This is a genomic window from Altererythrobacter rubellus (assembly GCF_030284385.1).
In the GTDB taxonomy this organism is placed as follows: Bacteria; Pseudomonadota; Alphaproteobacteria; order Sphingomonadales; family Sphingomonadaceae; genus Erythrobacter; species Erythrobacter rubellus.
The window spans coordinates 679,794-733,242 of the sequence record NZ_CP127221.1; the positions used below are offsets into that span (position 1 = coordinate 679,794).

Genomic DNA, 53,449 nt, shown 5'->3' on the forward strand with positions numbered 1-53,449 from the left:
CGTGCCGCCTATTCGGGGTAGCTCTCAGGCCACGTCAACCCCGCCTTAACCAACCTGCTTTACCTGATATCCGCCATGGTTGGTGGCGGAAATGCAAGTCTGCTAACCCTCGCGCTTGTTCAGCTCGTCACCGGTAAGCGTCACGACATGCAGCAGGTTGGTCGCTCCGGGCGTGCCGAAGGGAACGCCGGCCAGCGCGATCAGCTTGCTGCCAGCCTTGCCGAAACCATGGCGCAGCGCCATGCGTTTACCCTTGGCGATCATCTCTTCAAAGCTGCCAATGTCTTTTGTCGCGACAGAATGCGCACCCCAAAGCAAAGCAACGCGCCGTGCGGTCTTGATCGATGGGGTCAGAACTAGCATCGGGGTGTCAGGGCGCTCGCGCGCCACGCGCCGGGCGGTCGAGCCGGATGATGTGAAGACATTGATCGCGCTGATTGCAACCGTGTCTGCTATGGTCATACAAGCATGGGCCAAGGCGTCCGAAGTAGTGGCATCGGGCGGCGTATCAAGAAAACGCACGCGGGCGCGATAATCTTCGCTGCGTTCGACTTGCTCGGCGATCTTGTCCATCATGGTGACCGCTTCTTCGGGCCATTCGCCCGCTGCGGTTTCAGCAGACAGCATTACGGCATCGGCACCGTCGTAAACCGCGTTGGCAACATCGGAAACTTCCGCGCGCGTCGGGGTTGAGCTCTCGATCATGCTTTCCAGCATTTGCGTCGCGACGATCACCGGCTTGCCCGCTGTGCGTGCAGCATTGACGATTTTCTTCTGCAGCGGCGGCACTTCCTGGGGTTCAAGCTCGACACCCAGATCGCCGCGCGCAACCATGATCCCGTCAGACATCTCTATGATTTCGCTCAAGCGGCGCACGGCCATCGGCTTTTCAATCTTGGCGCACAATGCACCATGTCCGCTCATTAGCTTGCGCGCTTCGGCCAGATCTTCGGGGCGTTGTACGAAGGAAAGGCCGATCCAATCTGCACCCTGTTCCATCGCAAAGGCCAGGTCTCTGCGGTCCTTCTCGGTCAAAGCCGGGATCGGAACTTCGGCGTCAGGAACATTCACGCCCTTGCGATCTGAAATCAAACCGCCGACCTCAGCGGAGCAGAGGATCTTGTCTTCACTGGCTTTGATGACCCGCAATCGGATTTTGCCGTCATTAATCAGCAGACGCTGACCCTTCTCGAGCACACAAAACAATTCGGGATGCGGCAAGCAAACGCGGGTCTCATCGCCCGGTTCGGGATTGCGATCGAGCGTGAAATGGCCTGAATGCCGGATAACAGCCTGGCCATCCTTGAATTGTCCCACCCGCAGTTTGGGCCCTTGCAAGTCCGCAAGGATCGCGATCGGGCGGTTGAATTCCTTTTCTAGCGCACGAATGCCCGCGATTGTGTCGGCATGGTCTTTGTGCTCGCCATGGCTCATGTTGACACGAAACGCATCTGCGCCCGCCTTTAGCAAACGGCGCAAGACGTCCGGCGATCGGCTCGCCGGACCGATTGTTGCCAAAATCTTGACTTTGCGGCCGCGTGGATCAAGCCGATTGAGTGCAGTACGTGACATGCGTTGATGCTATGACAAAGTTGTGTTGCAACTCAAGGAATAGTCACAAGGGATACTATGCGATGGATACGAATTCACTAGACGCGCTTGATCATTTGGACGACGCAATAGCGGCTGCGGCCTTTCGCCGGCTGGTGCGCCACCTTCAGCATCGCCATGACGCGCAGAATATCGAGCTGATGGGATTGGCGGGATTCTGCCGCAATTGCCTGGCCGACTGGATCCGCGATGCGGGCTTCGATGGTGACAAAGCAGCGGCGCGCGAACTGATCCACGGCATGCCACAAGATGAGTGGAAAGCGACCCGGCAAAAACCCGCTACCGAAGAACAACTGGCTGCGATGGAAGCCAGTGTCGCGAAAAATAGAGTGGATTGATCGCGTGCCCGGTTCACGCGGCTGATCTTGCTGGCTATCGCGTGTCCAAAGTGATTCTCATTCCAATGGAGACAAGTAAAGATGGCCGACGCCACCGATGATCGCCTGCGCCTTTTGATCGAGCGCATCGAACGCCTTGAAGAAGAGAAGAAAGGCATCGCTGATGATATTCGCGATGTTTATGCAGAAGCGAAGGCGGTCGGTTACGACCCCAAGATCATGCGTCAGGTCGTCCGCTTGCGCAAAATGAAGCCTGATGATCGCAATGAAATGGAAATGGTGCTCGACACCTATAAGACGGCGCTGGGGCTCGGTTGATTTTTCGCTTTCGCGTATTATCTAGGTAATACAGTAAGAAGGAGAAATTTATGGCCGGTCCTTGGAAAGATGCGCGCGAGATTATTGTAACCACAACGCCCACAATCGAAGGCAAGCTGATCCAGGAATATTGCGGGATCGTGGTTGGCGAAGTGATCGTCGGCGCGAACCTGTTCCGCGATCTGTTCGCCAATATCCGCGATATCGTAGGTGGGCGTTCGGGCAGTTATGAGCGTATTCTGGCGGACGCGCGCAATCAGGCGATTGAAGAGCTGCAAGCGGAATGCGCGACGCGCGGCGGCAATGCCGTGGTGGGCATCGATCTTGATTACGAAGTGATCGGCGATACCGGCTCGATGCTGATGGTATCGGCCAGTGGAACAGCGGTGAAGGTCTAAGATGCCCCTGCAGCTTTGCTGGCAGCCAACACAATAGTGATAATCAACCCGTTGTGGATCATGTGGAGCGCGATCGCGGTCCACAGACCATAGTTGACGCGCAGATAGCCAAGCAGAGCACCAAGGATGAATTGTGGCAGGACCAATGGTAGCAAGGTCATCCAATTGCCTTCGCTGAAGTTCGCCAGGTGGATGCAGGCGAAGGCGATAGTGCTGAGCCAGAACATCGCCGGGAATAATGTGCGGAACCAGCGCATCGGTGGTCGCCGCCAAAGCACACCGAACATGATCAGGCTCAGCAACGCGCCAGCAATGATCGCGAGGCCAACCGACACTTCTGCGTTCTCGCCCGTGTTGTTTGCGGCCAGCATGACAGCGGTCAGTCCGGCGACCAATAGTATCGGAAACGCGATCAAATAGCGCGGCTGGCCCGACAGCCAGCTGCGGAACAGGATTTCCTCGCTGACCGGTGCGACAAGGATCACTGCAAAGATGATTCCCGGCGTGATCTCGATGCCCGCCAACGCTGTCTCGGGTATCTCTATCCCCGATGCCATTACCGCCCCGGCAATCGCCAGCAGCGTTCCCATTGCAATCAGATCGAGCGCTAATATGCGCGACACTGCGCGTGCGCCTTCGCGCAGATCACTCGCCTGATTATCTGGTAGAGAAGGTCGCTTGAGAAAGCCGAGAAAATGGCCCCATTCCGCGCGCATCGTAATGAGCGACGGAAGGCTTGTGGATTCACCTGTCATGCGGCTAATGCGACCCTCAGATTTGCAAACTTTCAAATGCGGAAGAATGACAACCCATGGCAGGCCATTCCAAATTCAAGAACATCATGCACCGCAAGGGTGCGCAGGACAAGAAGCGCTCTAACCTGTTTTCCAAACTGAGCCGCGAAATCACCGTGGCGGCGAAGATGGGCACGCCCGATCCGGATATGAATCCGCGCCTGCGGCTGGCGGTCAATACGGCAAAAGCTCAGTCGATGCCGAAGGACAATATCCAGCGCGCGATTGATAAAGCCAGCGCGGGCGATGACGAGAATTACGAAGAAGTCCGCTACGAAGGCTATGGCCCCGGTGGCAGTGCAATCATCGTCGAAACACTGACCGACAACCGTAACCGTACTGCAACTGCGGTTCGCACAGCTTTCAGCAAGAATGGCGGTAATCTGGGCACTGAAGGCTCGGTGGCGCATGGTTTCGAACGTTTGGGCTTCATCGAGTATGGTCCGGAAGCTGGTGACGAAGAGAAAGTGCTCGAAGCCGCGATGGAAGCGGGCGCGGAAGACATTTCCTCATTAGAAGACGGCCACGAAATTTGGACAGCAGCAGAAGATCTGCATGAAGTTGCCGGCAGTCTGGAGAAGTCGCTTGGCGAAGCCAAGGAAGTCAAACTCGCCTGGAAGCCCAATCTGACTGTCGAGCTGGACGAGAAGAACGCAGGAACGCTGCTCAAGCTGATCGATGTGCTGGACGATGATGATGACGTTCAAACCGTTTGGGGCAATTACGAGATTTCTGACGAGGTCATGGCCAAGCTTGAGGGCTGAGCTTGCCGGTGACGCTAATCCTCGGCCTTGATCCGTCGCTCAGCTGCACCGGCTGGGGCGTGATCTGTGCCCAGGGATCGCGGCTTAGCCATGTCGCCAATGGCGAAGTTAAAACCAATGCCAGGGCGCCTATGGCAGAACGGCTGTATCAGCTGCACAGTGCTATCACGGCCGTGATCGCTGCCCACAATCCTGATCGCGTGGCGGCAGAGGAAGTGTTCGTCAACAAAAACGCCCAATCGACCTTGAAGTTGGCGCAAGCGCGCGGCGCAGTATTGGCGGCCTGCGGCGCGGCGAACTTGGTGGTGAATGAGCATGCCGCGCGGCTGGTCAAAAAGTCTGTTGTCGGCACAGGTGGTGCGGACAAGGTTCAGGTCCAGGCCATGCTCAAGGTACTGTTGCCAGGAGCGCAGATCGCAGGCGCCGATGCGGCTGATGCGCTCGCGGTGGCGATTGCCGATGCGCATCTTGCGTCGCGCTGATCTGTTCTACATGCAGTGGCTTATGTAAGGCGTGGGCATGGGCAATCATCCAATCCAGCAGCATCGGTTTCGAATGGGAAATATGCGCTCATTTGCGAGTAAGGTTTCTCCCGCTAGGACAGTGTTTCATGTGTTCCAACCAGTAGGACTTAGCTTGTGATACACCTCTACGGCATCCCCAATTGCGACACCGTGAAGAAAGCGCGCAAGTGGCTCGATACGAAGGGTATCGAATACGCATTCCACGACTATAAGAAGGAAGGTGCCGATATGGCCAAGTTGGCCGCCTGGATCGACGCGCATGGGGTGGACGTGGTTTTAAACCGGCGCGGCACGACCTTTCGCAAACTGTCCGATGCGGAGAAGGCCGATATTGATGCAGCCAAAGCTGTCATATTGCTGGAACAGCATCCGAGCATGATCAAGCGACCCGTTGTGGAGCACTCGGGCGGAATTTTGGTTGGCTTTAAGGAAGGCGAATGGGAATCGGCGCTGTGATCAGCCTGCAGTCAACCAGTGCGCCAGAAGGCATCAGAACCCCAATCGGCTTTCTCGTCGACTTTACGAGGAGACATCGCTTCGGCCTGTTTGTTGGCCGCGCCGATGATATCGTCTTTTGTACCCATGACATCGTAACCGGCCCTATAGAGGCCAATCACAATGATGAGCGACTCTAGGAGTAGCTTTTGAACATGACTTCGAAAAATACCTTAAAACTGCCTAACCAAGGGCTAATGCGGGTCTTGTTGTTGGCTGCCGGATTATTCTTCTCAATTACAATGCCTTACTCGCCAACAGCCGCGCAGGAGAATGACATGCTGATCATTGCCCATCGCGGGGCGAGTGCGGAGCGCCCTGAACACACGCTTGCGGCCTATGAGCTCGCGATTGATCAAGGCGCGGACTATATCGAGCCAGACCTGGTGGTGACCAAGGATCTCGAGCTGATTTCTCGCCACGAGAACGAGCTGTCCGGCACAACCGACGTCGCCAACCGGGAGGAGTTCGAGGATCGCCTGCGTGACAAGATGATCGACGGTCAGCTTGTGGCGGGATGGTTTGCCGAAGACTTCACGTTAGAGGAAATTCGCACCCTGCGCGCGAAGGAACGGGTTGCGCGTATTCGCCCGGCAAACGCGCGCTACAATGGGCTTTATCAAGTGCCGACCCTGGATGAGATTGTGAGGCTGGTCCGCGCCAAGGAAGTCGAAACCGGGCGCAAGATCGGGCTTTATCTCGAGCTCAAGCATCCGACCTTTCTGCTTGAGGAGGTGGGCATTGATATCGTGGATCTGGTGCTGAGGGAGTTTCGCGATCTGGGACTGGGGCCAGACGATCTTGTCATGATCCAGAGTTTCGAGGTTGGTACGTTGCAACGGCTCGACAAACGCAGCGAGTTCAGATTGATCCAGTTGGTGAAACCGGAAGACGGACCAGCTGACGAACCAAGCATGCGCTATACCGAGATGACGACGCCATCGGGGCTGGAAGAAATCGCCGACTATGCCGATGGTTTGGGCGCAAACATCGCCATGATCCTCAATCCGGACGGTTCACCCACCACTCTGGTCGCCGATGCCAGGGCAGCAGGTTTGCCGGTTCATGCGTGGACGCTGCGCCCGGAAAATGCGTTTCTGCCGCCAGCATTGCATGGCCAAGGTGGTGATTCTGGAAGAGGGGACCAAACGGCACTCTATCGAATGCTGGCTGGTGCGGGCGTCGCCGGTGTGTTCACGGATGATCCGAAGGGCGCTGTCAGCGCGCGTGACGGGCGGTGAAAGCGTAGTTTAGCGATAGGTCATCTGATAGATGCAACCCCTTGCTCGGTCGCCAAGCAATGCCGCGAGGATTGCCCATTTCCATACCTGCTTGCGCCAGCAAATCGCCAAGTTCTTCAGGTGTGATGAAGTCATTCCAGTCATGCGTGCCGCGCGGAACATATCCCACCCGCTCTGCCGCTTCGACAAGCAACAAACGGCTAGCCGCAGTGCGATTGGGTGTCGACATGACAAGCATGCCATCAGGCTTCAGGCTGGTAGCCAGTTGCTTGAGAAAGACCAATTTATCAGCCACGTGCTCAATAACTTCAAAGCTTGTGACCAGATGGAATGTGCCGAGAGTGAGGCTCGCGAGTTCTCCCGCCATATAACGGATGTCCAAGGCAGAGCTTTCCGCATGCGCGCTTGCTACGCCGATGTTTTCTGCAGAGGCATCAACACCGGTTACATCGGCACCCAGCCTGGCCATCGGCTCACACACTAGACCAGCACCACAGCCCACGTCCAACGCAGACTTGCCGCTCAACGGCCTTCTGGCTTGAACATCATCTCCCCAATACATGTCGATTGCCTCACGCAGGAAAGCAAGTCTCACCGGATTGACCTCATGTAGAGAAGCCATCGGTCCCTTCGCATTCCACCATTCGCGCGCCAGTGAGGAAAAATGTGCTTCTTCCTCTGGGCGGATAGTTACATTTGTGACATTTGCGTTTGTCATTCCGTACCCCTAACAGCGCTCGGGGATTCGAACCAGCAGGAGCTTTCAAGCCTTGGCACGTATCGTGATGAAATTCGGCGGCACCTCTATGGCCGGGACCGAGCGTATTCGTCGCGTGGCCAATATTGTGCGCAAGCAACAGGCGGCCGGGCATGAGGTTGCTGTGGTTGTTTCCGCAATGGCCGGCGAAACGGACCGACTCGTCAATTTCTGCCGCGAAGCAAATGCGCTTTATGACCCTGCCGAATATGACGTGGTTGTATCGAGCGGCGAACAGGTCACCAGCGGATTGCTGGCACTGACGCTGCAATCCATGGGTTGCAAAGCGCGTAGCTGGCTTGGCTGGCAGCTGCCAGTCCATACAATCGAAGCGCATTCGAAGGCGCGCGTCGAGGCGGTTGATGCCGACGCATTGATAGCATCGATGGTCGCTGGAGAAATCGCTGTGATCCCTGGCTTTCAAGGGCTCGGCGACAATAACCGGATTACAACGCTGGGGCGTGGCGGTTCCGATACGTCAGCTGTGGCTGTGGCTGCTGCGGTCAAGGCTGATCGCTGCGACATTTATACAGATGTCGATGGCGTCTATACCACGGACCCACGGATTGTGGCCAAAGCGCACAAGCTTAAAGCCGTAACCTATGAAGAAATGCTGGAACTGGCGTCTGTGGGCGCCAAGGTTCTGCAGACGCGTTCGGTCGGTTTAGCGATGAAGGCCGACGTGCGATTGCAGGTATTGTCCAGCTTTCTTGGCGAAGATGCGATCCCTGCAGACGAACTGCCCGGCACGATGATCGTGTCGGATGATGAGATGAACCAGCTAGTGGAGAGTGGCGAAATGGAACGCCAGCACGTTACCGGTATTGCGCATGACAAGAATGAAGCGAAGGTGATCTTGACGCGCGTACCAGACAAGCCCGGCGCCGTGGCGCATATCTTTGAACCGCTCGCCGATGCTTCAATCAACGTCGACATGATCATTCAGAACGTGGGCCGCGACAAGGGTGAGACGGACGTTACGTTCACTGTTCCGCAAACCGATCTGGCGCGCGCGCAAGCCTTGCTTGAAGACAAGCGCGAAGAAATCGGGTTCAATCGCATAATTACTGACAGCAAGATCGCGAAGGTCAGCGTTGTTGGTGTGGGAATGAAGAGCCATGCGGGTGTTGCTAGCACGATGTTCCGCGCGCTTTCTGATCGCGGCATAAACATTCAGGCGATTTCAACGTCAGAGATCAAGGTTTCTGTCTTGATCGATGAAGACGAGACCGAACTGGCGGTGCGCGTGTTGCATACGGCCTATGGCCTCGATGCAAGTGACGAAGCAGCTTAGCTAGTCGGCTGCGCTTTCGACCATCTGGAGTACATATTCATTGCTTGGGCGTTGGCGATAGTCAGCCGATACGAACTTGGCCTGGACAGTGCCGTCCGGTGAAAACATCAGCACGCTCGCGCGCGGCACACCATATGCAAAGTGATCTTCGGAATATTGCGGATCGCGCAGACCGACTGCATCGATGAAAACGCTCTCTGTGTCGCTGAGAATCAGATAGGACTGCTCCATATCTGCGGCAAACTCGGCCAGCTTTTTTGGTTGGTCGTAGGAAAGGCTTGCGAGAGTGTAGCCCCGTTGATCCAGATCGCCTGCAATCTCAGCATGATTGGCCAATTGCACTTTACAGAACGGGCACCAGTGCGCGGAGCGAACCAATACAAGAACAGTTCCGTTCGGACCCGCGATCTCTGCAAGAGAGGTGGGCTCGCCAGCTGCATTTCGTAGTGGCTGATCGAGCGGAACTTTCTCGCCAATGGCGACACCAACATCGATGTTTTTCGGAGGAAAGAGGGCAGGCCAAAGATGCGAAGCTGCCAATGCGGCCAGTGCGAGCAACGACAATCCAACGCCAGCGAAAATCTTGCGTTTAAGCGACATAATCATCAGTCCCATTTTCCAGTCGCACGGCGGATTACAGACAATCGATTGCACCGCAAGCCGCCACCTTTCTTTTTGTGGTGCGCTTGGATTGGACCTTAGCACGCGCTATGGTGATCCAATGCCTTTCACACAGAAAATCTTGCTGCTTGGTTCAGGCGAATTGGGCCGCGAGTTTGTCATCTCTGCCAAACGTTTGGGCGCTTACGTCATAGCTTGTGATGCCTACGAGAATGCCCCTGCAATGCAGGTCGCCGATGCGAGCGAAGTGTTCTCCATGCTTGATGGGAATGCGCTGCGAGCGACAATTGAGAAACACCAGCCCGACCTGATTGTCCCTGAAATTGAAGCGATCCGAACAGAGGTACTGGGCGAGCTAGAGGCGGAGGGCTTTAATGTCGTGCCGTCTGCGAAGGCAACGCAGTTGACCATGAATCGTGATGCGATCCGAGACATGGCCGCAGACGAGTTGGGGCTAACCACTTCGATCTATGGCTATGCAGAAAATTTCGAGGGTGTGTGCGCCGCGGCGCAAGAAACCGGCTTCCCTTGTTTGATCAAGCCGGTGATGTCGTCTTCAGGCAAGGGGCAGAGCAAAGTCGATCATGCAGCGGAACTCGAGGAGGCGTGGAATTATGCCGTTGCCAATATGCGTGGCGATCGCACCCGCGTCATTGTGGAGCAGTTTGTGGACTTCGACTATGAGATCACGCTTCTGACTGTGCGTCACAAAGCAGGGATCACTTTCTGCCCTGCTATCGGTCACAGACAGGAACGAGGCGACTATCAGGAGAGTTGGCAACCCACACCGATGAGCAGTGCGGCGATTGCGAAGGCACAAGAGATGGCTGCGAAGGTTGTCACCGCACTGCAAGGCAATGGCAAAGGCTGGGGTCTGTTCGGTGTGGAGTTCTTCATTAGAGGCGAAGAAGTAATCTTCTCTGAATTGTCACCGCGTCCGCACGACACCGGTATGGTCACGCTTGTGTCGCAGGACCTGACCGAATTCGATTTGCACGCCCGCGCCATCATGGGCTTGCCCGTTCCAGAGAAAGTTGCTGCGCTATCATCTGCCTCTGCGGTTATTTTGGCAGATCGCGACGGCGGGGATTTTTCCTTTGACGGATTGCATGACGCCCTGACGACAGGCGAGGGCAATTGCGATGTTCGGCTATTCGGAAAGCCAGTTACGCGGCTATACCGGCGAATGGGTGTCGCGCTGGCACGCGCGGAAACGCCCGACGATGCACGCAGTCTGGCAAGGCAGGCGGCCAAGGCGGTCCGGATAGTCTATCGCGACTAGAAATGTAGCGCTGGATTGATCTTCATCGTTGCAAAGACTAGTCGCTGAACCGATGAAGGCGCCTCTAGTCCTTACTTTATCTTGCCCGGACAGGACGGGTATCACCGCGAAGGTGACCGGTTTTCTGTTTGAGAACGGGGGAAATGTCCTCGAAGCACAGCAGTTCAATGATCGCGAGAGTGATCGTTTCTTCATGCGCGTCGAATTCGAAACTGTTTCCGCATCGCACGATGATTTACGCACTGCCTTTTCGGTTGTCGCCAGCGACTATGCAATGGAATGGAAACTCGCATTGCGGGACCGGCCGCGTCGCGTCATGCTGATGGTGAGCGCGTTTGATCATTGTCTGGCAGACTTGCTATATCGCTGGCGTATTGGCGAACTGCCGATGGATCCTGTGGCGATCGTTTCAAACCATCCGCGCGAAACCTTCGAACATCTGGATTTCGCCGAAATCCCGTTCTATCACTTACCTATCCGCGCGGGCGAAAAAGCCGCGCAAGAATCTCAGGTTCGTGCGATCGCTCAGGAAAAACAAGCAGAGTTGGTAGTTCTGGCGCGCTACATGCAGATCTTGTCAGATGAGCAAGCGGCCCACTTCACGGGGCGGTGCATCAACATCCACCACAGCTTTCTGCCCGGCTTCAAAGGCGCAAAACCCTATCATCAGGCGCACGCTCGTGGTGTGAAAATGATCGGCGCCACGGCGCACTACGTCACAACTGACCTGGATGAAGGCCCGATAATTCATCAGGATGTCGAACCTATCACGCATGCAGACAGTCCCGATGAACTTGTCCGCAAAGGACGAGACATTGAACGCCGCGTTCTGGCTGAAGCTGTCCGGCTTCATTTGGAAGAGCGCGTGCTCCTCAATGGCAGCCGAACTGTGGTCTTCAAAGGTTAGTTCAACCCTCCAGCTTTGTCTTCATTCGCGCGGAAGATCACCCATTCGCGGATCGCGTTGGATTCCTCAGCGCTCAGGCTGTCGGCAAAATTTGCCATGCCGCGGCTCTGTAACATGCCTTCACGCACAACCGCTTGCCAGCTAGCCGGGTTCGACAGCGTACCCGAGCGCCTGAGGTCTGGCAGTACGGTCGATCCCACAGCGCCTGGTGCGTGGCAAACCGCGCAGTAGCGTGCGTATTTTTCCCCGCCCAAGGAAATGGTCGCTGAATTTGCTCGGCTGGGCGGTGGATCAAGCGGGAGATTCGCCAGCTCTAGTTCCGGTGGCAAGGCTCCATCCGCCCCGAGCTTGAATACAAGCAGGCGGCTGATGTTGCGTACAGGAGCAAGATCGCGGATTGCCTGTCCATCGACGGACAGTGCATAGGCACCGCCCCAGCCAGCCAACACAGCAACATATTGTTCGCCGTCAATAGTATAGGTGACCGGCGGCGCGACCACTCCGGTTTGTGCCGGGAAGCTCCATAGCTTCTCACCATTCGTGGCGTTGTAAGCGTTGAACTCGCTTCCTGCGGTACCCTGAAACACCAGTCCGCCCGCCGTGGCCAGCAACCCGCCGTTCCAGGGCCCCGGATGTTCAACGGTCCAGCGCGGCTCCTGCGCCACTGGATCCCAAGCTACCAGCATACCCTTCAGCGTACCTGTGATCTCCTTTCGGAATCCAAGATCGGGCGGCAGGTTGCCCGCGCTCAAATCAAAACCGACGTTGAACCCGCGGTCCCTGTCCGGTTTCCAGTCGGCTTCAGGCGAATAGACCATCCCCGCTTCAAATGCCGGAATGTAGACTAGGTTTTCGTCCGGATGGTAGGCCATCGGGTGCCAATTGTGTCCGCCCAAAGCGCCCGGCGTTACGATGGCTGCCTGGCCAGTCTTGTCGACGCGCGTTTCGGGATTCTCGATCGGGCGGCCGCTTTCGTCGATTCCGGTTGCCCAGTTCACTGTGACATATGGCTTGGCGCTAATGAATTCGCCTGTGGCCCGATCGAGCACGTAAAAGAATCCATTCTTCGGAGCCTGCATCAGTACCTGACGTTGGGCGCCGTCGATTTCCATGTCGGCGAGCATAATATGCTGCGTCGCGGTGTAATCCCATGTTTCGCCCGGTGTAGTCTGATAGTGCCAAACATATTCGCCTGTATCGGGCCGGATTGCGACAATGCTGGAAAGATAAAGATTATCCCCTTCACCGGTGCCATCTTCGCCTGGAGAGCGATAAGCCCGGTTCCAGGGTGAGCCGTTTCCGACACCGATATAGAGCAGATTCAGGTCGGGATCGTATGCCATCGAATCCCAAACCGTTCCGCCGCCGCCGATCGCGTCTGAACCTGCAAGGACCTCTGTGTTCCAGGTTTCGGCGGCAGCCTGAAGGTACTCGGGCGAAGTTTCGTCCTCTGTACCCTCAGGAACGGTGTAGAAGCGCCATAGCTCCTGGCCTGAGCCAGCATCATAGGCCGCGATGTATCCGCGTACGCCGAACTCCGCGCCACCGTTACCGATCAAGACCTTGCCATCGATAATCCGAGGAGCGCCGGTGACAGTATAGCTTTGTTCCGGGTCGGTCGTTTGTTTGCTCCACGCGACTGCGCCCGTTTCGCGATCAAGCTTCACCAGGCGGCCATCCAAAGTGCCCAAAAATAGGCTGTCGCCCCAGGTCGCCAGTCCGCGGTTGACGACATCGCAGCAGGCTTTGACGGCGGTTTCGCCCGGGACTTCCGGATCATATTCCCACAGAAGAGCGCCGGTTACACCATCATATGCTTTGACCTTGCTCCATGCGGTTGTGAGATAAAGTTTGCCGTCAATGACCAGCGGCGTGGCTTCTTGTCCCCGCGCTGTGTCCATGTCTGCAAACCACGCCAAGCCCAACTCCTCGACGTTCGCAGTGTTGATTTGATCAAGCGGCGAGAAGCGTTGCTCGTCATAGGTCCGGCCGTAAGTGATCCAGTTCGCACCATCATCGCCGGCGTTGAGCAATGCTTCACCATCCACTCCGCTCTCGCTGCACGCGCTCAGCGTTAGTGCTGCCGCTAAGGCAATTCCGAACTTTCTCATTTTTGCGCTCTCCCCGGTGCCGATTTATCTGCACTTGTTTCTCCAGACTGCCTTGCGCTGCTGCCTTTGTCCATCTCCACATTTGTGACAGGTTTCCGCTTTTGATTGGCGTCTGGCTGTTTGGCCGTTACGTTACCGTCTCTGGTCTTGGCGGAGTTTGACCCATGGAACTTGTGCTGATCGCGTTGCTGTTCTTGCTTATTGTCTTCCTGCTCATGGCAGTGCGCGTTGTTAAACAAGGTTATGTCTATACGATCGAACGGCTTGGCAGGTTTACCATCGCTGCCCAGCCTGGATTGCACCTGATTATCCCTTTCATCGACCGTGTTGGCCAGAAAGTGAATATGATGGAGCAAGTGCTTGATATTCCGGGTCAGGAAATCATCACTGCAGATAATGCTATGGTCGGCGTTGATGCCGTGGTGTTTTTTCAGGTGCTCGATGCAGGCAAAGCAGCATATGAAGTGACCCATCTTTACCAGGCGATCATGGCGCTAACGACTACAAACTTGCGCACCGTTATGGGCTCGATGGACCTGGACGAGACACTTTCAAAGCGTGACGAGATCAACGCTCGCCTGCTGTCGGTTGTTGATCACGCGACCTCGCCCTGGGGCGTCAAGATCACGCGCGTTGAAATCAAGGATATCCGGCCACCCCATGACATTTCTGAAGCTATGGCGCGCCAGATGAAGGCAGAGCGCTTGAAGCGTGCAGAAATCCTCGAGGCAGAGGGCGACAAGACCAGCGCAATCTTGCGTTCGGAAGGCTCTAAGCAATCGGCAATCCTCGAAGCGGAGGGCAAACGCGAAGCCGCATTCCGCGATGCCGAGGCGCGCGAACGCGCCGCAGAGGCCGAGGCTCGGGCAACCCAAATGGTGTCGGATGCGATTGCTTCTTCAGGCAATCAGGCGATAAACTATTTTATCGCGCAGGAGTATACCAAAGCTGTCGGTAAGTTTGCTGACAGCCCCAATGCCAAGACTATCCTCTTCCCTTTCGAAGCTACGCAGTTGATTGGGACGCTAGGCGGTATTGGTGAGCTGGTTCGCGATGCGATGGATCCGAACCAAGGTGATGTCACAACCGGATCCCGCACTGGTCAACCCCTGCAGAAAGATCGTGCACGAGCAAGCGTGCCGCGGACAGGCGACACATGATGAACGGGCTCGAAGGATTTGATGCGCACTGGGTCTGGATCGCAATCGGTCTGATCCTGGCCGCTTTGGAGATGCTGGTTCCGGGCGTCTATCTGATCTGGCTTGCAATCGCGGCGATTATAACCGGCTTGCTTACTTTGGGTATCGACCTTGCGCTGCCGGCACAAGTCGTGGTGTTCGTTTCTTTGTCATTGATCGCAGCGTTCAGCGCAAAGCGTTTCCTGCGCGATTCCCCGATCGAAAGCTCGGACCCGCTGCTTAATCAGCGCGGCACACGTCTGATCGGTGAAAATGCCTTGGTCACTCAGGCAATCGTCGGTGGTTCAGGTCGCGTCAAATATGGAGATAGCGAGTGGATTGCGCGCGGACCGGATATTGGAGAGGGGGAGCGTGTTCGCATCACCGGAAGCGATGGCACTATTCTGATGGTGGAGCCGTTCAATCTGATCGCTGACAGCCCTGCCGGGGATACTGACGATGCTGGCGGCAAACAGGCCTAGCTAGCAAGCCCTTCGTTGAACCGGCCGTGCTTGCGATAACGGACCATCCATTTGTCTAGAAACAGACCGAGTGGGCGCGGTGTGACGCCAAGTTTCTTGAAACCGGGGTAGTCGCCAGACGCGCAATTGCCTTCTTTCAACATGACCCATTGATCACGATTGATCGGCGTCAAAGGCAATGCAGCGAACACGGCTGAGGCTGTGTCAGGCACAGGCAAGAATGTTCTCTTGCGGCCTTGCGAGTCAGCGATACGCTGATTCAATTCCATCATAGTGATCACTTCCGGACCACCGAGCTCGAAAGTTTTTCCGCCATGCTTGCCTGGATCTTCAAGGGCGTTCGCAATCGCTTCGGCTAAATCATCGACAAAGGCTGGCTGTAGACGTGAACTTGGCCCAAAAACCGGCAGTACAGGCATCATTTGGACCAATCCGGCGAACATGTTTACGAAATTGTCGTCTTCTCCGAACAGCGCCGATGGACGCAGGATCGACGCGTTGACGAAATTCTCACGCACCAATTCCTCGCCAAGCGCATTGGCTCTAGCATAGGTTGAAGCAGAATCCGCATCGGCGCCGATTGCGCTGATATGAACCAGCGCTTCTGCCCCTGAAGCCTTCGCTGCCGAAGCCACTTCTCCGGCGGAATTGCCCATAAGCTGCATCAAGTCGCCACCAAAGCTGCCCACCAGATTGACGACAGCATCTGCTCCGGAAACGGCCCCATGCACTTGGCGTGCATCATTGATGTTGCAGCGGGCAAATTGGATCTGCCCTAAATTGGCAAGCGGCTTTAGCCTGTGGCTCTTTTCCGGATTGCGGCTGGCGATGCGTAGCCGGGCTCCCCGTTCCAAAAGCGCCTGCGCCAGATATTGCCCAAGGAAACCGCTGCCCCCAAACAGAGTTAGGAGTTTGTCCTTGAGCGAAGAGGGGCGGGTCATGTTGCATTTCCGAAAGGTTGCCTGGTCGATTGGCAGCGCATTGCCCCAAGCAGCGCGCGGCCGCAAGTGTTTGGAGGTAGGCAAATGGCGGAAATGAGTCGTTGACAAGGGCCGCCTAGCGGGGCTAACCGCGCGCCTCGCTCGTTCTCGCGAAATATGTTTTGCGAAGAGCCTATGCCCAGATGGCGGAATTGGTAGACGCGCTAGCTTCAGGTGCTAGTATTCGCAAGGATGTGGAGGTTCGAGTCCTCTTCTGGGCACCATTTATTTCAGAAAATTTGATGAAAAACAGAGCATTGTGTTTCTCTGACTATTTTCTATCCACCCTTTTATCCACCTTCTGGGTTTTGCAACCGCAAGCCCTGCGAATGCCTGAACCCGATGTCCAAGCACTCACTGCGCCCGCTTCTTCTCCTCTTGAAATAACCAGCCCAGCGCGTCAGTCTACACCTCGGGCAAACGAGGAGAGTCCATGCGCGACCTAGTCATTATTGCCGCCGCTCTTTTGAGCTTAACGCTTCCTTCGAGTGTTGCAGCGCAGGACTTTGATCGGGGAGTGAGCGCCTTAGATGATGGCGATTACCCAACCGCATTGCGTGAATTTCGCCTACTTGCCGAGCAAGGGAATGCCTCCGCCCAAAACAATCTCGGCGTAATGTATGGCAATGGCCACGGCGTTCCTCAGAACTATGCCGAAGCAGTCCGCCTGTATCGCCTAGCTGCCGAGCAAGGGTATGCCTCCGCCCAATACAATCTCGGTATAATGTATTACAACGGCCAAGGCGTTCCTCAGAACTATGCCGAAGCAGCCCGCCTGTATCGCCTAGCTGCCGAGCAAGGGGATGCCTCCGCCCAATACAATCTCGGCCTAATGTATGACAACGGCCAAGGCGTTCCTCAGAACTATGCCGAAGCAGTCCGCCTGTATCGCCTAGCTGCCGAGCAAGGGAATGCCTCCGCCCAATACAATCTCGGTTTAATGTATGCGAACGGCCAAGGCGTTCCTCAGAACTATGCCGAAGCAGTCCGCCTGTATCGCCTCGCTGCCGAGCAAGGGAATGCCTCCGCCCAAATCAATCTCGGTGCAATGTATGGCAATGGCCAAGGCGTTCCGCAAAACTACCAGCTTGCTTACATGTGGTTTAGTCTAGCTGCCGCTAAAGGAGTTGAGAGAGCAGCGTCAGATCGAGACAAGGCAGCAGGCAATATGACCCCTGAACAGATAGGCCGTGCCCAGCAGCTTTCAGCCGAGTGCTTCAACCGGAACTATCAGGGGTGCGCAAAATGAACCCTGACCTCGCCGCGCGCGTTGAAGGAGCATATCGCAAGTGCTCTGACCTGCGCGAGCGCAACAATGGCGATGGGACATTCACGATAGACGCGGCTAAGATGATGGCGTTGATTGAACTCAGAAATCTGGCACCTGATGTGGTGCTGGCACTGCTTAGGGAGGAGAATTGATGAAAACTTTTTCTATATTATTAGTCGGCGTGGCTTTGATCGGATGCTCAAGTGATCCAGTCGAAGATAATTCGACGGCAAATGAAAGCTCTCCAGCAAATGAAATCCCAAAAAAGTTTCACGGAGTTTTCGATAATAGTGAAGCCGGATGTTCCTTTCGCTATAGCGATGGTCGACTAACGATTTATAAGGACAGCATAGTTTTCTACGAGTCCGCGGGTGATGTAACGGGTGATGTCGTCCGAGAAGGCGATAACCGCATTCAAGTCAGCTTAAACATGCAAGGCGAGGGCGACACTTGGACAGATTATCGTTCCTACGAGCTTTCCGAAGACGGTCAAAAGTTGACAATCAAGACCGAGGATTATGAGTTCGAGAAAATTCGCTGTCCTTAAAGGCAGGCAGGAATTCTCTTTCAGGACGACCTCACCGCATCAAACAAGCTTAGCTCACCTTCTAGGCAGCCTGCGTCATGCCCAACGCGCCGCCTGAGCTGACTAAGGCTCTCACCTTTCTTGCGCATCCATACCTTGCAGCCAGGGTTATCCCAGCCGATCTCAGATAGCCCGAGAATAGTCTCATCTTCCTCAAGGTTATCGGTCGCCACTAAGTCATCCATAATGATGGCTTCTCTATACCCTCGAGACGGCTGCCGCTGCTCCAGCCGCTTTAGTCGGGAATGGAAACTCATGCCGCTGCTCCTTGCTCCAACGCCGTTAAGCGGGCCTCTAACTCACATGTCTCGATCAGGGCTTTGTGAGCCGTCAGGAGGCTTAAGATACGCGCTCCCTCATCAGGAGTTATCTCGCCATCAGAAACAGCCTCTAGAATGCTTGTAGAGGCATTCACGGCATCTGAGGCAGTCTTCACCTTCGGAAGCTTCACAGAGACCGTGCGGTCTTTCTTGGGAGGGGCAATACGGTCCAAGCAGAGACGTAGGGCAACTGTATCGCCTGTAAGGGCCATCTCAACCGCTTTGCGAGTAAGACCTTCAGCCTCGCCTTCTAAGAGCGCCTCAACGGCCTTTGTGACCTTGTGACGAGAACCGGCTTTGCCACCGCCAAGCTTGTTGCCTTTGGCGAAGGTTCCGTTCGGTTTACGGTCGGAATGAACAGGGGCTTTGGGCATGCGCTATTATAGCACATTATGTCCCACGCTACACAGATCCTGAGTAGGTCAATAAACGGTTTGACATATCACAGCAGGTTTGCGCACTCTCGTGTAACCGCATTTAATAATCCGTGGAGGTTCGATGTGGCTTTAATCGATTGTCCAGAGTGCAATTCACCGATTAGCGATCAATCGGAAACTTGTATTAAATGTGGCTTTCCCACACGTGAATTTTTTCAAAATAACATTAAGGAAAAAGAACTTAATGATTATCTCGAAACTCTAAATGGCGACCTAAATTTTGAGATAGGATCGCAGGTTGTGAACTGGGGAGGAGATGCTGCAATCAAAGGTGAGGCTACATTTGAATATGGTGAATTAGGTCAGGTCGAGCCAGGAAAAGTCGAGATTATACGCCATGACAAGGGCATAAAAATTGTAAACTCTGCAATGAGTTCGCATAAGGACTACTCGATTTCGTATCGACAAATGTTGGATGTATGCCAGATACCTGCCCAAGAGTTAGTTCGGGAAGAAAAGTCTGTAATTGGGCGCGGAGTTGTTGGCGGGGTGCTTTTGGGTGGCGCAGGAGCTGTTGTCGGCGCTCTCTCTGGGCTGGATAAGGACAAACTTAAAAAGCTGACTATTACAGAAATCTATTTTTACGATCCGAATAGAAATGAAATTCGGATAATTGTTTTTCGGTCCCAACGCGCTCCCTCTTTGGCTTTCTTTCGTAAAGTGGACTCCGAAAGACTGCCAGAAAGTGAATACGCGAGACGCCTTATTGAAGATCATCCAGGCTTAGCGATGCCATGCCCAGCATGCGCAAAGTCTATGCCGGTCGGCTCATTTAATTGCCCTCACTGCGAAACCACTTTCAGTAAGGACGAAATCAAAAAAGCTATAAGTGAGAATAGTCCAAACATTTTACCCGGATGCTTGGTTGCAATCGCAGCAATCGTTGGATTGTTCTTATTGGTTAACTAGCAATCTCAAGAACACCAGCCATTCGTCCTCTGCAATTCAGGTAAAGGCACGCTATCACAGTCAACCGATCCGTCATCAGAAGCTGGTATTAGAGACGGCGATCCGCAAAAATAGGGTGGGATGTTTCCAACGGCGTCCACGCCATCAGAGCGATCCTTGATTTCACAAATAACTGAAAAAGCATGCATATTTCTCTGATCCGTATCAATTCTTTCCCATGCTGACTGTTCGACCTCAAGGTAAACTTGCTCGCTATTATGGTAGGCCTCTGTCTGTAATGTGCGCTGCCGCCTACTGGCGCAATCAAACTCAAAAAGCACATCGGAATATTTTGAACTCGGGAGCGGGTTGGTTATTCGCAGCCATGCCCTTTTGTAGCTCAAATTCTCGTTGATCGTCGCTTTGTCCATAAAGGCGCAAGTTCGGTCGTTTTCAGATTGAAACAAAAATACCCAACCTTGATCACGATCTTGATCTTCCTGCGCTTCACATCCTGCCAAAAGGAGAGGGCCCGCGAAAATAAGAAAATTATGCCATTTACTCATTGCAATATCCGAGAGAATTCTAGGTTCGAAAATCAATATGAAACTCTTACGAGTTCTAAGAACCGTTATTGTTGGAATATATCTTTAACACCGCCTCATCTGGAAGTCGGTCTATCCCATCGTGTCCCCCAATGTCATAGTAGCCAATGTCTTCCAGATAGTCGTCCCACGACTGGTCACTCGGGAACACGCCTTGCCACTCACAATGGATGCCCGCTTGCCCTTGTGACTCCTCAAGGTAGCCGACAAGACAATTGCGTCCAGATGTGGATTTGATGTTCATCGCTCCGGCGCATTGATAGAATAAATCACCCTGCTCAATGACTTGGGCGAGCAGATGACGGGTGAACTCTATTCTCTGTTCGTCTGTGATTTCAGCATCATCATCCAATGCGTAATGATCTACTAAATATTGATCGCATGCTTCAGGGAGCGAGCACCACGGGGTCAGATAAGGGCTGCCTACTGCAACTGCTGCAACGTCGCTTTGGGTCTGCTCATAAGCATCTTGGCTTTCCGAAAACCACGCTTTGATCTTATGAAAGCCCGCGGGAACAGGCCCTCCATCGAGCGCGTAATCGACAAGCTCATCCCTTGATTGCCACAGTTCCTTTGGGATGATCAGCTCAGTAGTCATACAAAACCTCTCACCCTCCCTGGCTCTAGAGTTCAATAGAATTCGAAAAATCGGAGTTGCTCAATTTGACCAGAAATGCTATCGAAAAAGTGCATCAAGAGTAGGACATAAAGTCCTCGCCAACCTGCCCAGCCCGGGCAAGGTGGTCACCCGAAAAGGGGATGTGGCCGGGCGGCAACCACTAGGGCTTATCCGGCAATATCCGTTTCGCGTGAGCTTTCGATGCAATGCATTGGAGCACACATGGTGACTAAATACACTGCCAAGGGCAATCCGTACAAGGAGCCGCCCTACACGGAAGAGGAGATCCTCGAGGGCGCGCGCCGCGCCAACGGCGGGGTGATGGCTTTTAGTAGCCTGCGACATCCACGCAAACCTGTTCCCGCCCTCAACAAAGATAACGATAAGGAGCCGACCCGTGGTTAAAGTATATACAAAGGACGGGTCTGCCTTTCATGAGCCGCCTTATACTGAACAGGAGCATTTGGACCTTCAGCGTTGGATGAATGGCGGTGTAGTTAGATTCAGCAGCCTCCAGCATCCCCGGCAACCCAAAAAAACCAGAGAAAGTGAGGCCTGAGATGGAGGTTCACGATCTCGATCGCGCTGAGCTAGGTCACCAGAGAATGCCGCAGTATTACAGCGGAGGCACCATTCCGAAGTGTGACATCAAACCTGATGCGATGAATGACCTGATAGCCGCCCGTCTAGCGCGGCTTCAGGCTTGTGACCCATGGAGCTCGGAGAAGGCATACCATCGAGAGAGCCTCGAAAGACTATGCGAAGCACATGGCTATCTAGGTTTCTGGGTCGACCCCCGAGACTATCTTGTCCACCGCGTAGGGCAGTCGTTTCTCTACGATGTGCCCATCGACAAGCGGGGCAATCTAGCGCCCTTTGCCGGCAAGCGCGTACGCGTGGTCTGCCTTCATAGTGGTGCATTCAGACGGCATGTCCGCATTGGTGCGGTGGGAGAAGCCCAAACCAGAAAGACCCAGCGCGCAAAGAAGGCCGATAAGCCTAAGAACTCAAGGCCGCCGCTTCCCCGACGTTTGGGGAAGGATGAGTTGGTCAGTACGCCGCACCTTCTCGCCCGCTTCTCTGGGTTTTTTATTGGCATGGGGCATCGCTATAATCACGGTCTCAGGTGGCAAGCCGCTGTCTGGTATGCTCGGCGTTTCAGAGAATGGACAGGTTCTTGGCCGCAGGGCACGCACGATTTCATCATCAAGTATGGCCCTACGGACGAGTTTGAGATCCGCGCACCGTTCGGCGGCAAGGAGGGATACTGCGAGATCAGGCTACACTTTGAGGCTCGACCAGCCGGAGCGGCATTCGTCGAGGGCGATGCAGAGGTCGGTTTCAACTGGTTTGCAATGCCTATTGATGATCTGCTTGAAGGCGTGAATTAAACCCCCCTTCACTCCTGCCTAATATCTAGCTCAAGGTTTCCAACTAAACTCGAGTGTTTCGGCATCAGTAGGGAAGCCTTGGGCCAGATAGGTTACCTTAATGGTTTCGCCCGGCGCGATTACCTTTTCATTTGATACAATATCTTGAGAAAAAATGATCTTCTGGTGCTTGTCTAACATGACAAGCAGGATTGTGGGGACCTCTCGAATGACCGTGCCGTTGTTTGTAATATATCCAAAGCCGGATAAAACCTTTGAGTTGGTGCCGGGAACGGGTCGTAAGTCCTGTTCGTCAATGTCGAATTCCAGTTTGAGCCCCTGTATATCGGGCGACATATAGGCTTGCTCAGGAGCGTTTTTCGGCTGGCCATAGGTCCCAGCGCAGGAGGAAATGGCGATACACAAAGGCAGCCCAAATATCATAGAACGGAGACGAGCCATTCAATTCCCCCTCGAAATTTACAACAATACATTCTACAAAGATCATCTTCATTTCAAGACCCTTGTTTGACAACTGAAGGTGGGTCATTTTGCCTATATGGCTGGCAGGAAAAACATCCTCGTACTAACTGGTGCGGGCATCTCCGCTGAAAGCGGACTTGCGACCTTCAGGGGCGAAGGTGGTTTGTGGGAAGGCCACCGCATTGAGGATGTCTGTACGCCTGATGCTTTGAGCAAGAACAGGAAACTGGTGCATCGCTTTTACGACGAGTGTCGTTCAAACCTAAGGCTCGTAAAGCCAAACGCTGCCCATGCGGCGCTGGCCAAGCTGGAGAGGCACTGGACCAGTCGGAATAAGAGTGACTTTCTTCTCGTCACACAGAACGTCGATGACTTGCACGAGCGTGCCGGTTCGCACAATCTGATCCATATGCACGGAGAATTGAAGTCGGCTCTGTGCGAAGATTGTGGGGGTCGCACACCATGGCATTTGCCTATGGGAGAGTTTGAGCGCTGTAGTTTCTGCAGGCGGGGTTATTTGCGGCCCGATATCGTGTTCTTCGGTGAGCTGCCTTACCAGATGGATCGCATTAACGAGGCTCTGCGATCCTGCGATTTGTTTCTGTCTATCGGCACTTCAGGCACCGTCTACCCCGCGTCTCAGTTTGTAATGTTCGCCAAGGATGCGGGAGCTGAGACCCATCAGTTCAACACCGAACCAGCAGACGGCAGTCATCGCTTCGACACGTGCCATGTTGGCCAGGCAGGAAAGATGCTACCTGAATTCGTGGATGAGTTAATCGGAGTGTAGCCCGTCGGTTAACGCGAGCATTTTCAGCAACCACCATCCACGTCGCGCACAAAGACCCCTTACCCCCTTATAGATCTGACTGGGTAATAATTGAAAGGGGGTACCCTCCAAATGTCAGAAATGGGACCCACGCTTCCTCACGGACCACTTCTCTGGGGGCTTGTCTTGGCGATAATTGTTGTGTTGCTAGTGCTTCTAGGTTGGTGGCTAGTGGGCAATTGATAATGATAGGCATTAAGCGTTTCTGGTTGCTACTATCTTGCCTGTCCTTTTTCTCGTGCGGAAGCGTTTCAAACAGTGATCGTTCGGGTTCTCCTTTTGACAGGTTTGAGAAACCTAGTTCGGCGAACGAAGTAGAAGCAGTCACCTCGGCAGAGCAACCGCTCAGGCTATCGAGGGACACTGAGCCCAACCGACTTGGGCAAGTTTTCACCTCTGATACTATGGGGCAAGCGCTCAACAAGTTTCAAAGATGTGGGGATGTCCGCTACACATGCGTGGTCGACGGAGACACGCTTTGGCTCGAAGGCGTCAAAATAAGGGTGGCAGACATCGACACCCCTGAAATAAGTCAACCTCAATGCGCCTCAGAAAAAGCGCTTGGCGAGCAGGCTACTGAGCGTTTTATTCAGCTGTTGAACGAAGGTCCCTTTATGGTGGCTGCTATATCTGGCTCAGACGAAGACCGTTATGGCAGAAAGCTCAAAGTTCTCTTGAGAGACGGACAATCTCTGGGTGACCAACTAGTCGCGGAAGGTCTCGCCCATAGGTGGAATGGACGTCGATTGTCTTGGTGTTGAATTGTATAAGAATGTCAGAACTATCAATCTTAAACTTTGAGTTTGGCCTGAGCCCCGATTGCGACGACGACAATGCCGGTTGGCTCGAGGTAATCTTGGTCCGGGAAAAATGGAGCAACTGCTAAGACTGAAAGGCTTACAGTCCCATTTCAGCTTTCAACATTGGAATTAACGCTGGAGCCGATGCGGGTCAGACGATCTTTCACTGCCACATGCACCTGATCCCTCGCAGAAAGGGTGACGTTGACGAACCCAGAGGGGGCGTGAGAGGCGTGATCCCGAGCAAGCAGCGATATTGAATGGCAACAGGCATAAGCCTATTACGCACACCAACAACACAAGAGGGTATGGGATGAAATTGTTAGGCATTGTCGGAGCGGCCCTTCTTATTGGCGGTGGCGCTTATGTGGGTTCCCCGTATTTGGCAGCAAGCAACCTTAAAGATGCAGCCATAAGCGGGGATGTCGACCAGCTTGAAGCGAACGTCGATTTTCCCGCCGTTAGGGAAAACCTCAAATCCCAATTATCAGTCGCTTTGACGCAGCAGATGGAGTCAGACCCTGATTTTCAGGGCAATCCGTTTGCTGGTCTGGCGTCGATGATGATCCCTGCCTTCGTCGACAAGGCAGTTGATACTTACGTCACCCCAGATGGTTTGTCCGCCTTGGTGCAGGGCAGTGAACCGAGTGAGGAAGGGACTGCTGCCACCAAAGGGACCGAGGAAATAGAATACACTTACGAATGGGTTAATGTTGACCGTTTCAAGGTGAATATGACCAATAAGCAAACCAATGAGCGTGGGCCAACCTTGGTCTTTGATCGGCGCGGTTTCGCTTCTTGGAAGCTCGTGAAGGTTGATGTCGGTGATAGCTTTGCCGCCTTAAATTGACCTTGGCAGAGATGTTATCTCCAGCAAACAGGCAGGCTCAATGGCAATAGCGAAGGTTCTGTTCGGTTTTCTATCGGTGTTTGAAGGGGCTTTGGGCTTGCCCTCTTATAGCATAATTTGAGCGGCCAGCTAAGCCGCATAAAACATGCCAACCAGATAAGACCAAACACTCGCTAAGCAAAACACTCAGCGTGTCTCAATTTATCTGACGACGGACATATGCTTACTATTCTGCGCATGACGACACTCTGCCGGATCTCATTCATCGATTTCAATCATGACCTCGTTCCGTCGCATGAACGGTAGCGTCCAAGGTGCATTATAAAAGGCGAATGTCGGCTGACCTATAGGCCGCAAATCTTCCCGTTTGAGATAGTCGAGCAACTGCCCAGTGTGTTTATCGAGTGACGACTGGTTGCCAAAACCTGAAAACTGAACCGCGGCAAACCGACTAGAGGGCACTTCGATTAACTGAACTTCTGGATTTACCGGCTGAGGGAGCGTTGCCATCGTATATTCCGAAGGCATGACAAACCGAACTTTCCAAGATGTCCCATCGCTCTGTTGAGTGACCGGCGTAGTCATAGCAATCGTCTCGTTCACCTGCTGTGTTACTGGAGCGGTCATTGCGACATTTTCTGAGGCAAGATTATTACCGAAGATATAGTCTGCGATTATGCGAAACCCACCTCGGATGGCATCTTCGCGTTCGCCTTCGACGTTCGCTTCGGCAACGATCATTGCTCCATATCGACGAATTTCGATCTGCCCTTCTCTGGTGACCACTTCGTAGTCAGGAGTTTCGACGTTATTGGCCACAAGGCTCCAAACAAAAGCTGCTAGAAAAACGAGGACGCTCATCGCAGCTAAAATGATCATAAGCTTTCTCATATGCAGTCTTGTTGCTTACCGCGCCGATAGAGTCCAGCCGGAGCGCAACGCGATGCAGGCTTTCCTGGCCTATATCCTCCAGGCCTATGAGATGCAGGGCATTCGCGAGCTTGCGCCCAGCCGCATCAGCGACTTCCTCCAAATCCGCTACGGCGGCACTAACGATGCTAAGCGCAAGCTAGGTTCGGTGGGCGTAATTCGTGGTGCATTCCTCGATATTCAGAAGCACCTGTTTCAACAAACAGGTGAGAACCAGTAAGGGAGCTCCACTTACCTCCCGGTATCATATTAAAGGCTTGAGGCTGCCTAAACCAAGTGGCCGAGGCTCTCTATCGTTAGCAAAATACCCTGACACCCTACGGCGAGGCCAGCAAATGCGGCTGCCCGCGCATTTAATGATGTTGGTAAAACTTGGCCTGCTGTTTCACCAACTGGTAACCTGCAATCTGGACGAGAAACACTTGTCACTTAGGCTGCGAAGCGGCATGCGAGCTATGTGAGAGGAGTGGTAGTTTATGTCGCGATCAAATGGTCCATTAACCGGTCTTAGAGTTGTTGAGTTCGTAGGGATCGGGCCTGGCCCCCATGTGGCGATGTTGCTGGCCGATCTGGGCGCAGAAGTTGTCAGGATCGAGCGCCAAGGCGGTCAAATCATGAACCCCGTGGTTGAACGCGCGCGGCACCGGGTCGCAGTCAATGTGAAATCAGAGCAAGGCAAGAAATTCTGCCGCGACGCGGTGGCTAATGCCGATGTCCTTCTGGAGGGGTTTCGCCCGGGCGTCATGGAGCGCCTTGGCATGGGCCCCCAAGAGATGCTCTCGATCAATGAGCGACTGGTTTATGCCCGTATGACTGGCTGGGGCCAGGAAGGCCCGATGGCGCAGGCTGCCGGTCACGATATCAACTACATCGCAATTACCGGTGCGCTTTCTGCTGTCGGTAAGTCCGGTGAAACAGCGACCCCGCCGCAAAACCTTGTCGGCGATTTTGGCGGGGGATCAATGTATTGTGCGTTTGGTATTCTTGCGGCGCTTTATGAGCGAGAACGCTCGGGCAAAGGCCAAGTCGTCGACGCGGCCATTGTGGATGGTGCGACAAGTCTGATGAGCTTCTTTTTCGGTGTGCGGTCTCGGCCCTATCTCACCACAGAACGCGGGCAAGGCATGCTAAGCGGCGCGGCGCATTTCTATCGTTGTTATGAATGTGCTGACGGGAAGGAAATTTCAGTCGGCGCGATTGAACCCCAGTTCTACGCCGAGCTTCTGGAGAAGGCAGATGCTCCGGCCGAGCTGCGCGAAGGGCAAATGGATCCGCGCAATTGGGATGAGTATACCGATAAACTTGCGGCGCTGTTCAAGACCAAGAGCCAGTCTGAATGGAGCGAACTTCTGGAAGGAAGCGACGCTTGTTTTGCACCTGTGTTGGCGCTTGATGAGGCGCGCAACCACCCACACATGAAAGCGCGCGGAGCATATGAAGAGCGCGAAGGTGTCTGGCACACCGCGCCGGCTCCACGCTTTAGCCGTACTCCCGGTACGATCCGCGACAGTGTTGAGGATGGTGCAGACGTTGTCGCCCGCTGGAACGGGGAAGGGTAGAGGTCATGGCGGGCAAGTACTTTGATCAATGGCAGATTGGGGACCGGATCGAACACGAGATACACCGGACTGTAACCGAGACCGACAACCTGTTGTTCTCGACCATGACGCACAACCCGCAGCCACTGCACTTAGATATTGAAGCCGCCAAGAAGAGCGGTTTCGGGCAGATCTTGGTCAATTCTACCTTCACGTTTTCGCTGCTGGTGGGGCTTTCGGTTGGAGATACAACGCTCGGCACGCTGGTCGCCAATCTAGGATTCAACAATGTCGTGACGCCAAAGCCGGTCTTCATCGGTGACACTTTGCGGGCATCGAGCGAAGTGAAGGATCTGCGGGAGAGCAAGTCGCGCCCTGAAGCGGGAATCGTGACTTTTGTTCACGAGATGCACAATCAGCGGGACGAAGTGGTTTGCCGCTGTGAACGCTCTGCCCTGTTGCTGCGCAGCACAGGCTGACGCTACGGCAAAGGCGGGGTAACCGCCTCTCTCTTGACGCATTCCCCCTGATGCGCGCACACTCTGCATTGGAGAGGGAGAGAACGCATGCACAAGCAGGCTAAGCGATATTTTCTATTAGGGGCCGTGACATTCGCACTGGTTGCTTGCGGTCAAGGCGTTGACGCGGATCAGCAAGGCACCGGCGAAGGAACGATCGAACTCGCAGAGTTCCCTGATCGGCCATATTGGGGCGATACCCACCTGCACACAGACAATTCTATCGACGCCTTCGGCTTCGGTGTGCGGCTTGGACCGGAAGAAGCGCTGATGTTCGCCAGCGGTCAGGAAGTCACCGCAACAACCGGGATGCGGGCCAAACTCGCACGTCCGCTCGATTTCCTTGTCATCTCGGATCACTCCGACGGGCTAGGTGCGACACGCAGGCTCTACGATGCGCCTCGGCTTGGCGTCGTTGCCATGGGCGATGAGACTATGCTGCGTTGGTATGACATGATGCACGAGAGCCCAGAGCAGTCACAGCGCGCGATCGGCGAGTTGATCACTGCTGCTGCTAACGGAACCCTTCCGGAGGCGATGACGAACAATCCAGAGGAGCAGGACGCTGCCACGGCCGAAATCTGGGGCGCGCACCTGGAAATGCTTGATCGCTACAATAAGCCGGGTAAATTCACGGCCTTTGCTGGGTTCGAATATACGCTGATGCCAGACGGAAACAATCTCCACCGCGTGGTGATGTTTCGTGACGGGCTGGACAGGACTGGGCAAGTCCTGCCTTACCCGGGGATCAATTCGGATATCGAAGGCCTTTGGGACTATATGCTTGCCTACGAGCAAGCAACGGGAGGGCAGGCGCTTGCTATCCCACATAATTCGAACCTCTCTAATGGCTTGATGTTCGAACTGACTATGCCCGGCGGCGGGCCGATAACGGCTGAGTACGCACGTAAGCGTGCAGCGGCGGAGCCGGTGGTCGAAGTTACCCAGATTAAAGGAGACAGCGAAGCGCATCCGTTCCTGTCACCCAATGACGAGATGGCGGGCTTTGGTGTCAAAGGCTGGGAGCTGGGCAATCTGCCACTGACCCGCGAAACCACCAACGATATGCTCGCGGGCAATTACATACGCGAGGCTTTGAAGCGCGGATTGTCGCTCGAAGAACAATTGGGTGTAAATCCCTATGCTTTCGGGATGATTGGCTCGACTGACAGCCACACTTCGCTGGCAACAGGCGACGAGGACAATTTCTACGGAAAGCATACCGGCAATGAGCCGAGCTATCAGGATCGCGCCCTCGAGGGCCAGAATCTAGGAACGCGCATTGGGCGCTTTGGCTGGCATTATCTGGCTGGCGGCTATGCCGCGGCTTGGGCGCGGGGCAATACCCGCGCAGAGATATTCGACGCGTTTCAAAGGCGCGAGGTCTATGCCACGACCGGCCCGCGCATGACGGTGCGCCTGTTTGGTGGCTTTGATTTCTCTGAGGCGGATTGGGACGGCGATTGGGTGCGTGCGGGCTATACTCGCGGCGTACCTATGGGCGGAGAACTGGAAGACCGCGGCAACGCGCCGACTTTCCTGATCTCGGCTCTTAAGGACCCCGACGGCGCGAACCTTGACCGTGTTCAGGTCGTCAAAGGCTGGGTAGATAGCGCAGGCGAGCTGCAAGAACGCGTGTATGACGTATCCTGGAGCGACATGGACAAGCGCTCTCGAGTGGGCGGAAATGTCCCGGCAGTAGGTGACACCGTTGATCGCGCCACCGCGACCTATACCAACGATATTGGCGCCGCTGAGCTACGAACAGCGTGGACAGATCCGGATTATGTCGAGGGGCAGCGCGCCTTCTACTACGTGCGTGTGATCGAGATACCTACGCCGCGCTGGACACTGTTCGATGCGGTGCGCTTCGGCATCGAGTTGCCTGAAGATGCGATGGCGGATGCAGTGGCGCAGGAGCGCGCTTACTCATCTCCGATATGGCTTAAGCCGGCACCGCCAGCGATTATGGAGCAACAATGACGCTACCAAACTGGGCGCGCGAGCCTCTCGTACATTTTCTGGTAGCCGGCATCGTCATCTTTACGCTGCTGGCGTGGCGGGGCGGTGATGTCGATCCTGCCAGCCGCACAATCGAAGTCGACCGCGAACAGCAAGCGCAAATTGCTTTGGTATTTGAGCGGACGATGAACCGTGCGCCGACCGATGCGGAGCTGGATGCGCAGATAGAGGCGTATGTGCGCGACGAGATCCTATACCGAGAGGCCTTGCGGCTGGGGCTCGACCAAGGCGATGCCGTGGTCCGGCGGCGCATGGCGCAGAAGATGGACATCCTTGCCAGCTCGCAAGCCGAAACAGTCCAGCCTTCGGAAGAGACATTGCGCGTGCACTACGATGCCAACCCGCAAGCCTTCGCGAGTGACGTGAGATACACGCTGGATCAGCTGTGGTTCGAGGACAGAAAGGGTGCAGAGCGAGCCCTGACCTATGTCGAGACGGCTGATGACGCGTTTCAACTTGGCCAAAGGATCAGCCTGCCACCATCGGTTGATGCGATGACGAGCAAAGAGCTTGCGGACAGGTTCGGGATGCAGTTCGCACAAAATCTGGATGGTCTGGAGCCTGGTGAAAATTGGCAGGGGCCGGTTGGATCGGGGCTGGGCTGGCACCTGGTTCGGCTTAAAGTTCGTGACGCTTCCAAAGTGCCTCCGTTTGAAAATGTTCGGTCTGATGTTGAAGATCACTGGCGCACTCAGACAATCGCCCGCCGCAAGGAAGAGGCTTTCCAGCTATTGCGGGATTCCTACAAGGTGACGGTCAAAAAGTGAGAGCACTTCTCGCTCTGGCTTTGGCATTTTTTGCCGCGTTTCCAGCTATGGCAGACGAAATTCGGCCGTTCTCGATCGAATTCGCGGAACAAGAAAAAGGCGTCTGGGCACTCAACTGGAAGCAACCTGTTTCGGCGCTCAACGGAACCGAAATCATTCTGCCCCGAATTCCAGAGAATTGTTCTCTCCAAGGTGAGCCAGTGGTCAGGACAGTCAATCTCGCTTTCATTGGCCATGCTGACGTAGCGTGTGACGGTGACATCGCGGGCCAGACTTTTGCGTTGCCGCAGCTGCTGGGCGGAGCCGATGCTTTGCTGCGAGTTCTGCCTCTGGATGCGCCTGCGCAAACCCATCGTCTGACTGCAAGCGAACCCTCCGTCACCATCTCCGCGCAACCGGGCGCGTGGCAGGTGTTCACCACTTATCTGGTCATCGGTGCAGAGCACATTCTGTTTGGCTGGGATCACTTGCTGTTCGTGATTGCGCTGGTGCTGCTCGTGCAGAAGGGATGGGCGGTTGTTAAGGCGGCCACAGCGTTCACAGTGGCGCATTCCATCACATTGGTCGCGTCGACCCTGGGCTATGCAGGATTGCCGCAAGGCCCGGTGGAAGCCCTGATTGCGCTCTCGATTGTTTTCCTGGCGGTTGAGCTGACGACAACAGACCGCGAGACGTGGACGCGGCGCTGGCCGTGGATTGTCGCTTTCGGGTTCGGACTATTGCACGGATTTGGCTTTGCCGGAGCCTTACGCGAGATCGGCTTGCCCGAAGGAGAAGTCCCGGCGGCGTTGCTGGCATTCAATCTGGGCGTCGAAGCAGGACAGCTAATGGTTGTCGCAGCCGTACTTCTGCTGCGTTCAGCCATTCAACGGCTGGTGCCAAAGGCTGAAGCACCCGCGCTGAAATTTACGACCTATGCGATCGGGATCACTGCCGCTTACTGGCTGGTCGACCGGGTCATTTCATGACTGTCGCCACCTAGCGCTAGCCACAGTTGGACGCGTGCCCAGTTGGCTTGTCCAATTGCGATGGCCAGCCGCTCTCCGCTGGCATCGGCAGCACGGCGTGCTTCCAGCACGGTGAGGAAGTCGGCGAGACCTGCGCGATAGCGTGTCTCTGCCAGAACATAGGCTCGCTCAAGCTCTGCATTCTCGCGCGCAGCGGAATCCACTTGAGCATCGCTTCCTGTCACTGCGCCATAGGCAGATTCGGTCTCGCCCAAGGCATTGAATACTGCACCGCGATAGGCCGCAAACGCGGTGCGTTTACCGGCAGCCGCGCCATCGATTTGCGCTTCGATGCGTCCGAAATCGAGCAATGGTGCGGTCAGACTACCTGCGGCTGTGTAGACATCGCTACCGTCGTCGAACAGCTTGCTGAAATCGAAGGCCAACAGGCCCAGCGCACCCGATAAAGTGAGCCGAGGAAAGCGCAATTTTGCCGCAGCGGCAAGGTCAGCATCCGCGGCGGCAAGCTCAGCTGCGGCAACGCGCACGTCGGGTCGGTGGGTCAGCAGAAGCGAAGGAAGCGCAACCGGGGCTGCCGACACCCGATCATCCTCTGGTTCTTCGAGAAGCTGGCTGCCAATAGTCAGCGGCGACTGAGCAGTCAGTGCTACCAGCCGACCGAGAATTCGTGCTCTTTCGCCCGACAGCGCAGCGATGCGCGAGCGTGACTGGCTCGCCGCTGCCTCTGCACGAACGCGATCGAAGCCCGGGGCAAGTCCAGCTTCTTCGCGCTTGGTGGCAAGTTCAGCCAACCGTTCGGCTGCATAAAGGTCCTGCGCCAGTGCCCGCGTGCGTGCATCGTTGGTTCGCCAGTCGATGACAGCGCCGGCAATCTCGGCGAGTAAGGTAATTCGAACAGCTTCCGAGTTGGCGCTGGCTGCATCAAGCCGCGCAAGGGCAGCGCGCTCGCTCGCCTTCAGGCGCCCAAAGATATCGATCTCCCAGCTAGCCGTCAGGTTTCCTGCATACGATGTTCGCTCAGTGTCAAACGCCGCACCACCGGGTAAATCGACCCCGAATTGTGCAGGATTGGTTCGGTTCGCTGTGACCGATGCAGATGCGCCGACAGACGGAAGAAGGGCGGCTCCGGCTCCGCTTGCATTGGCGCGGGCGGCATCAACGCGTGCCACAGCCTCGGCCAGACTAGGCGCGTCTTGAAGCGCGAGTTCAGCGAACGTTTCGAACGCTGGGTCATCCGTTGGTAACAACTGCGCCAAGCTGGCCGCTTCTTTTGTTTCTGGCGAATAGATGAATTCTTCCGGCAGTTCGGGTGCCGGGGTCGCGATTTCAGGTGGTGGACCTGCAACGCAGCCCGCAAGCGCAAGCGAAGCAGCAGCCAAGAAGGATGTTGAACGAGGCATCATTGCTCTTTCGCTTCCGCCGCCGGAATGAAGGCATCGACTTGCTGGCCGACACGGAAGACCTCGCGAGCCTCAGCGGGTAGGGCAAAGATCATCTGCATTACCCGCACATCAACCCGTTCGGCCGCTGAATTGGTAAGTGATCTCTTGGGAACGACAAGTGGCTCTGCTCTTACAAAAGTGGCTTCGAAACGTTGTTCGGCGGCGCCTCTTGGCGAAACAATTGCTGGTTTTCCTTGAGCGACGCGTGTCGCCTCATCCTCATCAATGTCGATGCGGATGTGCAGCGGGCGGGTTTCGCCCATGCGAATGAAGGGTTCGCTGTTCCCGCCCATCGTCGAAACGAATTCGCCTGGCCGGATATTGACTGCCAGTATCTCGCCCGCAATCGGCGCGCGCACAGTCAGGCGCTCCAGCTCTGTGCGTGCACTGCCGGCAGCGGCCTGCGCCGCCGCGAGGCGGGCTTGCGAAAGCTGCAGGCGTGACGCGGCAGATGCAGCCGAGCCCTCTGCGCGGATCACTTCTGTACGGCTGACGGCTGCTGGGTCTTCGATTGCGGTATAAAGGTCGAGCTGCTGCTGAGCGGTATCGCGCGCGGTCTGCGCTTCAGCGATGGCAGCACGCGCTTCAGCGATGGCGGCATTCGCTTCGCTGAGGCGCGCGCGCGCCGCCCGTTGGTCTACCACGAAAAGAAGCTCGCCCATGTCAACAAAGTCACCCGGCACCACGCGCAGGTCTGTGACCAGCCCCGATATTGCGGTGCCGATATCGATGATCTCGCTCGAAGGCTCGACTACGCCAGCGCCAGCAACGCGCGGCGAATCTGCCAACTCACCGCTTGCTTTCAGGGGAGTTTCTTCCGGCTCGGCCAAGTCTCGATCCGGCAGATTGCTCCAGATGAAGAATACCGCGATGATCAGGCCAATCACGGCAATTATTGGAAGCGCCTTCCGAGAGAAGCTGATATTTTCTGGGAGGATAGCCATATCAGTGGTCCTTCGGCATCTCTGTGCCGTCATGGGTTATGCGTCCGTCCTCCAGAACGAGGATGCGGTCAGCGAGGTCAAAAATTCGGTTGTCATGTGTGACGATGATGCAGGCCCGGTCTTCTGAGACCGCCACTTCGCGCAGCAAGTCCATGACGCGCCGCCCGGATGTGGCATCAAGCGCAGCGGTCGGTTCATCGCACACAACCAGACGCGGTTCGTGCACAAGCGCACGGGCAATCGCGACGCGCTGTTGTTGCCCGCCAGAGAGCTGGTTGGGAAGCTTTCCCGCCTGATCGTCAATGTTCAGTTTTTCCAGCATCGCGACCGCTTTTTCACGCGCTTCATGGCGATCCTCGCCACGTGCAATCAACGGAACAGCCGCGTTGGATGCGGCATCGATCGACGGGATCAGGTTGTATTGCTGGAAAATGAAACCGATGTTGTCGAGCCTGAAGTTGACGAGTTCGGTGTCCTCCAGATCGTAAATCTCAGTTCCGAACACACGAACATCGCCTTCGGTCGGATAGAGAATGCCGCACATGATCGAGATAAGCGTGGTCTTGCCCGAACCGCTTTCACCAACAAGGTAAGTCATCTTGCCTGGTTCGATATCGACATCGATATTGTGCAACACGCGTTGCGTCTGCTGACCGGTTTGGAAATCGCGCGAGATATTGCGCGCGCAGATCGCGGCATTCGGGTCACAGCCCCCGATGGCTCTGGTATCGATTATCATCTGAACACCGCCGCTGGTTCTGTTTTGAGGACGCTGCGCAGGCTGAGCCAGCCTGTGATCGCAAGGATAATCACGACCGCTACCATGCTGATCAACGGAATTTGCCAGGGAATATAGAAACCTTTGAAGAACGGGTTTCCGCTGAAGGACCACATGAACCAGACTGTGCCGAGCACGCCCAAAGCGTAGCCAATGAAACCAACCAGTGACGCTTGCGCCACAACCATCCGCCGGATCTTGGCATTAGTCACACCGATCGCCTTCAGCGCGCCGAATTGCTTGATATTGTCGCGGATGAACAGGCTGAATGTCAGGCCGACAATCGCTACACCCACCACGAATCCCAAAATAACCGTGATCCCGAAATTGGTAGGGATGCCGGTGTTCTGAATGATGAAGTTGACACCCGCTCTGGCAAATTCCTCACGGGTTTCGGCTTTGAGGCCTGTCTGGGCCTCGATACGCTGAGCGACCGCTTCGGGTATCTCGCCTTCGGTGATGCCCACCAGGACGAAGCTCATGCGGTTGCGGGTGCCCGGGACGAAATTCAGCGCCCGACTATATTTGGTATAAAGAACCGCGGTGCTGGTGAAGGCCGGGATCGTATCGGCCATTCCCAGTATGACCGCGCGTTGGTCATTGAGTTCCAACCGCTCGCCCACGGGATCAAAGCCGGCCCCGAACATGTTGATGGTGCCGCCATCGTCAATAATAACGGCGTCGGGTTCTGAAAGAACACTTCGCGATCCTTTGAACAGGCTCTTGGGCAAACCGATCAGCGTAGTATCGTCCACGCCGATGATCGCCACTTGTTCAAGGTCACCTTCCCGCGTTCGCACTGAAGCAACCGAGCGAAGATGCGGAACTGCCCATTCGACGCCGGGAACTGCTCGCACCTGATCCAAGGCAGTGGCAGGCATGGCGTAATTTACGTCGGTCGTGCGGCTGACCGGGTCCATCACCCAGACTTGCGCATTCGGTTCATTATACACGCCGCTGGCGCCACGTTCGATGAGATTGACGAATATCGTCAGCTGTTGGGTGATCAGCAGGGTAGAGAAGGCGATACCGAACAAAAGACCGTAGAATTTGGTCTTGTCACCGGTGAGCATGCGGATAGCGATCCACAGCATGGGAGAAACCTTTGCGACTGGGTGGGGTTGCCGAATCTGCGAAACAACACCATTATTGAACGGTAACGTTTAATTGAACGGAGGCGTTCAGCTTGTCAACTGACAAAGAGCCAGCGAGTTCCATGTGTGCAGATTTTCCTGTGCCGAAGGGGCGTGGGCGCCCGGCCGATCTTGCCAAGCGCGAAGCGATGGTCGCCGCAGCGGCGCGGAGCTTTTTCGATATCGGGTATGAAGCAACTTCAATCGAACAGATCGCGGCTGACGCCGGGGTTTCAAAGGTTACGGTTTACAACCACTTTGGTGACAAACGCTCTCTATTCGGTGCGGCTGTTGAGCATGAATGTGAACGCCTTCGCGGCTTGTTCGCGATCGACCCGAACTCTGCGGGGTCTTTGGCGCAGCGATTGACCTTGATTGGCGCCGGGATGAGCGAGTTTCTTGCCCGTCCCGAACTGGTCAGGTTCGACCGGCGCGTAGCCGCCGAAACGGAGCGAGATCCCGAAATTGGAAGAGCGTTTCTGAATGCCGGGCCCTACCGGATGAAAGGGGCCTTCACAGCTTTGCTCGAGAGCCTGGTCGGTTCAGGAGAGCTTGATATTGACGATTGCGCCATTGCAGCGGAACAATTCGTTTCGATGGTCAAAGGGATGGGCGATCTTGAGCGTCGTTTCGGTATGGATCGCAACGAAGAGGTCGATCACGCGCGCCTGGAGAACGCTGTAAAAGTTTTCTTGTGCGCCTATGCAACCAAAGGTGCCAGCTAACCGTATCAAATCAATGAGGCGCGGCTATCTTGCCATTCAACTGTGCGCGCCTACATTATGCGGCACGAAAGGAATCTTTGTCCGATGAGCGACCAGAACGATCCACGCGACCCGAACGGCGGCCAAGGCCCTGAGGGACCGAACCCGATGATCAAGACTTTGATGATCTGGGGCGGCATATTCATGGCGCTTCTGCTGACTATTTCGATGTTCAGCAACACTGGCCAAACGCCGGGAACGGCAATCGCATATTCGGAGTTTCGTGAGAAAGTTGCCGAGGGGACAGTCAAGGAAGTTCAGGTCGCGCCGGATCGCATTACCGGTGTGATGAAGAACAATGAGACTTTCAGCACGATTCCCGTGGCAAATGATCCCGGTTTGACAGCTCTATTGGACGACAATGGCGTAAAATATTCCGGGGCGGAGAAGCAGGAGATGGGCATTCTCGCTTATATCCTGATCAATTCGCTGCCTTTCCTGTTGATCCTCGGCATTGCGATCTTCGCTTTGAGGCAAGTTCAAAAAGGCGGCGGCGGCGGAGCCATGGGCTTCGGCAAATCCAAAGCCAAGATGCTGACAGAGCGGCAGGGGCGGGTCACGTTTGACGATGTTGCTGGTATTGATGAAGCGCGTGAAGAGCTTGAAGAAATCGTCGAATTTCTGAAGGATCCGCAGCGTTTCTCCAAGCTTGGCGGTCAAATCCCGAAAGGCGCGCTACTGGTCGGTTCCCCTGGTACCGGTAAGACCCTGCTGGCCCGAGCGATCGCAGGCGAAGCAGGCGTTCCTTTCTTCACCATTTCAGGTTCAGACTTCGTAGAAATGTTTGTTGGCGTCGGCGCGAGCCGCGTGCGCGACATGTTCGAGCAGGCGAAGAAGAACGCGCCATGTATCCTCTTCATTGACGAAATTGATGCGGTCGGCCGCTCGCGTGGCCATGGCCTTGGCAACTCGAACGATGAGCGCGAGCAAACACTGAACCAACTGCTGGTCGAGATGGATGGTTTTGAAGCCAATGAAGGCATCATTATCATTGCCGCAACCAACCGTCCCGATGTCCTGGACCCCGCATTGCTGCGTCCGGGCCGTTTTGACCGTCAGGTTGTTGTGCCCATTCCGGACATCGATGGCCGCGAAAAGATTCTCGGCGTGCACATGAAGAAAGTACCGCTGGCTCCCGATGTGAACCCCCGCACAATTGCGCGCGGTACGCCGGGCTTCTCAGGCGCAGACCTTGCAAACCTCGTCAATGAAGCGGCTCTATTGGCTGCGCGACGCAACAAGCGACTTGTTGCGATGCAGGAGTTTGAAGACGCCAAAGACAAGGTCATGATGGGCACAGAGCGCCGCTCTATGGTCATGACTGATGATGAAAAGAAGATGACGGCCTATCATGAGGCTGGCCATGCTTTGGTTAGCATCAATGAGCCGGCATCTGACCCGATTCACAAGGCGACGATTATTCCGCGCGGCCGCGCGCTGGGCATGGTGATGCGCCTGCCGGAACGGGACAATTACTCATACCATCGCGACAAGATGCACGCGAACCTGGCGGTTGCCATGGGTGGACGCGTGGCTGAAGAAATCATCTTCGGGCACGACAAGGTTTCGTCCGGCGCCTCTGGCGACATCCAGTATGCGACTGATCTGGCGCGCAATATGGTCACTAAATGGGGAATGTCGGACAAGCTTGGTCCGCTCCAGTACGAGCAAAGCCAGGAAGGCTATCTTGGTATGGGGCAGACCGCGCGCACGATGTCCGGCGAAGAGACCAACAAGATGATCGACGCAGAGATCAAGGAATTGGTCGAAGGCGGGTTAAAGCGGGCGACTGAAATACTGACAAGTCAGGAAGACAAGTTGCACCTGCTTGCGCAAGCTATGCTCGAATACGAAACGCTGACCGGTGAAGAGATCGATCAGCTGATGAAGAACGGCAAGATTGATCGTCCCGATCACCCTTCCGGCCCGACACCTGTTGCGCCGACTTCCGGATCTACAGTTCCGAAGGCCGGCAAGAAGTTCGGTGGTGAAGGTGGTGCAGCACCTCAGGGGGCATAGAACCCTACCCGCCGTTCAATTGAATTATCTAAAGGCGCTCGGAGCAATCCGGGCGCCTTTTTCTAATTCAAAATGCACCAAGCAGCAGTAGAATCTGGAAGAACAGCAGCAGGATCATGAGTATGAAAACGTGCAGCAGGTCATGGAAAAATGCTCCTATCGTGCGGTGCAAGTGCGCCTTCTGGCCACATTCGTGGCAATGCTTGCAGGTCAGCTCTGTACCGCAATTGAGGCATGCCCCTTCGGCAAAGTGGCCTTTCTCAATTGGCGTGCCTTCCCTCGATATAGCTCTAGCGAGCAGTCCGCCTTCAGCCGCTGTTCCTAACGCTTCGGTAATGTCGCTCATCAGTCCCCTGCCTGCATTTCGAACGCGGGAACAATGATAAGCAGGTTTCGCGCAAACAAAAAGGCCGCCCGTTGCGGGGCGGCCTCTTCGTAACCAGAGTAGCTGAAAAATCAGCCGTCGAAATCGGTCGCAATCGAATTGGTACGCGTCGGCGCGGAGGCCGTGATACGCATCGCCTCAGCCGACTGGCTCAACGAACCGATATCATCGGCCTCGTCTTCGTCATCAGGCAAAATCTTCTGCAGATTGGTCACAATCGCTTCATGCAGTTCTTTCGGCTTGATGGTCTGCTCGGCGATTTCGCGCAGAGCAACAACGGGGTTCTTGTCCCGGTCGCGATCAATGGTCATTTCTGCACCGCCGGAAATCTCGCGGGCGCGCTGGGCAGCCAGCAAAACGAGATCGAAACGGTTCGGAACCTTGTCTACGCAATCTTCAACGGTAACGCGTGCCATGAAGGCCTCTCATGCAAATAGGTTTGCGGGGAAGCGCGCCAGATAGTTTGCGCGGCGCATTGAGTCAAGAAATTGCACAAACGGCCCGCCTTTGGCTAAAGCGAACGCAATGACCGAACCTGGCGGAACACTGACCAATCCTGATCCCGAGGTTGATTACCGCGATCTGCCGGGTTTCGCGGTACAAGCCAAAGGCCATGACTTGCGTTTCATGTTGTCAGGGCAAGAGCGGCTGGACGGGCTCATTGCGCTGATCGACAGTGCCACGACTTCGCTCAAAATGTGTTTCTACATGTTTCAGGCGGATCACTCGGGCACGATAGTGCGGGGCGCATTGATCCGGGCCGCGCAGCGCGGTGTGCAGGTGCATCTGATTATCGATGCCTTCGGCAGCGATGCTCCGCAAAGTTTCATGGATCCGATCATTCGTGCCGGCGGAAAGGTTAGCGTGTTCCAGTCGCGCTGGAATGTGCGCTACCTTATTCGCAATCATCAGAAATTCGTGATCGCCGATGATGAACGGGTTATCACTGGTGGTTTCAATGTCTCTGACCATTACTTCGCGACTCCGAAGGAAAACGGCTGGTGTGATCTGGGCGTCGCGCTTGAAGGAGCGGCCGTCGGCCGATTTGTCGAATGGTTTGCCGAACTGGAAAAATGGGTCGGCAATGGAGGCTCCCAATTCTTTGCAATCCGCCGCATGGTAAGCGATTGGCATGAAGACGGGGGCGATGTGGAGCTCCTGCTCGGTGGCCCATCGAAGATCACTAGTGCGTGGGCAAGAATCGTGAAGCAGGATCTGGCCCAGGCGGAGCGTCTCAATCTGGTCATGGCCTATTTCTCTCCTCCGCGTAGCATCAGGCGATTGATCCGCATGGTCTCGCGCAAAGGGAAGGCGCGGCTGATAACCGCGGGCAAGTCTGACAACACGACCACGATTGGCGCATCGCGCGCACTTTACGGAGCGCTGCTGCGCGACAATGTCGAGATCTATGAGTTCGACGCCAGCAAACTGCATATGAAATTACTGGTGGTTGATGATGTTACCTATTTCGGCAGCGCGAACTTTGACCTGCGTTCAATCCGTCTCAACCTCGAGCTGATGGTGCGCGTGAAAGATGCCGGACTTGCTGCGAAGATGCGCGAGGTTATCGAGCATATGACCAAGGGTTCCGTGCCGATCACTCAGGAATGGCATGGCGAGCGCGGCAGCTTGATCAATCGTATCCGTTGGCGATTGTCGTGGTTTCTGGTCTCAGTGCTCGACTACACAGTCGCGCGCAGGCTCAATCTTGGGTTGTAAGCTGGCTTAGCCTTCACCCCAGTCCGAATAATCGCGGATGTTGGGCGAAGTGAACTTTGTGATCTCGGCCTGGAAATGCAGCGGCACATTACCGGTTGAGCCGTGACGCTGCTTCGCGACAATCAAAGTGGCTCGGCCTACCAGCTCCTCATGCTTTTCTTCCCATTGGCGATATTTTTCCTTCGCGTCTTCGGAAGAGCTACCATCGGGCGTGTCCGGCTTTAACGAGAGGTGGTAATAGTCACCGCGATAGATGAACCACACCATATCGGCGTCTTGCTCGATTGAACCGGATTCGCGCAGGTCCGAAAGCTGCGGGCGCTTGTCCTCACGTTGCTCAACCGCACGGCTGAGCTGCGATAGTGCAATCACTGGCACGCTCAGCTCTTTCGCAAGCGTTTTCAAACCCCGGCTGATTTCAGAGATTTCATTGACCCGGTTGTCATTCGCGCGGCCAGAGCCTTGCAGCAGCTGGAGGTAGTCGACCACAATCAGGCCAATATCGTGTTTGCGCTTCATCCGGCGCGCGCGGCTACGCAGCGCGGCAATTGTCAGCGCGGGGGTATCGTCGATGTATAAAGGAAGTTCCGCCAATCGCTGACTGGCAAAGGAAAGTTTCTGGAACTCGTCACGCGTCAACTTGCCGCTGCGCAGCGATTCAGAGCTGATCTCTGCCTGCTCGGCCAGAATACGCGTCGCGAGCTGATCCGCGCTCATCTCCAAACTGAAAAACGCCACGGGTGCGCCATATTGGAATTCGCCGCCGTCGCTTTGCCATTTCAAATGCTCTTCCGCGCAATTGAAAGCGATATTGGTCGCCAGCGATGTTTTGCCCATGCCCGGCCGACCAGCGAGGATCACAAGATCCGAATTGTGAAGGCCCGAGGTTTTCCGATCGATCACTTCCAGGCCGGTTGTCTTGCCTGACAGGCCGCCGCCCGAATTCATCGCGGCTTCGGCCATCTTGATGGCTTCCATCGCGGCCTTGCGGAAGCTGGAAGCCTCGTTGCCCGTCGCCGCGCCTTCAGCAACCTTGTATAGCTGGGCTTCTGCTTCAGCCACGCGCTCCATCGGCGCGACATCGTCGCTGGTGTCGAGCGCGCCTTCTACCAGCCCGCGCCCGACGCTGACTAGTTCGCGTAGCAATGCGAGATCATAGATCTGCTGCGCTAACTCGCCTGCCGCCAGCAATCCCAATCCGTCTTGCGTCAGCCCGGCGAGATAGGTCGTCCCGCCAAGCTCCCTGAGTGCCTCGTCAGCCTCGAAATAGGGCTTGAGTGTGACAGGGCTCGCGGTCGCATTGCGCTCAAGCAGCTTGAGAATGCGCTCGTAAATCCGTTCGTGCAGCGGCTCGAAGAAATGGTCCGGGCGTAATGGAGCTTGCAATTCCTCGATCACGCGGTTGTCGATCAGAACTGCGCCGAGGAAGGCGGCCTCCGCTTCAATGTTCGCGGGGAGGCGGGCAGATTTTGTTGCATTGGCTCCTGGCCGCTCAAGAATATCGCTGGTCGACATGCATGTTCATTGCGCGCTGGCAGGGTTAGAAGGCAAGAGGCAATGATGCAGATTGATTGCAAAATTGGCGCACAGCCTTGTGGATAGCGTGGATGGATTGTCGAAATGCTTGAAACTTATGCGCTGCATCTGCGAAGGCGATATCCGTCATGACCGCCAAGCCATCCGATTCCTCTGCCGACTACCGCATCGCGCATGTCGCTCTCGATGAAGAGACGATTATCTGGCGCAATGCAGATATCGAACAAGAGCGCCGTGTGGCGATTTATGATCTCATTGAAGAGAACAGTTTCAAGCCCATCCGCAGTGCCCAGCGCGGCGCATCCGGACCTTTCCGATTGCAGCTGTCGGTGCAGGACGGTCGCTTGCTGATGGAAATCCGTGACGAGGCGGAGGAGATGCTGGAGACACTGCTGTTTGGTCTGGCGCGTTTTCGGCGGCCGATCCGCGAATACTTTGCGATTTGCGACAGTTATTACCAAGCGATCCGCAAAGCCACGCCTGGTGAGATCGAGACGATCGATATGGCGCGCCGCGGAATTCATGACCAGGCAGCCGAGCTGTTGCTGGAGCGGCTTGATGGCAAGATCGAGACTGATTTTCCAACTGCGCGACGGCTCTTCACGCTGATCTGCGTATTGCACATCAAGGGTTAGGATGGACCGCAAGCGCAAGCCTTTGCAGCATCGATGGTGGGTCCGGCTTCTCGCGCTTGGCCTTCTGGGACTAGCGGGTTTCGCCATCTGGTATTGGTGGGATATCCAGCATTTCGCACCAGACGAGGCGGCATTTTCCGAACAAGGCATCTCCGTCGGTGAGCGTCATGGCCATGTGGGTTTCGATACGGCACGGGCTTTGGGTGCTAGCTTTGCCTATCTGGAAGCCAGTGCGGGAACGAGCCAGAGGGACGCACAATTCGCCGCAAATCTGGCCTCCGCCCGGCGCGCAGGGCTTTTGTCCGGCGGTGTGCACCGGTTTGATCCCTGCAGCGGTGCAGACGGGCAATCGGCCAACTTTGTCACAATGGTACCGCGCGATCCCGATCTTTTGCCGCCTGCCATTGCGCTTGAATGGGTAGCCGACGACTGCGAGACACCCGTCAGCGACGCGGCGTTGGAAAGCGAGCTTCTGACGTTCATCAATCAGGTTGAAATGCATTCGGGCAAACCCGTGATCCTGCGCATCTCCGAAGAGTTCGAAGCCCGTTATGGATTGGCTGGCCGGATTGAGCGCGATTTGTGGCTGGTCCGCGACCGGTTTCAGCCGCGCTATGCCGGGCGCCCCTGGTTGCTATGGACAGCCAATACCGCGCGCCGTAGCGAGATTTCAGATGTGCCGGTAGAATGGGTTGTGGTCCAGCCGTGAAGGAAAGCGCACTATGAGTGAAGACAATAATCGCGACAGCCTGATCGCTGCGGCGAAACGGGCGCTGGAGAATTCCTATTCGCCCTATTCCAAGTTTCGCGTTGGAGCGGCGCTGCGTTTTGCGGATGGCACCGTGGTGACAGGGACCAATATCGAGAATGCCAGCTATGGCCTGACGCTATGTGCGGAAACCGTCGCAATCGTGAAGGCAATGGATGATGGTCATCGCGGCGGCTTGGACGAAATAGCGGTCATCGGCGATACCGATGCGCCTGTAACCCCCTGCGGGCGGTGCAGGCAGGTCTTGAACGAGTTGGCCGAGTTGGGGGCAACCGATCCGATAGTTTACTGCGCGGGTTCAGATGATGTGGTCGAGACCCGACTATCCGAGCTGCTTCCGCGGGCATTTGGCCCCGCAAGCCTGTCTGACGATTGATCTATCAAAAGAGGTCGCCAAGCGCCTTTCTAACATTGCCTAGTGGATTGTCGCGAAATTTGCGTTCTTCGCGGCCCATATAGGCAAAGACGCCGTCGAACGCCTCATCGGTCACGCTGGCTTGAGTCAACGCTCAGCCTTTGCGGTCCAACCACTCTAGAAGCGCGGCCATGCATTCACGTCCCAGAAGTTTGCAGCGTTCGGGGCTCCAGCCTTGTTCGGGTTCAGGCGCGTCAGCCAGATCCTTGTATGGCATTTCCAGCGTCATCGCGGTGGCTTTGAACCGGTGCGCGACTTGTGTTGTGCACATCGACAAATTGGCTTTGCCGGGTGCAGCCTTGGGATAGCCCAACTTGGTCTGGAAATCGGGCGTGCGCCGATCGAGGATCGCTTGATAGCTGTTGTATCCCTCCAGATGATCCTCGGTCAGATTGGGAATGCCTTCGTAACCAGCCAGGAAGACCGCGGGAATGGCTTCATCGCCATGCACATCGATCGCGAAATCGACACCGGTTTCGTCCATATGATTGCGGATTGCGAGGACTTCAGGCGAGCTTTGCGCAGTCGGCTCGTGCCATTCGCGGTTGAGATTTACGCCCAGCGCGTTTGTGCGCAAATGACCGCGGCGTGATCCGTCGGGATTGCAATTCGGTACAATATGGAAGCGGCAGCGTTTTCGTAGTGCAAGCGCCACCGGATCGGTCGGATCGGTCAGACATTCCAGCGCCCCTTCCATCCACCATTCGGCTTGCGTTTCGCCGGGATGCTGGCGCGCGGTCAACCAAACTTCGGCTTGCCCTTCACCCATCGTCAGGCAATCAATTGGCTGGCCATCAAGTGTCGCACCCAGACGGAGGTATTCTACGCCTTCGCACGCAGCTGCTTCCGCTACCAGATCATGGTGCCGCTCCATCGAGTAGGGCGCGAAATAGGCAAACCACGCTAGATTGCTGGCAGGTGTATAGCTGATTGTTAGCGTGCCGTTGTCTTCGTCCTTGTCGAAATTGCTCGAGGCCCGCGCCCAATATTCGCGGTCTTCCGATACACATGCGTCGTAATCCGGCCAGCCACCGGTGTAGGCAGAATTGTTGAGATTGGTGATCTTGAGCGTCAGAGCTTCACCTGCTGCGCCTGCTATGCGGAAGTGAAACCACTGTGCGAATTCACTCATATTATCCGGCCGGATCGCAAGCTTCGCGCATGCGCCATCAATCGAAAGGACTTCTATATTCCCGCTGTCGAATGCGGCGTCGATAGATATGTTGGTCACTCAGAAGCCTTTACTTTTACGGTTTCACCATTGTTGCCGGGGAATTCGCTGAAGAGCGCTTCAGCGAGGACCGTCGCGCTTTGCGCGGGGCTGACGAATTCAGACTTGGGCGAGGCTGTGAATTCCGCACGGCCTTCCCAGATGGTTTGATTGGTTTCTTTGTTACGGATCATGACGCGCATTTCGTGGCCAATGCGTTCGCGCGAACCTCCACCGCCGAGGTTGATGCCGATGCCCAGGCCAACGCCCGAACCATAGGATCCGGTCGAGCCGCCCAAACCAACACTGACCGGACCACGCTTGCCGCCATCTTCGCCAATCCGAAAGCTGTCCGCACTGATCTGGGCAACAAACATTGCCTGATCGGCGCTTGCTTCACTGTAGCCCAGCCGAGACAGCTCTTGCGCCACGGCAGATTTGAATGGCGACAGCTCCAGCGCATTTTCCTCTGCGCCCGGCGCACTCGCGATGAAGACCGTTCCAGTTTCCGCAGCAGGTAGCGCTGCTGCATCATGGAAGCGAGTGACCTCTGCCGGACTGGGGGCCGGGATCGACGCACACGCAGCCAATCCTGCAAGGGACAGAACGACAAAAGAATTGCGAACCATTTGAGCCATAATGCTCTCCTTTGTTGCAGCTTGTAGCCGCCTCGCTGATCTCATGCCAGCCTTGGGTGTTGCGCCTAGCGTGCGAATCTGAGCGAGGTGTTAATTTGCTGGTGCTTCCGGTGATGGAGTTGCTAACGGCTATGGAATGACAGTCCCACGCAAAGTCCCCGTATTAGTGACCGGCGGTGCCGGATACATTGGCAGCCATGCTGTGCTCGCTTTGCTCGATGCCGGCTGGAACGTGGCCGTCCTTGATGATCTGTCAACCGGATTTCGCTTCGCAATCCCGGGCGGTGTGCCGCTGTACGAAGGCGATATAGCAGACGCCGAATTGCTCGCACACATTGTCGCAGAGCAAGGTTCCAAGGCGATCATGCATTTTGCTGGTTCGATCATCGTTCCTGAATCAGTCGCAAACCCGCTTAAATATTACGACAACAACACTGCGAAGAGCCGCACTCTGATCGAGAATGCGTTGCAGCAGGGGGTTGACCATATCCTGTTTAGTTCGACCGCGACCGTCTATGGCGAGCCCGAGGTCAAACCGCTGACAGAGGATGACCCGCTAATGCCGGTCAATCCATATGGCATGAGTAAATTGATGACTGAGCGCATCCTCAACGATGTCAGCAAGGCCCATCCGATAAACCATTGCGTTTTACGCTATTTTAATGTTTGCGGAGCCGATCCGCAGGGGCGCAGTGGCCAGTCAACCGAAGGCGCCACCCACTTGATTAAAGTTGCGGTCGAAGCAGTGCTGGGCAAGCGCGACCATGTGGCTGTTTTTGGCGATGACTATCCGACCCCGGATGGAACCGGCTTGAGGGATTACATCCACGTCAGCGATCTGGCGTCGGCACATGTCCTGGCTTTGGAGGCATTGATTGCAGAACCTGACCGCTCTTTGACTATGAATGTCGGATACGGTCGCGGCTTTTCAGTCCTCGAAGTTCTTGATGCTGTCGACCGGGTTGCACAGACCAAAATCGAACGCCGGCAATTGCCGCGCCGGGTAGGAGATGTCCCTGCGCTCGTTTCCGACCCCGCGCGCGTACGAGCGACCATTCCCTGGACGCCCAAGTATGACAATCTGGATACTATCATCGAACATGCTTTGGCGTGGGAACGAAAGCTTTCGCAATTGGGGGGTTAAGCTTGACCCGAATCTGTTCGCACGCTAACGGGCGCCCAACGAACAGGCCGCGTCGGGGGCATCTCCGGCGCGTTTACTTTTGGAATTTTGAACCATGAAGATCCGTAACAGCCTCAAGTCGCTGAAAAGCCGTCACCGCGATTGCCGTGTTATTCGCCGCCGCGGACGGACTTATGTCATCAACAAGACCAATCGTCGCTTCAAGGCTCGTCAGGGCTAGTTTGCGATAGCTGGCCGGTTGCCTAACGGTGATCGAGCAACATCATCGGCCCGCCTCCAAACCGGAGTGCGGGCCGTTGCTGTTTGGGGAGCAATGAATTGAGAAAACAGGTGGAAGCGGTCGTCTTCGATGTAGGTCGGGTGATTGTGCAATGGGATCTGCGGCACCTGTTCGGGCAGTTGATTAACGATCAGCAAGAGCTGGACTGGTTCTGCGAGAATGTTGTGACCGAAGATTGGCACTTCGAGCATGACGCAGGGCGTCCGTTGGCAGAGATGGTGCCAGAGCGTAAGGCGCAATTTCCCCACCATGCCCATTTGATCGATGCCTATGCCAACCGGTTTCTCGACACGATTCCGGGACCTGTGCCTGGGACGGCAGATTTGATTCGGCGGTTGGCAGCGCGCGATGTGCCGCTATTCGCGATCACCAATTTCGGCGCAGAGTTTTGGCAGCAATTCCGCCCGACTGAGCCGGTGCTTGATCATTTCCGCGACATCGTTGTGTCCGGCGAAGAGAGGTTGGTGAAACCTGATGCAGCGATCTTCCATTTGGCCGAGCAACGCTTTGGGACAGATGCAGGCGCAATGCTGTTCATTGATGACAATCCCGCCAATATCGCGTCAGCGAATGCGCTTGGCTGGCAAACGCATCATTTTGCTGATGCAGCCCTGCTTGAGGAAGATTTGGCTAGCCGCGGGCTGATCTAGCAGGCAAAAAGAAACCCCCGGCCTTGGGGGAGGCCGGGGGTTTGGAGAATGCCGGTTCTTGGAGAGGGTCCGGCAGGGGATGGGGGGCTGCTTATTCGCCGTTGCAGCGAGCCAGCTTGTCTTCGGCCAGGGTCTCGCCCTTGGCGGTAAAGCTCACTACTTCGCCGAACTCGCGCTGCAAGCCACGGCAAATCCGCAGCGGGCTTGAATTGCCTTTGGCAGCGCGGCACGTGGTGCCCTCGCAGAACCAGGCAACGCCACCAGCCACAGTGCGGCTTTCACTGGCCGGGGCAGCCAGTTCAGCTACATAATATGGGCCGTCATTGGCCGCCAAGGCCGGAGCCGGTGAAGTGAGCGCGCCAAATGTTACGCCTGTATAGGCCAGAGCAAGGGCGAGAATACCGAGACGATTTGAACGATTGAGAGAGAGGGTCATCGTCGCTTCCTTTATTTGTGTTCAATTTTCTGCGATCAGGTTTCGAATCAAAACCAGTAGCGAATCACTACTTATGTTATTAGGTTTCAGGTTGCAACTAAAAACTTATATCTTTTTGCGGCATCGGCAAAACCGCGCTAGATAGGTTTCGGGAAGAGGACTGATCTATGGGCGAATTGAGAGAACCACTAAGCGAGCTGCTGAAATGTGGTCTGTCACAAGCGCTTGAAGTAATGGGGGAACGTTGGTCCTTCATGATCCTGCGTGCGAGCTTTAACGGCCTTCATCATTTCGAAGAATTCCTGAGCGAGCTTGGGATCGCCCGCAACATTCTTTCGAGCCGACTCGCCAAGCTGGTTGAACACGGGATTCTGAAGCGCGAACCTTGCGCGGATGATCGCCGCAAGATCGAATATCGTCTGACAGAAAAAGGTTTCGACTTGCTGCCGGCAATGCTTGCCCTGCGACAATGGGGCCAGAAATACGGCGCCGAGTTTGAAGAGAACCCGGTTCTGGTCGATGAACGGGACCGGTTGCCTATAGGCCCGGTTTCGATTCTGGCGCATGATGGGCGTACCTTAACGTATGAGGACTTATGGTTCACAGTGCGGCAGAATGTCGGCAAGCGTCCGGACCATCCAGACTTCATTGCGCTGGAGCGTATGACCTCTGGCTCTGTGACTAATTTGCAAGAGACCCGTAAGCGCGCGGCCAGCTAGTCGCACTATCACCACTGCGCTGACCCAACGGGCTTCGGATCCTTGGGAGGCAGGACAAATAAGGCCGGTTTCTGCCTCGCTTGCGTGCAACGCGGCGAACAGCACACCGGGTGAGGCCACCACGCGCCCATCCAATGCCAACTCGCCGACGGCAATCCAGTCCACCAATTGCTCTGCATCGGTCACGCCCATCGCCGCGAGTAACGCAAGCGCAATGGGCAAATCATAATGTGATCCGTCCTTGGGAAGGTCTGCGGGCGAGAGATTTATGGTGATTCGCTTTGGCGGCAGCGCAAGCCCCATGGGGGAAAGCGCGGACTAAACCCTTTCGCGGCTTTCGCTCACTGCCTTGTCCGGCAGGCCCATAATCATGAAGCGGGGGAGGCCGGGCGTAACTTGAGATTGCACTTCTACATTACGTGCTTCGAGGCCCAAATAGGCAACGGTATTTACAAGAGCGAACAATTACATGCCCCCAATACTTTAATTCGATTAAGTAATGGATGGATTTTATATTGTTGTCGAGGGTTGTGGGCCGGACGCGCGATGCATACCGCTATGCAGCATATATCTTGACTCATCGCAGACCATCGCCTAACCGCGCGCCATGTTTCCGGTCGCCCCGATCAGGCGGCCCTTTTTATTGGTGCTCGGAACGGGCAGCAGATTTTTGAATTCGAGGACGATATGAAGCGGACTTTTCAGCCCAGCAATCTCGTACGTGCCCGCCGTCACGGCTTCTTCGCACGTAAAGCAACCACCGGTGGCCGCAAGGTCCTGCGCGCGCGTCGCAAGCGTGGTCGCAAGAACCTTTGTGCGTAAGCGCATCGACTGACACTCAGAAAATCGCGGTGATGCGTCGCCGCGCCGATTTTCTTTCTGCGAACCGGGGCCTGCGCGTAGCACGCCCCGGTTTCGTGCTTTTGGCTCAGCCCAATGGCGGCAAGGGCAAGCGTTACGGCATTACAGTCACAAAGAAGGTCGGCAATGCCGTGGTACGCAACCGGATCAAGCGGCGCTTTCGCGAATTGCTTTGGGCGGCTCTTCCCGACAAAGGCCTGCCCGATCACGACCATGTGCTGATCGCGCGCGATGGCGCGATTGAGCGGGACTTCACCCAATTGACCGAAGAGCTGAACGATGCGCTGGAACGGGCAAGGGCCGGTAAAGGCGATCCACCGCGGCGTCGCGCACGCAGGGCCAATCGCAAGGATCAGCGCAAATGAAGCATGTTTTCATATTTATCGCACGGGCCTGGCAATGGGGCCCAAGCTGGATATTGCCGCCGACTTGCCGCTACGCTCCATCATGCAGCGAGTACACTATTCAAGCGCTTAGCAAATATGGTGCGATCAAGGGTGGATGGTTGGCAACAAAGCGGCTAATGCGCTGCCATCCTTGGGGCGGGCATGGGTATGATCCAGTACCCTAGAACGCGCCACTGTGATACCTATATAAGACGCCATTGATTTTCAGACGCATGGACATTCATTTTGGACAATCAGCGTAATCTATTGCTCGCGGTAGCACTTTCCGGCCTGCTCATCCTCGGTTGGGACCTGGGCATGCGATATTTCTATCCGCAAGCCTCGCTTTCGGGACAGACCGAAGTGGTCGCGACCGGGAACGAAGCGCCAGCCACTGTTACCGCTCCGGGCAGCATTGAAACAGGCACTGCGGCGTCCGTTGCACCTGTGGATTTGGCCACCGCGCTTGCTGCGCCCGAACGTGTCCGCATTGCCGCACCGCGCGTCGAAGGATCGATCAATCTGGTCGGTGCGCGGATCGACGATATCGAGCTGAAAGATCACCGTGCGATTGTCGATGAAGACAGCGGCCCGGTTCAGCTATTCGCGCCGCAAGGCACGCCGGAACAGTATTTCGCCCAGTTCGGCTGGGTCGGGCAGGGCGTAACGCTGCCAACCGCCAACACTGTCTGGCAGGCTTCAGGAGAAGCTCTGACGGCTGATAACCCGGTCACGCTGACGCATGACAATGGTGAAGGGCAGACTTTCACCATCACGCTGTCAATCGATGACAACTACATGATCACTGCACAGCAGGCGGTGTCCAACAACGGTGCTGGTCCGATTGTGGTTCGCCCGTTTGGTTTGATCAACCGTACTTCGGCGACCGCCAGTGCGAGCACTTTTATTGCGCATGCTGGCCCGATGGGTGGGTTTGGTGACACGATCGAATATGGTCCTGACTATGACGATCTGATCGAAGATGGCACGCACACACCTGAAGGCGGTGCGCCAGATTGGCTGGGCTTTTCCGATATCTATTGGCTCGGTGCGCTGATCCCTGGCGAGGGCGGCGATGCCACAGCCGGGTTCCGTTCGCTCGGCAACAACATCTTCCGTGCAGACCTGATTTACGCGCCGATGACGGTGCCTGCGGGTAGCAGCGTGACCAGTTCGTCAAAGCTCTTCGCAGGTGCCAAAGAAAGCGCGCTGCTCGATAGTTATCGCGACAATCTGGGGATCCAGAATTTCGGCAAAGCGGTCGATTGGGGCTGGTTCGAATGGTTCGTGAAACCGATGCTGTGGTTACTGCGTACGCTGTACGAATTCCTCGGTAACTTCGGTGTCGCGATTATCGCGTTGACGGTCATTATTCGCGGTCTCCTGTTCCCGATTGCGCAAAAACAATTCGCCAGCATGGCCGCGATGAAAGCTGTTCAGCCGAAGATGAAGGCGATCCAGGATCGCTACAAGGACGACAAGCAGAAGCAGCAGCAAGAGGTGATGAAGCTGTACAAGGATGAGGGGGTCAACCCGCTCGCCGGCTGTTTGCCGCTGCTGATCCAGATCCCGATCTTCTTCGCGCTTTACAAGGCACTGATCCTTGCGATCGAAATGCGCCACAAGCCTTTTATCTTTTGGATCGAAGATTTGTCTGCGCCCGATCCGGCAAAGATCCTGAACCTGTTTGGCTTGTTGCCGTTTGACCCACCGGGTTTCCTTGGAATTGGCGTTCTGGCCGTGTTGCTGGGCATTACCATGTGGGCAACGTTCAAGTTGAACCCGACTGCGATGGACCCGGTTCAGCAGCAGATCTTCAACTTCATGCCGTGGATCCTGATGTTCGTGATGGCACCTTTCGCGGCTGGACTGCTGCTATACTGGGTAACGTCCAACTTGCTCACACTCGCGCAGCAGAAATATCTCTATTCCAAGCATCCGCAATTGCGGGCGCAGGCAGAGAAGGACAAGGCCGAGCAAGAGCGAACCAAAGCGCGCGAAGGCAAATAGGCAGTGAGCCCGGAGGAGCAGAAAGCGCAGGAATACCGCGAACGGGCTGCGTCCAAGCTGTTTTCCGGGCGTGTGGACTTCCTGCTGTCTGCCCCCCAGCTCAAGTTCCTGCCTGAACCGACTGTGCCGGAGATCGCCTTTTGCGGGCGTTCCAATGTTGGCAAGAGCTCGCTTCTGAATGCGCTGACCGGGCGCAAGGCGATTGCGCGCGCTTCGGTGACGCCGGGCCGCACGCAAGAACTCAATTTCTTTGAAGTTGGCGAACCCACATTGTTCCGTCTGGTTGACATGCCCGGCTATGGTTTCGCCAAGGCTCCACCCAAAGTGGTCGAGAAATGGAAGCGGCTCGTTCGCGACTATTTGCGCGGGCGCCAGGTGCTGCAACGCAATCTTGTGCTTGTCGATAGCCGCCACGGGCTGAAAGACGTCGATCGCGAGATGATAAAGATGCTCGATGAAAGCGCCGTCGGCTATCGCATCGTCCTGACCAAGGCGGACAAGATCAAGAAGTCAGAGCTCGACAAGACGGTTGCTGCCGTGTCGGCAGAAGCGAAGAAACACATCGCGGCTTTCCCGCGAGTGCACGTGACCAGCAGTGAGAAGGGCATGGGGATTGCTGAATTACGCGCTGCAGTGATTGAGGATGCGCTGGGCGCTGATTGGGCCGACAGCTAGGTCGCA

Annotated in this window: 66 protein-coding genes, 1 tRNA gene, 2 pseudogenes and 1 riboswitch (1 of these 70 running past the window's edge); of the genes and pseudogenes, 45 read left to right on the forward strand and 24 right to left on the reverse strand. The window is 55.7% G+C overall.

Going from position 1 to position 53,449, the window contains the following annotated elements:
* Positions 1-21, forward strand: the end of a protein-coding gene (gltX, locus tag QQX03_RS03340) for a glutamate--tRNA ligase (RefSeq protein ID WP_285976463.1). Its footprint begins 1,311 nt before the window's first position; only the last 21 of its 1,332 coding nucleotides appear in the window; the start codon falls outside the window, past its left edge; the stop codon is at positions 19-21.
* An 81-nt stretch (positions 22-102) separates the two neighbouring features.
* On the opposite strand, the gene pyk is transcribed toward gltX, so the two are convergent.
* Entirely contained in the window at positions 103-1,572 is a 1,470-nt protein-coding gene (gene pyk, locus QQX03_RS03345) for a pyruvate kinase (RefSeq protein ID WP_285976464.1), read from the reverse strand.
* A 62-nt stretch (positions 1,573-1,634) separates the two neighbouring features.
* On the opposite strand from pyk, the gene QQX03_RS03350 reads away from it, so the two are divergent.
* From QQX03_RS03350 to QQX03_RS03360, 3 genes are all read left to right on the forward strand, one after another.
* On the forward strand, positions 1,635-1,949 hold the full coding sequence (locus QQX03_RS03350; RefSeq protein WP_285976465.1) for a DUF1244 domain-containing protein: 315 nt from the start codon (positions 1,635-1,637) through the stop codon (positions 1,947-1,949).
* A gap of 81 nt (positions 1,950-2,030) precedes the next feature.
* Positions 2,031-2,267, forward strand: a complete 237-nt coding sequence (locus QQX03_RS03355) for a DUF2312 domain-containing protein (RefSeq protein ID WP_285976466.1) — start codon at positions 2,031-2,033, stop codon at positions 2,265-2,267.
* A 50-nt stretch (positions 2,268-2,317) separates the two neighbouring features.
* Complete coding sequence (locus tag QQX03_RS03360; RefSeq protein ID WP_285976467.1) at positions 2,318-2,665, forward strand: heavy metal-binding domain-containing protein; 348 nt, start codon at positions 2,318-2,320, stop codon at positions 2,663-2,665.
* Here the strand turns inward: QQX03_RS03360 and QQX03_RS03365 are convergent.
* Positions 2,662-3,420, reverse strand: a complete 759-nt coding sequence (locus QQX03_RS03365) for a CPBP family glutamic-type intramembrane protease (protein ID WP_285976468.1) — start codon at positions 3,418-3,420, stop codon at positions 2,662-2,664. The genes QQX03_RS03360 and QQX03_RS03365 overlap by 4 nt on opposite strands.
* A 56-nt stretch (positions 3,421-3,476) precedes the next feature.
* On the opposite strand from QQX03_RS03365, the gene QQX03_RS03370 reads away from it, so the two are divergent.
* The 4 genes from QQX03_RS03370 to QQX03_RS03385 all read left to right on the forward strand — a co-directional run bounded on the left by QQX03_RS03370 (position 3,477) and on the right by QQX03_RS03385 (position 6,483).
* On the forward strand, positions 3,477-4,223 hold the full coding sequence (locus tag QQX03_RS03370; RefSeq protein WP_285976469.1) for a YebC/PmpR family DNA-binding transcriptional regulator: 747 nt from the start codon (positions 3,477-3,479) through the stop codon (positions 4,221-4,223).
* Positions 4,224-4,231: 8 nt separating this feature from the next.
* Positions 4,232-4,705 (forward strand): crossover junction endodeoxyribonuclease RuvC, encoded by a 474-nt coding sequence (gene ruvC, locus QQX03_RS03375; RefSeq protein ID WP_285976470.1) that lies wholly within the window; start codon positions 4,232-4,234, stop codon positions 4,703-4,705.
* Positions 4,706-4,861: 156 nt separating this feature from the next.
* Positions 4,862-5,203: an arsenate reductase gene (locus QQX03_RS03380; RefSeq protein WP_285976471.1), complete on the forward strand. Its 342-nt coding sequence runs from the start codon at positions 4,862-4,864 to the stop codon at positions 5,201-5,203.
* 281 nt (positions 5,204-5,484) lie between these two features.
* Complete coding sequence (locus QQX03_RS03385) at positions 5,485-6,483, forward strand: glycerophosphodiester phosphodiesterase family protein (protein WP_285976472.1); 999 nt, start codon at positions 5,485-5,487, stop codon at positions 6,481-6,483.
* Here QQX03_RS03385 and ubiG read toward each other — a convergent pair.
* Positions 6,461-7,201 carry a bifunctional 2-polyprenyl-6-hydroxyphenol methylase/3-demethylubiquinol 3-O-methyltransferase UbiG gene (ubiG, locus tag QQX03_RS03390; protein ID WP_285976473.1) on the reverse strand — a complete coding sequence of 247 codons (741 nt, stop codon included), beginning with the start codon at positions 7,199-7,201 and terminating at the stop codon, positions 6,461-6,463. The two genes, QQX03_RS03385 and ubiG, sit on opposite strands and share 23 nt — an antisense overlap.
* Positions 7,202-7,253: 52 nt before the next feature.
* Here ubiG and QQX03_RS03395 point away from each other — a divergent pair, with 52 nt between their 5' ends.
* The gene (locus QQX03_RS03395) at positions 7,254-8,534 is read left to right on the forward strand and encodes an aspartate kinase (RefSeq protein ID WP_285976474.1); all 1,281 of its coding nucleotides are present in this window, start codon (positions 7,254-7,256) and stop codon (positions 8,532-8,534) included.
* On the opposite strand, the gene QQX03_RS03400 is transcribed toward QQX03_RS03395, so the two are convergent.
* Complete coding sequence (locus tag QQX03_RS03400; protein ID WP_285976475.1) at positions 8,535-9,140, reverse strand: redoxin domain-containing protein; 606 nt, start codon at positions 9,138-9,140, stop codon at positions 8,535-8,537. It abuts the gene before it with no gap.
* 115 nt (positions 9,141-9,255) lie between these two features.
* Between QQX03_RS03400 and purT the strand changes: the two genes are divergently transcribed.
* Both purT and purU read left to right on the forward strand, forming a co-directional pair.
* The gene (gene purT / locus QQX03_RS03405; protein ID WP_285976476.1) at positions 9,256-10,437 is read left to right on the forward strand and encodes a formate-dependent phosphoribosylglycinamide formyltransferase; all 1,182 of its coding nucleotides are present in this window, start codon (positions 9,256-9,258) and stop codon (positions 10,435-10,437) included.
* A 52-nt stretch (positions 10,438-10,489) separates the two neighbouring features.
* Positions 10,490-11,344, forward strand: a complete 855-nt coding sequence (purU, locus tag QQX03_RS03410) for a formyltetrahydrofolate deformylase (protein WP_285976477.1) — start codon at positions 10,490-10,492, stop codon at positions 11,342-11,344.
* Here purU and QQX03_RS03415 read toward each other — a convergent pair.
* Positions 11,341-13,455 carry a PQQ-dependent dehydrogenase, methanol/ethanol family gene (locus tag QQX03_RS03415; RefSeq protein ID WP_285976478.1) on the reverse strand — a complete coding sequence of 705 codons (2,115 nt, stop codon included), beginning with the start codon at positions 13,453-13,455 and terminating at the stop codon, positions 11,341-11,343. The genes purU and QQX03_RS03415 overlap by 4 nt on opposite strands.
* Before the next feature lie 164 nt (positions 13,456-13,619).
* On the opposite strand from QQX03_RS03415, the gene QQX03_RS03420 reads away from it, so the two are divergent.
* Both QQX03_RS03420 and QQX03_RS03425 read left to right on the forward strand, forming a co-directional pair.
* Entirely contained in the window at positions 13,620-14,615 is a 996-nt protein-coding gene (locus QQX03_RS03420) for an SPFH domain-containing protein (protein ID WP_285976479.1), read from the forward strand.
* Positions 14,612-15,115 (forward strand): NfeD family protein, encoded by a 504-nt coding sequence (locus QQX03_RS03425; protein ID WP_349665847.1) that lies wholly within the window; start codon positions 14,612-14,614, stop codon positions 15,113-15,115. The genes QQX03_RS03420 and QQX03_RS03425 overlap by 4 nt, the downstream gene beginning before the upstream one ends.
* On the opposite strand, the gene QQX03_RS03430 is transcribed toward QQX03_RS03425, so the two are convergent.
* Positions 15,112-16,056 (reverse strand): complex I NDUFA9 subunit family protein, encoded by a 945-nt coding sequence (locus QQX03_RS03430; protein WP_285976480.1) that lies wholly within the window; start codon positions 16,054-16,056, stop codon positions 15,112-15,114. The two genes, QQX03_RS03425 and QQX03_RS03430, sit on opposite strands and share 4 nt — an antisense overlap.
* A 176-nt stretch (positions 16,057-16,232) precedes the next feature.
* On the opposite strand from QQX03_RS03430, the gene QQX03_RS03435 reads away from it, so the two are divergent.
* The 4 genes from QQX03_RS03435 to QQX03_RS03450 all read left to right on the forward strand — a co-directional run bounded on the left by QQX03_RS03435 (position 16,233) and on the right by QQX03_RS03450 (position 17,912).
* Positions 16,233-16,319: transfer RNA gene (locus tag QQX03_RS03435), tRNA-Leu, on the forward strand.
* Positions 16,320-16,528: 209 nt separating this feature from the next.
* On the forward strand, positions 16,529-17,344 hold the full coding sequence (locus QQX03_RS03440; RefSeq protein ID WP_285976481.1) for a tetratricopeptide repeat protein: 816 nt from the start codon (positions 16,529-16,531) through the stop codon (positions 17,342-17,344).
* Positions 17,341-17,517 carry a hypothetical protein gene (locus QQX03_RS03445; protein ID WP_285976482.1) on the forward strand — a complete coding sequence of 59 codons (177 nt, stop codon included), beginning with the start codon at positions 17,341-17,343 and terminating at the stop codon, positions 17,515-17,517. Before QQX03_RS03440 ends, QQX03_RS03445 begins: the two co-directional genes overlap by 4 nt.
* Positions 17,517-17,912 (forward strand): hypothetical protein, encoded by a 396-nt coding sequence (locus QQX03_RS03450; protein ID WP_285976483.1) that lies wholly within the window; start codon positions 17,517-17,519, stop codon positions 17,910-17,912. The genes QQX03_RS03445 and QQX03_RS03450 overlap by 1 nt, the downstream gene beginning before the upstream one ends.
* Positions 17,913-17,932: 20 nt before the next feature.
* On the opposite strand, the gene QQX03_RS03455 is transcribed toward QQX03_RS03450, so the two are convergent.
* Positions 17,933-18,208, reverse strand: coding sequence for a hypothetical protein (locus QQX03_RS03455; protein ID WP_285976484.1), 276 nt, complete (start codon positions 18,206-18,208; stop codon positions 17,933-17,935).
* The gene (locus QQX03_RS03460) at positions 18,205-18,645 is read right to left on the reverse strand and encodes a hypothetical protein (protein ID WP_285976485.1); all 441 of its coding nucleotides are present in this window, start codon (positions 18,643-18,645) and stop codon (positions 18,205-18,207) included. Before QQX03_RS03460 ends, QQX03_RS03455 begins: the two co-directional genes overlap by 4 nt.
* Before the next feature lie 126 nt (positions 18,646-18,771).
* Here QQX03_RS03460 and QQX03_RS03465 point away from each other — a divergent pair, with 126 nt between their 5' ends.
* Positions 18,772-19,617, forward strand: coding sequence for a hypothetical protein (locus tag QQX03_RS03465; RefSeq protein WP_285976486.1), 846 nt, complete (start codon positions 18,772-18,774; stop codon positions 19,615-19,617).
* Positions 19,618-19,622: 5 nt separating this feature from the next.
* On the opposite strand, the gene QQX03_RS03470 is transcribed toward QQX03_RS03465, so the two are convergent.
* Together QQX03_RS03470 and QQX03_RS03475 are read right to left on the reverse strand one after the other, a co-directional pair.
* Positions 19,623-20,162: a surface-adhesin E family protein gene (locus QQX03_RS03470; protein WP_285976487.1), complete on the reverse strand. Its 540-nt coding sequence runs from the start codon at positions 20,160-20,162 to the stop codon at positions 19,623-19,625.
* 55 nt (positions 20,163-20,217) lie between these two features.
* Positions 20,218-20,799: a hypothetical protein gene (locus tag QQX03_RS03475; RefSeq protein ID WP_285976488.1), complete on the reverse strand. Its 582-nt coding sequence runs from the start codon at positions 20,797-20,799 to the stop codon at positions 20,218-20,220.
* 86 nt (positions 20,800-20,885) lie between these two features.
* Positions 20,886-20,991: riboswitch (SAM-I-IV-variant riboswitch) on the forward strand.
* Between the two features lie 51 nt (positions 20,992-21,042).
* Between QQX03_RS03475 and QQX03_RS03480 the strand changes: the two genes are divergently transcribed.
* Complete coding sequence (locus tag QQX03_RS03480; RefSeq protein ID WP_285976489.1) at positions 21,043-21,225, forward strand: hypothetical protein; 183 nt, start codon at positions 21,043-21,045, stop codon at positions 21,223-21,225.
* 200 nt (positions 21,226-21,425) lie between these two features.
* On the forward strand, positions 21,426-22,211 hold the full coding sequence (locus tag QQX03_RS03485) for a hypothetical protein (RefSeq protein ID WP_285976490.1): 786 nt from the start codon (positions 21,426-21,428) through the stop codon (positions 22,209-22,211).
* A 30-nt stretch (positions 22,212-22,241) separates the two neighbouring features.
* Here QQX03_RS03485 and QQX03_RS03490 read toward each other — a convergent pair whose 3' ends face one another.
* Positions 22,242-22,652 carry a hypothetical protein gene (locus tag QQX03_RS03490; RefSeq protein WP_285976491.1) on the reverse strand — a complete coding sequence of 137 codons (411 nt, stop codon included), beginning with the start codon at positions 22,650-22,652 and terminating at the stop codon, positions 22,242-22,244.
* Between the two features lie 97 nt (positions 22,653-22,749).
* Between QQX03_RS03490 and QQX03_RS03495 the strand changes: the two genes are divergently transcribed.
* From QQX03_RS03495 to QQX03_RS03505, 4 genes are all read left to right on the forward strand, one after another.
* Positions 22,750-23,463, forward strand: coding sequence for an NAD-dependent deacylase (locus QQX03_RS03495; RefSeq protein WP_285976492.1), 714 nt, complete (start codon positions 22,750-22,752; stop codon positions 23,461-23,463).
* 443 nt (positions 23,464-23,906) lie between these two features.
* Complete coding sequence (locus tag QQX03_RS03500; protein ID WP_285976948.1) at positions 23,907-24,263, forward strand: thermonuclease family protein; 357 nt, start codon at positions 23,907-23,909, stop codon at positions 24,261-24,263.
* A 161-nt stretch (positions 24,264-24,424) separates the two neighbouring features.
* Positions 24,425-24,562: an HIT family protein gene (locus QQX03_RS11490; protein ID WP_349665859.1), complete on the forward strand. Its 138-nt coding sequence runs from the start codon at positions 24,425-24,427 to the stop codon at positions 24,560-24,562.
* A 53-nt stretch (positions 24,563-24,615) separates the two neighbouring features.
* A complete protein-coding gene (locus QQX03_RS03505; protein ID WP_285976493.1) occupies positions 24,616-25,152 on the forward strand; it encodes a DUF2939 domain-containing protein in 537 nt (178 codons plus the stop codon).
* A 258-nt stretch (positions 25,153-25,410) separates the two neighbouring features.
* On the opposite strand, the gene QQX03_RS03510 is transcribed toward QQX03_RS03505, so the two are convergent.
* Positions 25,411-26,031, reverse strand: a complete 621-nt coding sequence (locus QQX03_RS03510; protein ID WP_285976494.1) for an SOUL family heme-binding protein — start codon at positions 26,029-26,031, stop codon at positions 25,411-25,413.
* Between the two features lie 64 nt (positions 26,032-26,095).
* Between QQX03_RS03510 and QQX03_RS03515 the strand changes: the two are divergent.
* The 6 genes and pseudogenes from QQX03_RS03515 to QQX03_RS03540 all read left to right on the forward strand — a co-directional run.
* Positions 26,096-26,302: pseudogene (locus tag QQX03_RS03515) on the forward strand (hypothetical protein); the annotation flags it as partial.
* Between the two features lie 256 nt (positions 26,303-26,558).
* Complete coding sequence (locus QQX03_RS03520) at positions 26,559-27,641, forward strand: CaiB/BaiF CoA transferase family protein (RefSeq protein ID WP_285976496.1); 1,083 nt, start codon at positions 26,559-26,561, stop codon at positions 27,639-27,641.
* A 5-nt stretch (positions 27,642-27,646) separates the two neighbouring features.
* Positions 27,647-28,099: a MaoC family dehydratase gene (locus QQX03_RS03525; RefSeq protein WP_285976497.1), complete on the forward strand. Its 453-nt coding sequence runs from the start codon at positions 27,647-27,649 to the stop codon at positions 28,097-28,099.
* Between the two features lie 126 nt (positions 28,100-28,225).
* The gene (locus tag QQX03_RS03530) at positions 28,226-30,121 is read left to right on the forward strand and encodes a DUF3604 domain-containing protein (protein ID WP_285976498.1); all 1,896 of its coding nucleotides are present in this window, start codon (positions 28,226-28,228) and stop codon (positions 30,119-30,121) included.
* Positions 30,118-30,927 carry a peptidyl-prolyl cis-trans isomerase gene (locus QQX03_RS03535; protein ID WP_285976499.1) on the forward strand — a complete coding sequence of 270 codons (810 nt, stop codon included), beginning with the start codon at positions 30,118-30,120 and terminating at the stop codon, positions 30,925-30,927. The genes QQX03_RS03530 and QQX03_RS03535 overlap by 4 nt, the downstream gene beginning before the upstream one ends.
* Entirely contained in the window at positions 30,924-31,895 is a 972-nt protein-coding gene (locus QQX03_RS03540; RefSeq protein ID WP_285976500.1) for a HupE/UreJ family protein, read from the forward strand. Before QQX03_RS03535 ends, QQX03_RS03540 begins: the two co-directional genes overlap by 4 nt.
* On the opposite strand, the gene QQX03_RS03545 is transcribed toward QQX03_RS03540, so the two are convergent.
* From QQX03_RS03545 to QQX03_RS03560, 4 genes are read right to left on the reverse strand one after another with little or no spacing between them, the layout of a single operon-like run.
* Positions 31,865-33,298 (reverse strand): efflux transporter outer membrane subunit, encoded by a 1,434-nt coding sequence (locus tag QQX03_RS03545; protein WP_285976501.1) that lies wholly within the window; start codon positions 33,296-33,298, stop codon positions 31,865-31,867. The two genes, QQX03_RS03540 and QQX03_RS03545, sit on opposite strands and share 31 nt — an antisense overlap.
* On the reverse strand, positions 33,295-34,281 hold the full coding sequence (locus QQX03_RS03550) for an HlyD family secretion protein (protein ID WP_285976502.1): 987 nt from the start codon (positions 34,279-34,281) through the stop codon (positions 33,295-33,297). The genes QQX03_RS03545 and QQX03_RS03550 overlap by 4 nt, the downstream gene beginning before the upstream one ends.
* A 1-nt stretch (position 34,282) precedes the next feature.
* Positions 34,283-35,020, reverse strand: a complete 738-nt coding sequence (locus QQX03_RS03555; RefSeq protein ID WP_285976503.1) for an ABC transporter ATP-binding protein — start codon at positions 35,018-35,020, stop codon at positions 34,283-34,285.
* Positions 35,017-36,153: an ABC transporter permease gene (locus QQX03_RS03560; RefSeq protein WP_285976504.1), complete on the reverse strand. Its 1,137-nt coding sequence runs from the start codon at positions 36,151-36,153 to the stop codon at positions 35,017-35,019. The genes QQX03_RS03555 and QQX03_RS03560 overlap by 4 nt, the downstream gene beginning before the upstream one ends.
* 92 nt (positions 36,154-36,245) lie before the next feature.
* On the opposite strand from QQX03_RS03560, the gene QQX03_RS03565 reads away from it, so the two are divergent.
* Together QQX03_RS03565 and ftsH are read left to right on the forward strand one after the other, a co-directional pair.
* Complete coding sequence (locus tag QQX03_RS03565; protein WP_285976505.1) at positions 36,246-36,917, forward strand: TetR/AcrR family transcriptional regulator; 672 nt, start codon at positions 36,246-36,248, stop codon at positions 36,915-36,917.
* A gap of 84 nt (positions 36,918-37,001) precedes the next feature.
* On the forward strand, positions 37,002-38,975 hold the full coding sequence (ftsH, locus tag QQX03_RS03570) for an ATP-dependent zinc metalloprotease FtsH (RefSeq protein ID WP_285976506.1): 1,974 nt from the start codon (positions 37,002-37,004) through the stop codon (positions 38,973-38,975).
* A 67-nt stretch (positions 38,976-39,042) separates the two neighbouring features.
* On the opposite strand, the gene QQX03_RS03575 is transcribed toward ftsH, so the two are convergent.
* Positions 39,043-39,321, reverse strand: coding sequence for a hypothetical protein (locus tag QQX03_RS03575; protein ID WP_349665848.1), 279 nt, complete (start codon positions 39,319-39,321; stop codon positions 39,043-39,045).
* A gap of 110 nt (positions 39,322-39,431) precedes the next feature.
* Positions 39,432-39,776 (reverse strand): DNA-directed RNA polymerase subunit omega, encoded by a 345-nt coding sequence (gene rpoZ / locus QQX03_RS03580; RefSeq protein WP_285976507.1) that lies wholly within the window; start codon positions 39,774-39,776, stop codon positions 39,432-39,434.
* A gap of 109 nt (positions 39,777-39,885) precedes the next feature.
* On the opposite strand from rpoZ, the gene QQX03_RS03585 reads away from it, so the two are divergent.
* On the forward strand, positions 39,886-41,079 hold the full coding sequence (locus QQX03_RS03585) for a phospholipase D-like domain-containing protein (RefSeq protein ID WP_285976508.1): 1,194 nt from the start codon (positions 39,886-39,888) through the stop codon (positions 41,077-41,079).
* Positions 41,080-41,085: 6 nt separating this feature from the next.
* Here QQX03_RS03585 and QQX03_RS03590 read toward each other — a convergent pair whose 3' ends face one another.
* Positions 41,086-42,594 (reverse strand): replicative DNA helicase, encoded by a 1,509-nt coding sequence (locus QQX03_RS03590; protein WP_285976509.1) that lies wholly within the window; start codon positions 42,592-42,594, stop codon positions 41,086-41,088.
* Positions 42,595-42,743: 149 nt separating this feature from the next.
* Here QQX03_RS03590 and QQX03_RS03595 point away from each other — a divergent pair, with 149 nt between their 5' ends.
* Genes QQX03_RS03595 through QQX03_RS03605 form a run of 3 tightly spaced genes read left to right on the forward strand, consistent with a single transcriptional unit; the run spans position 42,744 to position 44,395 of the window.
* A complete protein-coding gene (locus QQX03_RS03595; protein WP_285976510.1) occupies positions 42,744-43,250 on the forward strand; it encodes a UPF0262 family protein in 507 nt (168 codons plus the stop codon).
* Position 43,251: 1 nt separating this feature from the next.
* Positions 43,252-43,959, forward strand: a complete 708-nt coding sequence (locus QQX03_RS03600) for a glycoside hydrolase family 25 protein (protein ID WP_285976511.1) — start codon at positions 43,252-43,254, stop codon at positions 43,957-43,959.
* Positions 43,960-43,972: 13 nt separating this feature from the next.
* Positions 43,973-44,395, forward strand: coding sequence for a cytidine deaminase (locus QQX03_RS03605; RefSeq protein WP_285976512.1), 423 nt, complete (start codon positions 43,973-43,975; stop codon positions 44,393-44,395).
* Positions 44,396-44,399: 4 nt separating this feature from the next.
* Here the strand turns inward: QQX03_RS03605 and QQX03_RS03610 are convergent, their stop codons facing one another.
* Genes QQX03_RS03610 through QQX03_RS03620 form a run of 3 tightly spaced genes read right to left on the reverse strand, consistent with a single transcriptional unit; the run spans position 44,400 to position 46,282 of the window.
* Positions 44,400-44,525 (reverse strand): DUF4197 family protein, encoded by a 126-nt coding sequence (locus QQX03_RS03610; RefSeq protein WP_285976513.1) that lies wholly within the window; start codon positions 44,523-44,525, stop codon positions 44,400-44,402.
* A gap of 3 nt (positions 44,526-44,528) precedes the next feature.
* Positions 44,529-45,665 carry a M14 family metallopeptidase gene (locus QQX03_RS03615; RefSeq protein WP_285976514.1) on the reverse strand — a complete coding sequence of 379 codons (1,137 nt, stop codon included), beginning with the start codon at positions 45,663-45,665 and terminating at the stop codon, positions 44,529-44,531.
* Positions 45,662-46,282, reverse strand: coding sequence for a DUF4136 domain-containing protein (locus tag QQX03_RS03620; RefSeq protein ID WP_285976515.1), 621 nt, complete (start codon positions 46,280-46,282; stop codon positions 45,662-45,664). Before QQX03_RS03620 ends, QQX03_RS03615 begins: the two co-directional genes overlap by 4 nt.
* Positions 46,283-46,418: 136 nt before the next feature.
* Between QQX03_RS03620 and galE the strand changes: the two genes are divergently transcribed.
* From galE to QQX03_RS03635, 3 genes are all read left to right on the forward strand, one after another.
* Positions 46,419-47,426 (forward strand): UDP-glucose 4-epimerase GalE, encoded by a 1,008-nt coding sequence (gene galE / locus QQX03_RS03625; RefSeq protein ID WP_285976516.1) that lies wholly within the window; start codon positions 46,419-46,421, stop codon positions 47,424-47,426.
* A 94-nt stretch (positions 47,427-47,520) separates the two neighbouring features.
* Entirely contained in the window at positions 47,521-47,646 is a 126-nt protein-coding gene (gene ykgO, locus QQX03_RS03630; RefSeq protein WP_006833921.1) for a type B 50S ribosomal protein L36, read from the forward strand.
* 110 nt (positions 47,647-47,756) lie between these two features.
* On the forward strand, positions 47,757-48,356 hold the full coding sequence (locus tag QQX03_RS03635) for an HAD-IA family hydrolase (protein ID WP_285976517.1): 600 nt from the start codon (positions 47,757-47,759) through the stop codon (positions 48,354-48,356).
* Between the two features lie 91 nt (positions 48,357-48,447).
* On the opposite strand, the gene QQX03_RS03640 is transcribed toward QQX03_RS03635, so the two are convergent.
* Positions 48,448-48,792: a DUF8200 family protein gene (locus QQX03_RS03640; RefSeq protein WP_285976518.1), complete on the reverse strand. Its 345-nt coding sequence runs from the start codon at positions 48,790-48,792 to the stop codon at positions 48,448-48,450.
* 167 nt (positions 48,793-48,959) lie between these two features.
* On the opposite strand from QQX03_RS03640, the gene QQX03_RS03645 reads away from it, so the two are divergent.
* Positions 48,960-49,511 (forward strand): winged helix-turn-helix transcriptional regulator, encoded by a 552-nt coding sequence (locus QQX03_RS03645; protein WP_285976519.1) that lies wholly within the window; start codon positions 48,960-48,962, stop codon positions 49,509-49,511.
* Between the two features lie 3 nt (positions 49,512-49,514).
* Here the strand turns inward: QQX03_RS03645 and QQX03_RS03650 are convergent.
* A pseudogene (locus QQX03_RS03650) lies at positions 49,515-49,976 on the reverse strand (magnesium chelatase domain-containing protein); the annotation flags it as partial.
* Positions 49,977-50,198: 222 nt separating this feature from the next.
* Between QQX03_RS03650 and rpmH the strand changes: the two are divergent.
* From rpmH to yihA, 5 genes are all read left to right on the forward strand, one after another.
* Entirely contained in the window at positions 50,199-50,333 is a 135-nt protein-coding gene (rpmH, locus tag QQX03_RS03655; protein WP_067602413.1) for a 50S ribosomal protein L34, read from the forward strand.
* A 32-nt stretch (positions 50,334-50,365) separates the two neighbouring features.
* A complete protein-coding gene (rnpA, locus tag QQX03_RS03660; RefSeq protein ID WP_285976520.1) occupies positions 50,366-50,737 on the forward strand; it encodes a ribonuclease P protein component in 372 nt (123 codons plus the stop codon).
* Entirely contained in the window at positions 50,734-50,943 is a 210-nt protein-coding gene (yidD, locus tag QQX03_RS03665) for a membrane protein insertion efficiency factor YidD (RefSeq protein WP_285976521.1), read from the forward strand. The genes rnpA and yidD overlap by 4 nt, the downstream gene beginning before the upstream one ends.
* A gap of 61 nt (positions 50,944-51,004) precedes the next feature.
* A complete protein-coding gene (gene yidC / locus QQX03_RS03670; protein ID WP_285976522.1) occupies positions 51,005-52,768 on the forward strand; it encodes a membrane protein insertase YidC in 1,764 nt (587 codons plus the stop codon).
* A gap of 3 nt (positions 52,769-52,771) precedes the next feature.
* The gene (yihA, locus tag QQX03_RS03675) at positions 52,772-53,443 is read left to right on the forward strand and encodes a ribosome biogenesis GTP-binding protein YihA/YsxC (RefSeq protein WP_285976523.1); all 672 of its coding nucleotides are present in this window, start codon (positions 52,772-52,774) and stop codon (positions 53,441-53,443) included.
* The last annotated feature ends 6 nt before the right edge of the window (positions 53,444-53,449 follow it).

Bases quoted from the DNA above. Each gene is read 5' to 3' on its own strand.
- ykgO (WP_006833921.1), top strand. From the start codon at position 47,521: ATGAAGATCCGTAACAGCCTCAAGTCGCTGAAAAGCCGTCACCGCGAT.
- pyk (WP_285976464.1), bottom strand. From the start codon at position 1,572: ATGTCACGTACTGCACTCAATCGGCTTGATCCACGCGGCCGCAAAGTC.
- QQX03_RS03385 (WP_285976472.1), top strand. From the start codon at position 5,485: ATGCCTTACTCGCCAACAGCCGCGCAGGAGAATGACATGCTGATCATT.
- QQX03_RS03495 (WP_285976492.1), top strand. From the start codon at position 22,750: ATGGCTGGCAGGAAAAACATCCTCGTACTAACTGGTGCGGGCATCTCC.
- QQX03_RS03400 (WP_285976475.1), bottom strand. From the start codon at position 9,140: ATGATTATGTCGCTTAAACGCAAGATTTTCGCTGGCGTTGGATTGTCG.
- QQX03_RS03590 (WP_285976509.1), bottom strand. From the start codon at position 42,594: ATGTCGACCAGCGATATTCTTGAGCGGCCAGGAGCCAATGCAACAAAA.
- QQX03_RS03425 (WP_349665847.1), top strand. From the start codon at position 14,612: ATGATGAACGGGCTCGAAGGATTTGATGCGCACTGGGTCTGGATCGCA.
- QQX03_RS03355 (WP_285976466.1), top strand. From the start codon at position 2,031: ATGGCCGACGCCACCGATGATCGCCTGCGCCTTTTGATCGAGCGCATC.
- galE (WP_285976516.1), top strand. From the start codon at position 46,419: ATGACAGTCCCACGCAAAGTCCCCGTATTAGTGACCGGCGGTGCCGGA.
- rpmH (WP_067602413.1), top strand. From the start codon at position 50,199: ATGAAGCGGACTTTTCAGCCCAGCAATCTCGTACGTGCCCGCCGTCAC.
- QQX03_RS03480 (WP_285976489.1), top strand. From the start codon at position 21,043: ATGGTGACTAAATACACTGCCAAGGGCAATCCGTACAAGGAGCCGCCC.
- QQX03_RS03365 (WP_285976468.1), bottom strand. From the start codon at position 3,420: ATGACAGGTGAATCCACAAGCCTTCCGTCGCTCATTACGATGCGCGCG.
- QQX03_RS03360 (WP_285976467.1), top strand. From the start codon at position 2,318: ATGGCCGGTCCTTGGAAAGATGCGCGCGAGATTATTGTAACCACAACG.
- QQX03_RS03645 (WP_285976519.1), top strand. From the start codon at position 48,960: ATGGGCGAATTGAGAGAACCACTAAGCGAGCTGCTGAAATGTGGTCTG.
- purT (WP_285976476.1), top strand. From the start codon at position 9,256: ATGCCTTTCACACAGAAAATCTTGCTGCTTGGTTCAGGCGAATTGGGC.
- QQX03_RS03620 (WP_285976515.1), bottom strand. From the start codon at position 46,282: ATGGCTCAAATGGTTCGCAATTCTTTTGTCGTTCTGTCCCTTGCAGGA.
- ubiG (WP_285976473.1), bottom strand. From the start codon at position 7,201: ATGACAAACGCAAATGTCACAAATGTAACTATCCGCCCAGAGGAAGAA.
- QQX03_RS03575 (WP_349665848.1), bottom strand. From the start codon at position 39,321: ATGAGCGACATTACCGAAGCGTTAGGAACAGCGGCTGAAGGCGGACTG.
- rpoZ (WP_285976507.1), bottom strand. From the start codon at position 39,776: ATGGCACGCGTTACCGTTGAAGATTGCGTAGACAAGGTTCCGAACCGT.
- ftsH (WP_285976506.1), top strand. From the start codon at position 37,002: ATGAGCGACCAGAACGATCCACGCGACCCGAACGGCGGCCAAGGCCCT.
- QQX03_RS03450 (WP_285976483.1), top strand. From the start codon at position 17,517: ATGAAAACTTTTTCTATATTATTAGTCGGCGTGGCTTTGATCGGATGC.
- QQX03_RS03440 (WP_285976481.1), top strand. From the start codon at position 16,529: ATGCGCGACCTAGTCATTATTGCCGCCGCTCTTTTGAGCTTAACGCTT.
- rnpA (WP_285976520.1), top strand. From the start codon at position 50,366: ATGCGTCGCCGCGCCGATTTTCTTTCTGCGAACCGGGGCCTGCGCGTA.
- QQX03_RS03525 (WP_285976497.1), top strand. From the start codon at position 27,647: ATGGCGGGCAAGTACTTTGATCAATGGCAGATTGGGGACCGGATCGAA.
- QQX03_RS03500 (WP_285976948.1), top strand. From the start codon at position 23,907: ATGGGGCAAGCGCTCAACAAGTTTCAAAGATGTGGGGATGTCCGCTAC.
- QQX03_RS03555 (WP_285976503.1), bottom strand. From the start codon at position 35,020: ATGATAATCGATACCAGAGCCATCGGGGGCTGTGACCCGAATGCCGCG.
- QQX03_RS03505 (WP_285976493.1), top strand. From the start codon at position 24,616: ATGAAATTGTTAGGCATTGTCGGAGCGGCCCTTCTTATTGGCGGTGGC.
- QQX03_RS03370 (WP_285976469.1), top strand. From the start codon at position 3,477: ATGGCAGGCCATTCCAAATTCAAGAACATCATGCACCGCAAGGGTGCG.
- QQX03_RS03595 (WP_285976510.1), top strand. From the start codon at position 42,744: ATGACCGCCAAGCCATCCGATTCCTCTGCCGACTACCGCATCGCGCAT.
- QQX03_RS03415 (WP_285976478.1), bottom strand. From the start codon at position 13,455: ATGAGAAAGTTCGGAATTGCCTTAGCGGCAGCACTAACGCTGAGCGCG.
- QQX03_RS03485 (WP_285976490.1), top strand. From the start codon at position 21,426: ATGCCGCAGTATTACAGCGGAGGCACCATTCCGAAGTGTGACATCAAA.
- QQX03_RS03460 (WP_285976485.1), bottom strand. From the start codon at position 18,645: ATGCCCAAAGCCCCTGTTCATTCCGACCGTAAACCGAACGGAACCTTC.
- QQX03_RS03535 (WP_285976499.1), top strand. From the start codon at position 30,118: ATGACGCTACCAAACTGGGCGCGCGAGCCTCTCGTACATTTTCTGGTA.
- QQX03_RS03445 (WP_285976482.1), top strand. From the start codon at position 17,341: ATGAACCCTGACCTCGCCGCGCGCGTTGAAGGAGCATATCGCAAGTGC.
- QQX03_RS03550 (WP_285976502.1), bottom strand. From the start codon at position 34,281: ATGGCTATCCTCCCAGAAAATATCAGCTTCTCTCGGAAGGCGCTTCCA.
- QQX03_RS03510 (WP_285976494.1), bottom strand. From the start codon at position 26,031: ATGATCATTTTAGCTGCGATGAGCGTCCTCGTTTTTCTAGCAGCTTTT.
- QQX03_RS03470 (WP_285976487.1), bottom strand. From the start codon at position 20,162: ATGAGTAAATGGCATAATTTTCTTATTTTCGCGGGCCCTCTCCTTTTG.
- QQX03_RS03430 (WP_285976480.1), bottom strand. From the start codon at position 16,056: ATGACCCGCCCCTCTTCGCTCAAGGACAAACTCCTAACTCTGTTTGGG.
- QQX03_RS03350 (WP_285976465.1), top strand. From the start codon at position 1,635: ATGGATACGAATTCACTAGACGCGCTTGATCATTTGGACGACGCAATA.
- QQX03_RS03640 (WP_285976518.1), bottom strand. From the start codon at position 48,792: ATGACCCTCTCTCTCAATCGTTCAAATCGTCTCGGTATTCTCGCCCTT.
- QQX03_RS03585 (WP_285976508.1), top strand. From the start codon at position 39,886: ATGACCGAACCTGGCGGAACACTGACCAATCCTGATCCCGAGGTTGAT.
- QQX03_RS03490 (WP_285976491.1), bottom strand. From the start codon at position 22,652: ATGGCTCGTCTCCGTTCTATGATATTTGGGCTGCCTTTGTGTATCGCC.
- purU (WP_285976477.1), top strand. From the start codon at position 10,490: ATGAAGGCGCCTCTAGTCCTTACTTTATCTTGCCCGGACAGGACGGGT.
- QQX03_RS03560 (WP_285976504.1), bottom strand. From the start codon at position 36,153: ATGCTGTGGATCGCTATCCGCATGCTCACCGGTGACAAGACCAAATTC.
- QQX03_RS03600 (WP_285976511.1), top strand. From the start codon at position 43,252: ATGGACCGCAAGCGCAAGCCTTTGCAGCATCGATGGTGGGTCCGGCTT.
- QQX03_RS03605 (WP_285976512.1), top strand. From the start codon at position 43,973: ATGAGTGAAGACAATAATCGCGACAGCCTGATCGCTGCGGCGAAACGG.
- QQX03_RS03420 (WP_285976479.1), top strand. From the start codon at position 13,620: ATGGAACTTGTGCTGATCGCGTTGCTGTTCTTGCTTATTGTCTTCCTG.
- QQX03_RS03520 (WP_285976496.1), top strand. From the start codon at position 26,559: ATGTCGCGATCAAATGGTCCATTAACCGGTCTTAGAGTTGTTGAGTTC.
- yidD (WP_285976521.1), top strand. From the start codon at position 50,734: ATGAAGCATGTTTTCATATTTATCGCACGGGCCTGGCAATGGGGCCCA.
- QQX03_RS03455 (WP_285976484.1), bottom strand. From the start codon at position 18,208: ATGAGTTTCCATTCCCGACTAAAGCGGCTGGAGCAGCGGCAGCCGTCT.
- QQX03_RS03475 (WP_285976488.1), bottom strand. From the start codon at position 20,799: ATGACTACTGAGCTGATCATCCCAAAGGAACTGTGGCAATCAAGGGAT.
- QQX03_RS03545 (WP_285976501.1), bottom strand. From the start codon at position 33,298: ATGATGCCTCGTTCAACATCCTTCTTGGCTGCTGCTTCGCTTGCGCTT.